We start from the raw sequence: 57671 nt of genomic DNA on the forward strand, positions 1-57671 counted from the left end.
AACATTCAATAACCAGTTGTGGACCAGAAATTAAAAACATTGGTGCTGCAACAGCAGGAAGTGACAATTCTTTTATAAAACCAGGTTTATCAGCCATATCGATGTGTTTTAGAACGTTATTTAAAAATAACTATAAAAAACGGTGTTCTTTGTTTCTTAGGTTTCAAAACTATGTTATTTTTATGAAGTATTATGCATGCATAGCAAAAAATTATAAATATGTACTTTAAAGATTTTGAAATAAGATGGAGTGATGTAGATGCAAATAGGCATTTAGCAAACTCGGCATATATTAATTTCATGAGTCATACCCGTATGGCTTTTTTAATTGAACAAGGCTTTGATCATAAAACAATGGCAATTCATGAAATAGGACCAGTAGTTTTTTATGAACATGTATATTATTTTAAAGAGGCATTTCCTGGTAAGCCTATAAAGGTTTCATTAGAAATTATGGGTTTAAGCGAAGATGGTAAGTTCTTTGAATTTCATCATAACTTCTATAATCATAAAGGAGAGAATATTGCAAGGTGTGAGATGATGGGTGCTTGGATAGATTTAAAAACCCGAAAACTGACTGGGTTGACAGAAGAATTATTAAATAAATTCAGTGAAATAGAAAAAGGAGAGCATTTCAAAGTGCTTACAAAAGAAGACTCTAGAAAGTTCATGAAAATTCCTAAAAATTTATAGAATTTTCAAGCTTAAATAGTTTATTTTTAGTTGACCGAAACAATTACAGTTGAGTTCCCCCCAAAAAGCTGTAGTTTTTAACGAACCAATAATTATGTATTTACTTTATGGTTAGCCTACCAGAAGAAATATTTCAAGAAACATACGGGAGGGTAAAAAAATTGATCGTGACCAAAAAATTGGTTCCCGGTCAATTAATAACCGAGCATAGGTTATCTCATACATTAAATATTAAAGACGATACCATACCGGTAGTATTGTTGCAGTTACGACAAGAAAGTTTGTTGGTGGGTAGTTTAGATAATGGTCTTACTGTAAGAGAATTGTCTGAACAGGAAATTGCGGAAATGTTCGATTGTCGAATGGCAATTGAAACAATGACCGTTAAGCTTTTTACTCAAAATGCTTCTCAATCAAAAATCGACGATTTAAGAAATTTATTGGTCCCCTTTGAAAAAGGACCACAAAATGCATATGTCTTTTATAAAATTGACAGATATTTTCATGAGTTTATTGCCAGGAATTGTGGAAATAGAACATTGTATGAATTGTTTAAATCTGCAAAAATTTTACCTTTTATGGATTTAGTGGGGTTAAATAGACCTCTAAAAACAATTATGCAAGAACATTTGGACATAGTATCTGCCATGCATCAACGAGATGAGGAAAAAGCGGTAAGGAGTATAGCCGTTCATCTAGAAAACAGTAAGAGGTCACACCTTTAATGTTCTTGAAGTTGTTGTTTTTTTGGTTTTTTACTGGATAGATAAACTCCAAGCAGTACAAAACATGCGGCAACAATTTTTACGGTAGTAATAGTATCTTGTCCAGTAAGTACCGCATAAGCTATACCCACCAAAGGTTGTACGTATACAAAGGCACTTAAGGTTGATGCCTTTAATTGCGTTAGGGCAAATATGTTAAATAGATACGTACAAAAGGTAGTTCCTAAAATAACGAAGCCAATACCAAAATATGCTTCAAAAGGCAGTGTGCTCCACGAAATATCCATAAATTCTTCAAAACCGAACGGTAGACATATTAGTACCCCTAATGAGAAGAGCCACTTCATAAAGGTAAATGGGTGATATTTACTAATAAGCACTTTTACCAATACAAGATAAGAGCCATAAAACATAGAGTTTAGAAAAATCAAAAAATTGCCTAATGGAATATTAGGCGCATCTTGTCTAGTTTCGGTTCCAAATAAGATTAGCCCTAAGGCACCCAGCAATCCTATTACAATGCCAATAATTTTTCTGGCAGATATTTTTTCCTTTAAAATAATGGCGGATAATATTAAAACTATAATTGGGGTTGTTGTAATTAAAACTGCACTATTAATTGGGGTAGAAAGTGATAGCCCTTTAAAAAATACTAACATATTCATTGCCATGCCCAATAGTGCACAGATGAGCATGCGTACATAATCTTTTGGATCAATACGTTCTTTTGGTCCTAATGGAGAAATCAGCCAAAATAAAATGGCAGCACCTAAAACTCTTAAAATAATAAAACCAAAAGGTTGTACAAAATGGGGCATAACCCCTTTGGCGATGGTGTGGTTTACACCATAAATAGTGGTGGCACCAATGGCTGCAAGTATAGCTAGTAATCGCTTGTTCACGAATGTATTGCCTTTTTAGCGGCTTCAACCACTTTTTTACTGTTACCAATAAAAATTTGGTCGTCTACAATGATTACAGGTCTTTTTAGAAAAGTATATTGTTCTAGTATTAGACTTTTAAAGTCATCTTCTGAGAGCTCTTGTTCTTTTAAATTTCTCTCACGGTATAATACCGCTCTTTTGCTAAATAATGCTTCGTAGCTGTTTGATAAGCTGTGCATTTGCTCTAATTGGTCATTAGTTATAGGCTGGGTTTTTATATCCTGCAGTTCAAAATCAACAAGGGGTTGTAGGTCTTTAATAATGCGTTGGCAAGTAGAACAAGTGCTTAAGTGATATATTTTTTTCATTTTAATGCGAGGCTTACTGGTAAGCAGTATTTAATATTGTTTTCAATAAAGGCTTTGGTACTACAAAGAAACCCAAATAACATTAATTGTGCTATTTTTACTGGGTATTAAATGTGAAATGATGACAGAGAATATTTTTCAGGTAATGTTGCAGAATCGTAGAAACTTACATGCGATATTGACAAAAACATCAAAAGATAAATTATTAAAAATTCCGAAAGGATTTAATAATAATGTGTATTGGAATATAGCCCATACCGTGATTACTCAACAGATTCTGATTTATAAGTTCAGTGGACTTCAAATGCGCGTGCCAGATAATTTAGTGGATAAGTTCATGAAAGGTACAGTGCCCGATGGCACAGCTTCTGATGAAGAGATGATGATGATTGCGGATTTTTTGATATCTACGGCAGAATGGCTCATAGAAGATTACAATACTGAGCTATTTAAAACTTTTAAAGAGTATACCACGAGTGCAAGGGTGACACTGAAAAATGTTGATGATGCCATAGCTTTTAATTTATTTCATGAAGGGCTACATATAGGGCAAATATCATTGTTGTTAAAACATTTGGCCTAGGGTTACTTGGGGTATTTTAAATATGGAGTTGCCTTGCTAAATGGAATCAACAAGGTTATTGGTCCGTCGGCAAAAGAAGCTATTTCGTAAGGTTCGTAAAACAGTAACAGTCCGTCTTCTGTATATCCTATATTCGTAGGCAGGTAAAATTGTTCAGTTTCGAACATAAACCCCGTACTGTTTATGGAACCTTCCATTGGGATATTTTCTTGTTTACGAAAGAGCGATTCTGCAAAATGGGTGAATTTATCTAAGTTATGAAATAGATTTTCTTGATATAATTCCGCACCTTCCAGTTTGTTGAAATTCAAAAATCTGTTGGTGCCATAGCCATGTGCCCCACCGGTATAGATATAAGAAATAAGATTAATGGTAATAAGCGTGTCATTCTCAAAAGAGATGGCACCTTCAATTGTTGCTTCCCATGGGATTGATTCTTCCAAAAACTTGTTGCTTAACTCCTCATAATCTTTCAAGAAAGCATTTTTTGCTTCAATTAAATTTGTTGCATCGCTCTCTTCATCAAAATTTAATAGGGCTATAATTTCACCTTCCAAAGCAGCATTAATAGTTTTGCTAAGTTTTGTGTTCGCTGTCGCATGTGGTATTTCTATCTTGACTTTAGTGCAATTCTCGCAAGAATCGGTAAAAACGGTATAGGGTTCAAAGGGTAGATGGTTTTTATTGTTACAGGCAATAAGTAGCAGACCAAAAAGCAGGAACGAAAGCGTAGATTTCATGTAAAAGTTAGATTATATGTAAAAATACACCATCATTGTATTCCCCAAAAGATAACGATACATTTGTATGGTAAATACTTTACTATGGCCTCCAAAGACTTAAAATTTAACACCAAGACCATACATGGTGGTCAAAAACCCGATCCAGGTTATGGAGCGGTAATGCCTCCAATATATCAAACCTCAACTTATGCGCAAACTACACCTGGAGGGCATAAGGGGTATGAGTATTCACGAAGTGCAAACCCTACAAGAACGGCTTTAGAAAATTCATTGGCAAGTATTGAAGGGGGTACTCATGGTATGGCATTTGGCAGCGGATTGGCAGCGATAGATGCAGTTATAAAGTTGTTACAACCTGGTGATGAAGTAATTTCTACAAACGACCTTTATGGAGGATCATATAGGATTTTTAAGCGGATATTTGAAAAATTCGGAATAGTTTTCCATTTCGTAGGTATGCAGGGGGCAAATGCCGTTCAAGAAAAAATCAACTCGAGGACAAAATTGATTTGGGTAGAGACGCCTACAAACCCAATGATGAATATTATCGATATTAAGGCTATAGCATCTTATACCATTGATAAGGATATTCTGTTGGCGGTAGACAATACCTTTGCGACCCCGTATTTACAAAAACCGTTAGAACTGGGGGCAGATATCGTAATGCATTCGGCAACCAAATATTTGGGGGGACATAGCGATACGGTTGTAGGAGCGTTGGTGGTTAAGGACCAAGAATTAGCGGATAGATTGTACTTTATACAAAATGCCAGTGGAGCGGTTTGCGGGCCAATGGATAGTTTTTTGGTGTTAAGGGGAATTAAGACTTTGCATGTGCGTATGCAGCGTCATTGTGAAAACGGAAAAGCAATTGCCGAGTTCTTGTACAATAATGCAAAAATTGAGAAAGTATATTGGCCAGGTTTTGAACATCATCCCAATTATAAGATCGCAAAAGAACAAATGAATGATTTTGGGGGAATGATTTCTTTTGTGCCTAAAGGCGGTAGTTATGAAGAGGCAATAAAGATCGTGGAAAGGTTACGGGTATTCACATTGGCCGAATCGTTAGGTGGTGTTGAAAGTTTGGTTGGTCACCCTGCGAGTATGACCCATGCAAGTATTCCGAAAGAAGAACGACTAAAGAGTGGCATCGTAGATGCTTTGATAAGATTAAGCGTTGGTATAGAAGATGTTGATGATTTAATTGCAGATTTAGATCAAGCGATAGCATAATGGCCTAAATGTTAAATTAAATGCAGTAAGTTGAGGTAGTTTGTTGCTAAAACAACAAATTTTATCGAATTTTAAAAAAATAAGCAATCAAATTACACAAATAGCATAATTTTGCCGTTATATTTTGAAATCAATAATTTAAATTAGTTCAAATAGCTTTATGGAAAATAAAATTAAAGCATTTATGGATGAGGTTATTGCCAGAAATGGTCACGAACCAGAATTCATTCAAGCAGTTCAAGAAGTTGCAGAAACAGTAATACCATATATTGCAAAGCACGAAATTTATAATGGTAAGAACATTCTTTTAAGAATGGTTGAGCCGGAGCGTTTGGTTTCGTTTAGGGTTGCATGGGTAGATGATGATGGTGAGATACATGTAAACCGTGGATATAGAATTCAAATGAATTCTGCTATTGGACCATATAAAGGTGGTTTACGTTTTCATCCAACGGTAAATGCTAGTATTCTCAAATTCTTGGCTTTTGAGCAAGTGTTTAAAAATAGCCTTACAACCCTGCCAATGGGCGGTGGTAAAGGAGGATCTGATTTTGACCCTAAAGGAAAATCTGATGATGAAGTAATGCGTTTTTGCCATGCCTTCATGTTAGAATTAAATCGTCATATTGGTCCAAATACAGATGTACCTGCCGGTGATATAGGCGTGGGTGCACGTGAAATTGGTTTCCTTTTTGGTATGTACAAAAAGATACGTAATGAGTTTACTGGAGTTTTAACGGGTAAAGGTCTTTCTTGGGGTGGTTCTAAAATTAGACCAGAAGCTACAGGGTATGGTACCGTGTACTTTGCTCAAAGTATGTTGAAGACCAAAAATGAAAGCTTTGATGGTAAGACTGTGGTAATTTCAGGTTCAGGAAATGTTGCTCAGTATGCAGCGGAGAAAGCAATTCTTCTAGGTGCAAAAGTGGTGACCCTTTCAGATTCTAGCGGATATATCTATGATAAAGATGGTCTTAACGACGAAAAGCTTGCTTTTGTAATGGATCTAAAGAATAATAGAAGAGGTCGTATATCTGAATATGCAGATAAATATGCTTCTGCAGAATTTTTTGCCGGCGAAACGCCTTGGAACGTAAAATGTGATATTGCCTTGCCATGTGCAACTCAGAACGAGTTGGATCAGCAAGATGCAAAAAACCTATTAAAGAATGGTTGTATATGTGTTGCGGAAGGTGCTAATATGCCTTGTAATGCAGATGCGGTTCATGAATTCAACAATGCAAAAATTTTGTTTGCACCTGGTAAAGCATCAAACGCTGGTGGTGTTGCAACGTCTGGTTTAGAAATGTCTCAGAATTCATTAAGAATAAGCTGGACTCGTGAAGAGGTAGATGAGCGTTTGAAGGATATTATGGAAGATATTCATGATTCTTGTATTGAATTCGGTAAAGAGGAAGATGGTTTCTGTAACTACGTAAAAGGAGCCAATATTGCTGGTTTCGTAAAAGTGGCCGATGCTATGTTGGCTCAAGGTGTAATCTAGGTTACAACCGTAAAGTATAAATTTTATAATGCGAGAACCTAACTAGGTTCTCGCATTTTTTTATGCATTTCATTTACCAAATACCAAACAACTATCTTTGTTGTAATAGATGTTTTAAAATGCAGGTAACGACCAAGGCTATAATATTTTCTGCGATAAAATATGGCGACACCAGCCTTATTGTTAAAGCTTTTACGGCATCGGACGGAATTAAATCATATTTGTTGAGAGGAGTCCTATCTTCTAAAAAAGGTAAATTAAAGACAGCGTATTTTCAGCCGTTGACCCAATTGGAAATCGTTGCCAACCACAAGAATAAAGGTAGTTTAGAGACGCTCAAAGAGGCTAAGGTGTTTTATCATTACCAAAGCTTATATGCAGATATGGCAAAAAATGCAATGACTTTGTTTTTAGCGGAATTGCTGGGGAACAGCATACGGGAAGAAGAAAGAAACGAAGAATTATTTGAGTTTTTAGAGGCATCTCTACAGTGGTTGGATATGCATAGGAATGTCGCAAATTTTCATCTGTATTTTATGTTGTCACTAACAAGGTTTTTGGGATTTTATCCAGATGTATATCAGATAGATAAGCCTTATTTTGATCTGTTGGAAGGCGAGTTTGCTGAAAAAGAATCATTGAACCCCAATCTAAAAGGTGAAAATATTTATTTTTTCAAATCCTTCTTAGGCACAAATTTTGATGCAATTCATACCATAAAAATGAACAAAACCAATCGACAAGAACTACTAAAATCCTTAATACTTTACTTTGAATTACATTTACAGGGATTTAGAAAACCGAAGTCGCTTGCCGTTTTAAATGAAGTATTTAATTCGTATGTCTAAGTATCTAATTATTGCACTATTATTGTTTAGTTGTTTTGGTAATGCGCAAAAAATAACTGTTTTAGATGGAGACGGTAAAGAGCAAATTTCCAATGTAGCCGTATTTAATAAAGATAAATCAAAAATTGCCTTGACCGATTTTGATGGGGTATTCAATGCTTCGGTATTCGGATATAAAGAACGTATTACGTTAAAGCATGTTGGTTATCAAGAGTTCAATACCACAAAACAACAGCTTCAACGACAAGGGAATAAAGTGTATTTGGTTATGAAAGCACAAGAATTAGATGAAGTAGTTATGTCCGTTTCTAAATGGGAGCAGCAAAAGAGAGATATTCCCAATAAAATTATATCATTAGATGCACGTACCATTACATTTACCACCCCCCAAACTTCCGCAGACTTACTTCAAAACAGTGGTAAGGTGTTTGTCCAAAAAAGTCAATTAGGTGGTGGTAGCCCTATGATCAGGGGTTTTGCTACCAATAGATTGTTATTGTCTGTTGATGGTGTTAGAATGAACAATGCTATTTTTAGAGGAGGAAACGTACAAAATGTAATATCCATAGATCCTTATACCATAAAGAATACCGAAGTCATTTTTGGACCGGGCTCTGTAATTTATGGAAGTGATGCCATTGGAGGGGTTATGAATTTTTACACGAACAAACCAATGTTGTCTGAAAGCGACAGTCTATTGGTTAGCGGAAAAGCAAATTATAGATTTTCATCGGCCAATAGTGAAAATACAGTTCATGCAGATATCAACTTAGGAATGAGAAAATGGGCATCGTTCACTAGTTTGACATACAACAATTTTCAAGATTTGAGAATGGGATCACATGGTCCTGATTCATATTTGCGAAACAACTATGTACAAACGGTAAACGGTGTAGATGAGCTGGTAGAAAACCGTAATCCTAAAAAACAGGTAACTACGGGCTATGATCAAATTAATATGATGCAGAAATTCTTATTCAAGCCTAATTCTAAATGGGATTTGAATTTGGGTGCATATTATAGTGAAACATCCAACTATTCTAGGTATGACCGGTTGATTAGGCCAACAAGTGATGGTCTAGGCTTGCGTTCGGCCGAATGGTATTATGGTCCTCAAAAGTGGTTTATGGGTAATGCCCAGCTGCTAAAAAAAGGAAACGGAAAAGTGTATGATGGTTTAAAACTTGGTATGGCCTATCAATTTTTTGAGGAAAGTAGAATTAATAGGGATTTTCAAGACGAAATAAGAAATACTACAAAAGAACAAGTAGATGCGTATAATTTCAATGTAGATTTCGAGAATAAAAAAATTGGTGATTTTAAACTTTATTATGGTAGTGAATATATTTATAACAAAGTAAGGTCCAATGGTTTTGATATTAATGTCAATACCAATGAAAAAACAAATGCCGCATCTAGATATCCAGATGGGTCTTCTTGGCAAAGTTTGGCCGGGTATGTAAATGGTGAATATAAAGCAAAACCGAATTTCACCTTAATGTCCGGTTTAAGATATAACCATGTTTGGGTTAATGCTGTTTTTGACGATACGTTTTATGACTTTCCTTTTGAAAAAGCTGACTTAAGTACAGGGGCGTTAACGGGTAGTTTGGGTTTTAGCTGGTTTCCAAGGGCAAACCTTCAGGTTACCTTAAATGGATCAACAGGTTTTAGAGCTCCCAATATTGACGATGTCGGTAAAATATTTGATTCTGAACCAGGTTCGGTGGTTGTGCCAAATCCAGATTTAGAGCCAGAATATGCGTATAATGCCGAAATAGGTTTTCAGCGTAATATCAATGATAAGATCATTCTTAAAGGAGCTGCCTACTACACCTATTTGGTTGATGCTTTGGTTAGAAGGGATTTTAGCTATAATGGTATTTCTGAGATAATGTATGGTGGTGAGCTCAGTAATGTGCAGGCTATACAAAATGCGGCAAAAGCTTACGTATATGGTTTTGAATTTGGGTTGGAAGCGTACTTGTCAGAACAATGGTCATTATCATCTAATTTAACCTTAACCGAAGGTGTAGAAGAGGAAGATGATGGTACTGAAACAGCGGCTAGACATGCGGCACCCACTTTTAGTGATTTTCATATTGTATGGAAAAACCAAAGAATCAGTACAGATCTATTCGTAAATTATAATGGAGAAGTGGCATATGACGATCTTGCGATGTCAGAACAAGAAAAAGATTATATCTATGCAATTGATGAAAATGGTAATCCTTTTTCACCATCGTGGTACACATTGAATTTTCGTTCGCAATACGATGTTTCCCGTACTATTAAAATAACCACTAATGTGGAAAATTTAACGGACCAGCGTTATAGAACATATTCGTCTGGTATTGTGGCTCCTGGTATTAATGTTATTTTGGGCCTAGGATATTATTTTTGACATAAAAAAGACCCGTAATTTACGGGTCTTTTAAAATTATATAAAAAGGATATGATTAGTGTTTAACCGCCTTTTCAACTTCTGCAGCTTTTTGAGCGGCTTTATCTGCAGCTTCGTTAGCAGCATCTTTTACATCGTTACCGGCTTTTTTTGCGGCGTCAACTCCTTCTTGTCCTGCTTTTTTAGCAGCTTCCATACCTTCTTGTCCTGCTTCTTTTACTGATTCAGCAGCATCTTCGGCAGCTTCCATGGCATTCTCGCTTGCTTCTTTAGCAGCATCCATAGCGCCTTCACCAGCTTCTTCCAATTCTTTACCGGCTTCCTTTAACTCTTCTCCTGCATTCTCTAATGCAGCTCCAGCTTCTTCAGTTGCAGACTTGGCTTTGTCCGCAGCATCTCTACAAGAAACAGACATACTAAGTGCTAAAATTGCTAATGATCCTAAAATTACTTTTTTCATTTGTGTAAACGTTTAATGGTTAATTGTTCGCAATAATATACGTGTAATTTTAACTTTTGGATGTTCAACTTGTTAATAAATGTTCTAAACGGTGGTTTATAAGCATTTCAGTAGGTTCAATACACTCCTTTTTGCTCAAAATTTTATAATTTTGCAGCCTTTAAAACCCAGTACTAGAAGCATTTTGTATGAAGTTCGCAGAATATAAAGGATTAAATTTACCAAAGGTAGCAGAAGAAATACTTGACTATTGGTCAGAACATGCCATTTTTGAAAAAAGTATATCAACTCGTGAGGGTAAAGATAGTTATGTATTCTATGAAGGTCCTCCGTCGGCTAACGGAATGCCGGGTATACATCATGTCATGGCTCGTACCATAAAAGATATCTTTCCAAGGTATAAGACCATGAAAGGTTATCAAGTAAAACGAAAAGCGGGTTGGGATACCCACGGTCTACCGATTGAGTTGGGTGTAGAAAAAGAACTTGGGATTACAAAAGAAGATATTGGGGTAAAAATATCTGTTGAGGAGTATAACGCTGCCTGTAAAAAGGCAGTGATGAGGTACACTGATGTTTGGAACTCAATGACGGAGCAAGTTGGGTATTGGGTTGATATGGAAGACCCTTACATTACCTACAAGTCTAAGTACATGGAGACGGTCTGGTGGTTGTTAAAGCAGATTTATTCAAAAGGATTAATATACAAGGGATATACCATTCAGCCGTACTCGCCAAAAGCCGGTACGGGATTAAGTTCACATGAACTAAATCAGCCGGGTACCTATCAAGATGTGACGGATACCACGGTTACGGCACAATTTAAAGCAGTAGAAGAAACCTTACCGGATTTTTTACAAAACGAAGGTACTGTCTACTTTTTAGCTTGGACGACGACACCTTGGACATTGCCGTCTAACACTGCGTTAACTGTAGGGCCAAAAATTGATTATGTGTTAGTAGAAACGTATAATCAATATACGTTTAAACCTATGAACGTTATACTTGCCAAGAATTTGGTAGGGAAACAATTTTCGGGTAAATACAATCAGGTGTCGGAGAAATCGGATTTGTTGTCATATGCGTCTGGTGATAAAAAAATTCCTTTTTATGTCGTAAAAGAATTTAAGGGTAAAGACTTATTGAACATTAAGTATGAGCAACTGTTAGATTATGTGTTGCCTTATGAAAATGCAGAAAATGCATTTAGGATAATTGCTGGTGATTTTGTTACTACAGAAGATGGTACGGGTATAGTGCATACAGCTCCAACTTTTGGTGCAGATGATGCTTTTGTGGCAAAACAAGCAGTGCCGGAAATTCCGCCAATGTTGGTATTGGATGAAAACAGTAATTTAGTGCCTCTAGTAGACTTACAGGGAAAATTTAGGCCAGAGCTTAAAGAATTGGGCGGTAAGTATGTTAAAAACGAATATTATGAAGATGGTACCGCACCAGAGCGATCTGTTGATGTTGAGATCGCTATTAAATTAAAAGAAGAAAACAAGGCATTTAAAGTTGAGAAGTATGTGCACAGTTATCCAAACTGTTGGCGTACGGATAAGCCTATTTTGTATTACCCATTAGATTCTTGGTTCATTAAGGTTACTGATGTTAAGGATCAAATGTTTCAATTGAACCAGACGGTCAACTGGAAACCAAAAGCAACTGGTGAAGGTAGATTTGGTAATTGGTTGGCGAATGCGAACGACTGGAATCTTTCAAGGTCAAGGTATTGGGGAATTCCATTACCGATCTGGAGAACCGAAGATGGCAAAGAAGAAATAATTATAGGTTCTGTAGCAGAATTAAAGTCGGAAATGGCTAAAGCTCTGGAAGCAGGAGTTTTAGAAAAGGATATTTATGCAGATTTCGTTGTAGACGATATGTCCGATGAGAACTATGATAAAATAGATTTGCATAAGAACATTGTAGATCAAATAACCTTGGTTTCGGCTTCTGGTAAGCCTATGAAACGCGAAAGTGATTTAATAGATGTTTGGTTTGACAGTGGGTCTATGCCTTATGCCCAATGGCATTATCCGTTTGAAAACAAAGAATTAATAGACGAAGGAAAAACATTCCCAGCAGATTTTATTGCAGAAGGTGTTGATCAAACACGTGGTTGGTTCTACACCTTGCATGCTATTGCAACAATGGTCTTTGATTCGGTTGCATATAAGAATGTAGTGTCCAATGGCTTGGTTTTAGATAAGGAAGGCAAAAAAATGTCCAAAAGATTGGGTAATGCCGTGGATCCATTCGATACCATGAACGAGCATGGAGCCGATGCTACAAGATGGTACATGATAAGCAATGCAAACCCATGGGATAACCTAAAATTTGACGAGGAAGGTATTGTAGAGGTTAAACGTAAGTTCTTTGGTACCTTATATAATACATATTCCTTCTTTGCGCTATATGCAAATCTAGACCAGTTCACATACTCTGAAGAAGATATTCCTTTGGGCCAACGTACAGAGATCGATCGTTGGATTCTATCTGAACTTAATTCACTGATTAAAGTGGTAGATAGTGCTTATGAGGAGTATGAGCCTACACGTGCGGCAAGGGCTATCTCAGAGTTTGTACAAGAGAATTTAAGTAACTGGTACGTGCGTTTATGTAGAAGACGTTTTTGGAAAGGCGAATATGCTGCAGATAAAATTGCGGCCTATCAAACACTATATACCTGTTTAGATGTGGTGGCAAAACTCTCCGCGCCTATATCTCCGTTTTTTATGGATAGGCTATATTTAGATTTGAATAAAGCTACGGTTAAAAAAGGTTTTGAAAGTGTGCACTTGGCAGATTTTCCAGTAGCGGATGAATCTGTAATTGATGAAGGTCTAGAGGTAAAAATGCATAAAGCACAAATTATATCATCTCTGGTATTATCAATTCGTCAAAAAGAAAAAATTAAAGTACGCCAACCATTACAAAAAATCATGATTCCTGTTCTTGATGCCAAAGATCGAGAAGAAATAGAGGCGGTTTCAGAATTAATAAAATCTGAAGTTAACGTTAAGGAAATTCAGTTGTTAGATGATGCTTCAGGTATATTGGTAAAACGTATTAAGCCTAATTTCAAGGCTTTAGGTCCTAAATTTGGTAAAGAAATGAAGCAAATTGCCCAAGTTGTCAATGCTTTTGAGCAGAATGATATCCAAAAAATTGAGCAAGATGGCGAATTAACAATCCAATTAGAAAATAAAAGTATTACTTTACAGTTACAAGATGTAGAAATATCCTCTCAAGATATTGAAGGGTGGATGGTGGCAACATCAGGTAAATTAACTGTAGCTTTAGATGTTACTATTGATGACAAATTAAGAAATGAAGGTGTCGCAAGAGAACTTGTAAATAGAATTCAGAACATTAGAAAAGATTCAGGTTTTGAGGTAACGGATAAAATTGCGGTTAAAATATTGAAAGATGGTTTTGTTGAAGTAGCTATAGAAGATAATATTGAGTATATTAAAACAGAAACTTTGACGGCCGAATTAAATTTTGAAGAAAAGTTGGATAAAGGCGTTGAAATTGCTTTTGACGAGGTGAACACTAAATTGTTTATTGAAAAACATTAAAAGATGGCAGAAGATTTAAAAGTGAGATATTCTGACAAGGATTTGGCAGAATTCAAAGAATTGATCGAAGAGAAAATAGAGAAAGCTAAAAGTCATTTAGAGCTGTTAAAAAGTGCTTATATGAATGATGGTAATAATGGTACAGATGATACTTCACCTACCTTTAAGGCTTTTGAAGAAGGGTCAGAGACTATGAGCAAAGAAGCTAATACCCAGTTGGCTATTAGGCAAGAGAAATTTATTCGTGACCTTAAGAATGCAATTTTACGTATAGAGAATAAAACCTATGGTATTTGTCGTGTAACCGGAAAATTAATCAATAAAGAAAGATTAAAACTGGTGCCCCATGCTACTCTAAGTATTGAAGCAAAAAATATGCAATCATAATTAAAACGCCTTTAGGGGCGTTTTTTAATAGCTGTAGTTTTGAAAGGTTTTATAATTAGTTGCCTACTATTATACTCTTTTGCGGTCAATGCACAAAAGAAAGTGTATAAAAGTGTATTGGACGATCACATAGAACTAATTCAGGTAGATGCTACCAATTGCTTTATTGTTGAAGTAGAAACAAGCAATGATAACCAAATTACCGTACAGACCGAAATAGAAGGCGAGTATAGCCAAGATTTAGAAATTGAAGTGTTTACCAATGGCAATACCCTTTTGATAGATACGGGTTTTACTCCAAATTTTAAAAATCCGAACGATAAATTAAGTGCCCATAAAGTAATATCGATAGCCATAAAAATTATAATGCCGATTCAGAAAAAATTGGAAATTTTTGGAACAAATGCAAGGGTAGTTGTGGAGGGTGCTTATAAAGAAGTTAATATTTCTTTATCAGATGGGGCATGCTTTTTAAATAATGTATTAGGGAGTACTAAAGTGAAAACTCAGAGTGGTAATATTAGTGTTGTTGCAAAAGCTGCGGATATTACAACGTCCAGTAAATATGGTGACGTTTCTAGGAACCCTATTCCTTTTGGTACATCCTCTTTTTTGCTGGAAACCATTACCGGTAATATACTTTTAAGTAAAACCGAATAATATTTATATTTTTGCGCTCATTGATGAAAGCCCATGAACATTAAAAAATCCGTATTGTTTATTCTATTGATATTGATAATTGATCAATGGAGTAAAATTTATATCAAAACCAATTTTGTATTAGGAGAATCTGTAGAGGTCTTTAGTTGGTTTAAAATATTATTTATTGAAAATGAAGGTGCTGCGTGGGGCGCAAAGCTAAGCGATGTATTACCTATTTCAGATAATATAGGAAAATTGGTATTGACCATTTTTAGGCTATTTGCTATTTTGGGAATAGGATATTGGTTGTTCGATGTCATCAAGAAAAAAGCTTCTAATACATTGATATGGGCAGTTTCTTTAATATTTGCCGGCGCATTGGGCAATATTTTAGATTCAGTATTTTATGGAGCCATATTCAATGAAAGCTATAATGAAGTGGCTACCTTATTTTCGGACGAACCCTACGGTAAATTGTTTTACGGTAAGGTAGTAGACATGCTTTACTTTCCAATGGTAGATTCTACCTGGCCCACTTGGATGCCTATGGTTGGAGGGCAAAATTTTAGATTTTTTGAACCAGTGTTCAATATTGCCGATACGGCAATAAGTACCGGTGTAGGTATTCTTTTGGTTTTTAATAAGAGGGCTTTCAACAAAGAAGAAAAGGTAGAGTCGTCCATCTCGGAAGAAAATTCGAATAGGACTCAAGAAGAGGTAAATGAATAGGATTTTAAGGGTGTTACGCAGTAATCTAAAGGAATATCTGTAGTATCCACGTCATCAATTTCAATTTCGGCCTCAAAAAAAGACAGCCCTATTTTAATTACATCTTCTCTGCATTCGCTTAAAAAGCGGTCGTAGTAACCTTTACCATATCCAATTCTATTTCCGCCTTTATCAAAGGCTAGTAATGGTATAAAAACAACGTCAATTTTTTTTGGTTCAACGGTTATACCATCAATGGGTTCAGGTATATTGAGTGTGTTGGTGGTGAATTTAGTATTGTCCGTAAGCAAATAGTGTTCTAATTCTGTAGAAGAAATTATTTTAGGGACAATTACGTTTTTATCAAGACCTAAAAGAATAGAGATAATGCCTTCAGTGTCTATTTCTGATTTTTGTGCTATCGGCAAAAATATATGAAAGTATTGCATATCCCAAATTGGCAATTTCAATACTGAATTTGCAATGGTAGTGCTATTTTGAGATATTTCTGTTGGAGTTAGGCAACTTCGAAGTCTTGAATATTTTATACGTAAATCTTTCTTCAACATAGTGAAGTGATTTTTAACGATAGATTTTTCAATCTATTCTTTACCTGCAACGGCAAAAAATACCTTAAAAAATAACATTAAAACAAGGTAAGTTCCTAAAGTGATGATATAACTATCCATAATCCTAGATTTGTAAATGAGCTAATAATTGTTGTTGTTGAGTTAAAAATAGGTAAAATAATCGATACTATATCTTTGAAATGCACATTTTTATCGTTGAAATGCACATTTTTATTATAAAATTAACATTATGATGCATATAAATAAACATTTTAGGTTTTAATTAACTGAAAACCATGTAGTTGCAGTAGTGTTGAATTTTTTTGGATTATTAATAATATAATTTCGAGTGGTTTTAATTTTCTAATTCTCAAAAAATTGTTTTAATAATTTCATATTCCTATTTAGAGGTGTGTTTTTATGCTTATAAGATTTATACGTTTATCAATAATATAAAGTGCCTATTATAGCCTAAATTAGTGGTGTAGAATTATGACAGATATTCCATTAAATATACAATTAAGCGCATTGCCTACTGGTCCAGGAGTTTATCAGTTTTATGATAGTAATGAAAGTATACTATATGTAGGTAAAGCCAAAAACCTTAAAAAACGTGTTTCTTCTTATTTTAATAAGAATCATGAGTATGGTAAAACACGTGTTCTGGTAAAAAAAATAAAGGCAATTAAACACATAGTGGTGCCTACGGAGTCAGATGCACTTTTGTTAGAGAATAATTTAATTAAAGAACTAAGACCTAGGTATAACGTATTACTTAAAGATGATAAATCTTATCCTTGGTTATGCCTTAAAAATGAACGTTTTCCAAGATTTTTTCCTACTAGAAGGGTCATTAAGGATGGGTCTGAGTATTTTGGACCGTATACCAGTATGAAAACGGTAAGGGTGCTTTTAGATTTAATTAAAAGTGTATATCCTTTAAGAACTTGTAATTATGATTTATCGGCAGAGAAAATAAATGCTGGCAAGTATAAGGTATGTTTAGAATATCATTTGGGAAATTGTAAAGGTCCATGTGAGGGCTACCAAACAATTACGGAATATGATAGACAAATTGAAGATATTCGCGAAATTGTAAAAGGAAATTTTAAGTCTTCGTTATCCTATTTTAAAGGACAGATGAAAGCCTTGGCAGAAGAAATGAAGTTTGAAGAGGCGCAAAAAATAAAGGATAAAATAGATGTTCTCGAAAATTATCAATCTAAATCTACTATAGTAAATCCTAAGATCAGTAATGTTGATGTTTTCAGTATAGTATCGGATAATGCGTATGCCTATATAAATTTTCTGCAATTGTCGAATGGCTCTATAATTAGGTCTCATACCATGGAGATCAAGAAAAAGCTTGAGGAGCAAGATGAAGATTTGTTAGAATTGGCAATTGTTGAAATCAGGGAGCGATTTAAGTCTGAGTCAAAAGAGTTATATGTGCCTTTTAAAATTGCCGTTTCTCCTGGTCTTAAGGTAACCATTCCCAAACTTGGTGATAAAAAGCGCATTCTTGATTTGTCTGAACGTAATGCGAAGTTCTTTAGGCAAGAAAAGTTCAATCAAATTAAAATAATTGATCCGGATCGCCATACGAACAGGATTATGGCTCAAATGAAGAAAGACTTAAGGTTGTCTGCAGAACCGCGCCATATAGAATGTTTTGATAATAGTAATATTCAAGGTAGTAACCCGGTAGCGGCATGCGTTGTGTTTAAAGATGGCAAACCTTCAAAAAAAGAATATAGACACTATAATATAAAGACGGTTACAGGTCCTGATGATTTTGCCTCCATGGAAGAGGTAGTATTTAGAAGATACAAAAGACTACAGGAAGAAATGCAACCTTTGCCGCAACTAATTGTCATTGATGGTGGTAAAGGTCAGTTGTCGTCAGCGCTGAAAAGTCTTGATCTTTTAGGTTTACGAGGTAAAATTGCAATTGTTGGTATCGCTAAAAGATTAGAGGAAATATATTTTCCGGAAGATCCCATACCATTATACTTGGACAAAAAATCTGAAAGTTTAAAAATCATTCAATATTTAAGGAATGAAGCACATAGGTTCGGCATTACATTTCATAGAAACAAAAGGAGTAAGGGAGCTATTAATTCTGAGTTAGAGGGTATAAATGGTGTAGGAGAAAAAACAGCACAACAATTATTGAAAAAATTTAAATCGGTAAAACGTATCAAAGAAGCATCTGTTGAAAGTTTAAGTCAAGAAGTTGGTGCATCAAAAGCAAAGAAGATTTATGAGTCTTTTCGTCAAAAATAGAATGTTTTCAAGATTTGCGCTTATTGTGCTGTCTATGTTTTGCGCTACGGCACTGGTTGCGCAAAATGTAGATGTAGAAAAGGCTCCAAAAATAGGTTTGGTGCTAAGTGGTGGTGGTGCCAAAGGTATGGCACATATTGGAGCGTTAAAGGTTATAGAAGAGGCAGGTATAGAAATAGATTACATTGGAGGATCTAGTATGGGAGCAATTGTAGGGGCTTTATATGCTTCTGGGTATTCGGCGAGAGAGCTAGATTCTCTCTTTACAGTCACCAATGTTGGCTCTTTAATTCAAGATAACCTTCCAAGAAGCGCCAAAACTTTTTATGAAAAAGAAGATTCTGAAAGATATGCGCTTACCTTACCCTTTAAAAATTTTAAAGTTACCGTACCACCTGCGTTTTCTGGAGGACAAAATATCTATAATGAATTTGTGAGGCTTTTATACCATGTTAAGGATATAGAGGATTTTAATAAACTGCCTATACCTTTTGTGTGTATAGCAACAGATATAGAAACGGGTAAACAAGTTGTTTTAGATTCTGGTTATCTGCCAGAAGCAATATTGGCTAGTGGAACCTTGCCTTCTCTTTTTGAACCTACGGCTATTGATGGCAAGGTATTGATAGATGGCGGTGTTGTCAATAATTATCCAATTGATGAGGTAAGGGCTATGGGTGCTGAGTTAATTATTGGTGTTGATGTTCAGCATGACTTATCTGATCGAGATGCACTTTTGTCTGCTACCGAAATTTTACTTCAAATAAATAATTACAGAACCGTGGCCGATATGAAAATTAAATCGGCTAAAACGGATATTTACATAAAGCCGCAAATAGAAGATTACTCTGTTATTGATTTTAACAGGCTGTCAGAAATAGTTAAAAAAGGGGAAGACGCCGCAAATTTGAAAATAGATGATTTAAAAAAACTTGCAACAAGGGGGGTTGGTGAAAAAAGAACCATTCCGGTTGTTGGTGCGGCAGAAGAGCTTACTGTCAACAGATTATTTATTGATGGTAATACAAATCATACAAGGGGGTATGTAAAAGGAAAATTAAGATTTAACTTAGATGAACCCATAGATTTTAAAAAACTACAACAAGGCATTAGTAACTTGTCGGCCACAGGCAATTTTAGAACTATAAAGTATAAATTATTGGACAATTTAAATGGCGGAGAAGATTTGATCTTGCCATTAGATGAGACCAGAAATACTTCCTTTTTAAGATTAGGTGCGCATTATGATGATCTGTATAAAAGTGGGGCTATAATCAATCTTACCAAAAAGAGACTATTGTCAAAAGATGATGTGGCGTCATTTGATTTTATTTTGGGAGATAATATTAGGTATAACTTTGAGTATTATGTTGATAAAGGTACGTATTGGAGTTTTGGTGTAAATTCTAGGTTCAATGATTTTGAACAAGAAATCAACTTTGATCTCATTCAAGGTAATTTTGAAGTAGGTAATGGTACACAATTGAATTCTATTAATTTGAACGTATCGGATTTTACTAATCAATTGTATGTTCAAACAGTAGTTAAAGAAGAGTTTGCCTTTACCCTTGGTGGGGAGTTTAAGCATTTGCAATTTAGTACTAGAACATTTGGAGATGTAGACGATGACAGCTTGCCGGGTAATACGGCTAGTAATGGAAGAACTTATTTTGAAAGAAGTAACTACATAAGTGCATTTGGAGCTTTAAAATTAGATACCTATGATGATAAGTATTTTCCATCTAGAGGCTTGTATTTTAATGGAGATATGCACTATTATGTTTTATCCTCTGATTATAATAATAATTTTAAAGACTTTTCAATATCCAAAGCTAGAATGGGAATGGCGTTGCCCTTGGTGAGAAATTTATCTTTAAATGTAGAGACCGAGGGAGGTTTTAAGCTGGGCACCTCTAATGTTACCTCTTTCGATTTTATTTTGGGAGGCTACGGAACGGATTTCATTAACAATTTAGTTCCTTTTGTGGGGTATGATTTCATAAGTTTAGTGGGTAACAGCTTTGTGAAGGCATATGCTAGACTTGATTATGAATTTGCACCAAAGAACCATGCCTTGTTCACCGCCAATTATGCAAACGTAGACGATGATCTTTTTAGAACGGGAGATTGGTTTAAAGCGCCAACATATTCCGGTTATGGTGTGGGATACGGTTGGGAATCTTTTGTAGGACCAATAAACCTAATGTACTCTTGGACACCGGAAGATGATCGTTCTCATTTTTTTGTAAGTATCGGGTATTGGTTCTAAAGTGAAATAAACGCTGTTATTTTTTGAGTGAAATTCGACCTTTTCAAGCTAAAATTCTTAATGGATTCCCAAATATTAAGTGGAAGTGTGAATAACTGTTAAGTTTATCGTTAAAGTAAGTTAAACCGTACTTTGGGTAAGGTAAAGTGCCTTAAATTTACATCAGCTAAGGGGTGGTTCCCTTACAACTTTAAGTAGTGGTTTTTCATAATTTAAAGTTTGGTTGGTTATTTAGGAAAAGCCCAGTTTTTAAACTGGGCTTTTTTTATACAACAATACTTTGGAATAAATTTTGTTTAAGATATTGTAACTAAAGTAATGGGAAATTATCTATTGCTATTTTTACAATAAACTGCGAACTATGAAAAGATTAATTTTACTTGCTCTTATTGTTTCCTCTTTTAGTGTGCAAGCTCAAAGTTCTCAATCTGCATTTAAAACGGGAGAATGGTTAAAGTTTAGAATGCATTATGGTTTTTTAAATGCCAGCTTTGCTACTTTGCAGGTGAATTCTGCCACTATAAACAATAAGCCAGTTTATCATGTAGTGGGTCATGGTGAAACCACGGGTGTTGCCAGTTGGTTCTTTAAGGTAGATGATACGTATGAAAGCTATTTTGATAAAGTAGATGGTAAGCCGTATAGGTTTGTGCGTAAAATTGACGAAGGTGGTTATACCAAAGATGTTGAAATAAACTTTGATCATGATACATCTAAAGCGGAACTTAATGATAAGAAAAACAAGAAAAAGCTTAATTTTACACTAGAGGACAATATACAGGATTTAATATCCGCTTTTTATTATTTGAGGAACAACTATGAAACGGAAGATCTTGAAATAGGAAAAGCTATTACCCTTAAAATGCTTTATGATGATGATGGGATCTTCAATTTTAAACTAAAATATTTAGGTTTAGAAGTGCTCAACACTAAGTACGGTAAAGTAGAATGCTTAAAATTTAGGCCTTTGGTTCAATCGGGTCGTGTATTCAAGGAGCAGGAAAGTTTGTCGTTATGGGTGTCAAATGATGATAATAGAATTCCAATTAGAATTAAAGCAGATTTAGCGGTAGGTGCTATTAAAGCAGATTTAGATGGGTATAATGGTCTTAAGCATCAGTTTAAAATTATAATGGATTAACCCATAGATGGAAGATAAAGAGAAGATTAAATCCCAAATCTCTAAATTAGAAGAAAAATACAAGGATTCAGGGCAAGATCTTAGCTCGTATTTAGATGGCTTGCTACATCAGCGTTATTTAACGTATTGGGACTATATTCATTTAGACACGTTGCTTAGTCTTCAAGTCCCTAGAACTCATTTCCCCGATGAGGAAATTTTTATCATGTACCATCAGATTACCGAGTTGTATTTTAAATTGATCTTACATGAACAAAAACAACTAGTAGATGATAAAAGTGGAAATCTAGATTTTTTTATTGAAAAAGTTAGAAGAGTCAATAGTTATTACAAAGTATTGATATCATCGTTCAGTGTTATGATAAAAGGTATGGAGCGTGAGCAGTTCTTGCAATACCGTATGGCACTTTTACCGGCGAGCGGGTTTCAATCTGCTCAATTTAGAATGATAGAATTGTATGCCACTCCTTTGGAAAACCTGGTACATGTATCAGATAGGGAGCAATTATCCCCGGGTGTCTCTATAGAAGATCTTTATGAACATATCTATTGGAAAAAAGGGGCAACAGATTTGGCTACAGGTGAAAAGACCTTGACTTTAAAGCAGTTTGAATATCGTTACACGCCTAGATTGATCAGAATTGCAAAACAAGTTGAGAATTCAACAATATATCATAAATACTTAAGTTTACCCAAAAAACAAAGAGAGGATCAAGCATTGATAGATGCGTTGAAAATGCTTGATATGAATGCCAACATTAATTGGCAGTTAATGCACATGGGTTCTGCCCATAGGTACTTAAGAAAAGAAACGGGAGATATTGAGGCAACTGGAGGTACAAATTGGAAAGAATATTTACCGCCAAGTTTCCAAAAAATAGTTTTTTTCCCAGAGTTGTATACAGAGCAAGAACTAAATAATTGGGGCAAACAATGGGTAGACCATATGTTAAATCCAGATAAATCAAGAGGAGAGTAATGCAGAAATATTGGGGTATAATCTTGGCTTTGACCGTAATGATATCATGTAAAGATGCCGAAGTGCAAAAAAAAGATATCGCACAAGAAATAGGTGAAGTTGAAAAGCCGGTCTTAAATGAAAGATTTGGTTTTAATCTAGATGAATTTTATGTGAAACTAGATACCATTAAATACGGTGATAGTTTTGGTGAATTAATGCAGCAGCATAAAGTTGATTACCCTAAGGTGGCGGCTATTTCAGAAAACTTTAGAGATAGTTTTGACGTGCGTAAAATACGTGTGGGAAAACCATATGTTATTTTGCAGTCCAAAGATACCCTGGCACAGGCTCAAGTATTCATTTATGAAAATGACCCAATTAATTATACTGTGGTAGATTTGAGAGATACCGTTAAAGTATATAAGAATAAGAATAAGGTAAAGTATGTGCAAAGAGAAGTTTCGGGGGTAATTGAATCTAGTTTATCCGAAGCAATATTGCAACAAGGGGTAGATTATAATGTAACCCACAACCTGGCAAATGTATATGCATGGACTATTGATTTCTCTAGATTACAAAAGAATGATAAGTTTAAAATCATTTATAACGAGAAATATATAAACGATACGGTGTATGCGGGTGCAGAGCCAATTGAGGCTGCATATTTTCAACATAATGGTAAGCCTATTTACGCCTTTGCCTATGAAAACGATTCGCTAAGAAGTATAGTAGATTATTTTGATGAAAATGCAAATAATCTTAGAAGAACGTTTTTAAGAATGCCCGTAGAATATGGTCGTCTATCTTCTAGATATAATCTAAAGAGAAGAATTAAATATTATGGCTATAAATTAAGACCACATAAAGGAACGGATTATGCGGCGCCAATAGGAACCCCTATAATGGCCACTGCAGATGGTACTGTAGTAGAGTCTACAAGAAGGGGCGGTAATGGTAAATATGTAAAGATCAGGCACAACGGTACCTATTCAACACAGTATTTACATATGAAGGCACAAAATGTCAAAAAAGGACAATTTGTACGCCAAGGAGATGTCATAGGTTGGATTGGAATGACAGGAAATACTGGTGGTCCACATGTATGTTATCGTTTTTGGAAAAATGGTAGGCAAGTAGATCCGTTAAAAGAAGAGTTACCGCAAGCAGAACCGCTGCACGACTCGTTAAAAGAAGATTACTTTGCATATATATCAACATATAAAGAACAGTTAGATTGTATAATATATCCTAAAGTTTTATTAGAAAACGAAGAGGACTTACTAACACTTAATCAAGAAAATGGCACTGAGTAAAATAAATCCGCAACAAACAGATATCTGGAAAAAATTAACTGCACACTTTGAGGAGACCAAAGGCACGCATTTAAGAACTTTATTTTCTTCCGATGCAAATAGGGCCGAGAAGTTTACACTTCAATGGAACGATTTTTTGTTCGATTATTCAAAGAATAGAATAACCGATGAAACTATGCAGTTGTTGCTGCAATTGGCAGATGAAGTAAATTTAAAAGGTGCTATAGATGATTATTACAATGGCGGTCATATCAATGAGACAGAAGGTAGGGCTGTGCTTCATACGGCATTGAGAGCAAAAAAAGATGATGAGGTGTTAGTGGATGGTTTTAATGTAATGCCAGAAGTTTACGAGGTTAAAGAGCATATTAAAGAATTTACCAATGCGGTAATAAGTGGTGAGTTAAAAGGTTATACCGGCAAACCTTTTACAGATGTGGTAAATATTGGTATTGGAGGCTCTGATCTTGGTCCTGCTATGGTAACAGAGGCGTTGAAGTTCTATAAGAATCACTTATCGGTTCATTTCGTAAGTAATGTAGATGGTGATCATGTTCATGAAATTTTAAAGAACTTAGATCCGGAAACTACCTTATTTGTAGTGGTTTCTAAAACATTTACGACACAAGAGACCTTGAGCAATGCTACCACCATTAAAAAATGGTTTTTAAAGCATGGTACTCAAGAAGATATTGCCAAGCATTTTGCAGCGGTTTCTACCAACAGCGAGAAAATTGCTGAGTTTGGTATAGATGCTGCCAACGTATTCCCTATGTGGGATTGGGTAGGTGGAAGATTTTCATTGTGGAGTGCTGTAGGTTTAACAATAGCATTGGCAGTTGGTTATGATAATTTTAATGCTTTGCTAGAAGGCGCCCATCAAACGGATGTTCATTTCAAGGAAAGTGATTTTTCAGAAAACATTCCCGTTGTCATGGCATTGTTGAGTGTATGGTATAATAATTTTTATGGAGCGGAAACAGAGGCAATAATTCCTTATGCACAATATTTAAGTAGATTCTCGGCATATTTACAACAGGGAATCATGGAAAGCAATGGTAAAAGTGTAGATAGGGCGGGTAATGTGGTTAATTATGAAACCGGAACAATTATTTGGGGAGAACCGGGTACAAATTCTCAGCATGCGTTCTTTCAATTGATTCACCAGGGCACAAAATTAATTCCAACAGATTTTATTGGGTTTAAGTATTCTTTACATGGAGATAAAGATCACCATAATAAGTTGATGGCAAATTATTTTGCCCAGACAGAAGCATTAATGAACGGTAAGACAAAGGATGAGGTGGTCAAGGAATTGAAAGAAAAAGACCTGACAGAATCTGAAATAGACAAGCTTGCTCCGTTCAAGGTTTTTGCCGGCAATAAACCTACCAATACTGTTTTAATAGATAAGCTAACGCCAAAATCTTTAGGAGCTTTAATAGCTTTGTATGAGCATAAAATATTTGTTCAAGGAATAATCTGGAACATTTTCAGCTATGATCAATGGGGTGTAGAACTAGGTAAACAGCTAGCTGGTACAATATTAAAGGATATTGAAAATTCTGAAATTTCTGATCACGACAGTTCTACATTGCGACTTTTACAATATTTTAAGAAATAATTTAGAATACAATAAAGATTTTCAAAAAAGGGTAACTATTTAATTTTCAAGTAAATCGTGTATGGTTTTTAGGTATTTTTGTGGTATTGATTTAACGTTGTCTTAACGTTAGAACTTTAAAAATACTTGACTTTTGCAGCAAGTTAAAAACTAAACAAATACTTGAAAAAATGAGAAAAATGTATTTTGCATTAGCGGCATTTTTAATGACCGTAACTGCTTTTTCACAAGGATCTATTTCTGGTACTGTACTAGATGGCGACACAAACACTCCGTTGCCAGGAGCTACAGTAATGGTTAAAGGTACTACTAACGGGACATCAACTGATTTTGATGGAAACTTTACTATTAATGCAAGTGCCGAGTCTGGAACCTTAGTTGTTTCTTACATTGGTTTTAATTCTAAACAAGTTGCCTTTACTTCAACAGGTAACATTGGTTCAATTGTCTTGGAACCAAATGCTGAAGAGCTTGAGGGTGTTGTTGTAACAGGAATTTTAGATATTGCTAAGGATAGGGAAACTCCTGTGGCTGTTTCAACAATTAGAGCAGCTGAAATACAAGAAAAATTAGGTTCTCAAGAATTACCTGAAATACTTAAGTCTACACCTTCTATTTACGCTACTAAAACAGGTGGTGGTTTTGGTGATGGTAGAGTTAACGTTAGAGGTTTCGATTCTAGAAACACCGCGGTAATGGTTAATGGTATTCCTGTTAACGATATGGAAAATGGTGCTGTTTACTGGAGTAACTGGGCTGGTTTAGGCGATGTTACTACTGCTATGCAAGTGCAAAGAGGTTTAGGATCATCTAAGTTGGCAATTTCTTCTGTTGGTGGTACAATAAACGTTATTACAAAGTCTACCGAGAAAGAAGAAGGTGGTACTGTTACACTTGGTGGTGGTAACGATGGTTATTTAAAAACTAACGTTGCTTACAATACTGGGAAATCGGATAAAGGTTTTGCAGCTTCTATATTACTAGGTAGAACTTCAGGTGATGGTTATATTCAGGGAACTGAATTTGAAGGTTATAATTATTTTATTGGATTAGGTTATGAGCCTAATGATAAACATAATTTCCAGTTTGTTTTAACTGGAGCTCCACAAGTACATAACCAGAGAACATCAAGTTTCTTTAATGTTGCTACTTTGGCAGATCATTTAGAGTACGGTGCTAAATACAACTATAATGGTGGTACTTTGAATGGTGAGGAATTCGGTTGGAGAAGAAACTTCTACCACAAACCTATTACTTCTTTAACGTGGGAATGGAAAGCTTCTGAAAAATCCACATTGTCTACATCTGCCTATGCTTCTTTTGGTCGTGGTGGCGGAACAGGTGATATTGGTGCAGGACCGGGTTTTGGTTATGCTAGTTCTAGTAGATATAGAATTCCTGAAACAGGTCAAGTGGATTATGATTTAATTTCACGCTTTAATGGCGGTGAGGCAGTTACTTTTTATGATGGTAACGATTATCAATTATCACCTAATGCTGATGGCGAATATATCACTACAAGCTTTGGTGATGGTCTTGCAAGAAGAGCTTCTATCAACTCTCACAACTGGTTTGGTGTAATCGCTAATTTGAATACTCAAATTAACGAAAAATGGAGTTATGATGTAGGTTTGGATTTAAGAAGCTACAAAGGTATTCACTACAGAAGAGTGGATAATTTATTAGGAGCTGATGGTTATTTTGATGATGACGACATTAATAACCCTAACCATACTGTACGTCAAAATGGTGTTGTAGATTCTGATTTCTCTTCTATTTTGAATGTATTTAAGAGTATTGATGATGAAGAGAAGATTGATTACTATAATGATGGTCTTGTAAGATGGGCCGGTGCATTTGGTCAAGTTGAATATACTGATGGCGTAGTTTCTGCTTTTGTTCAAGGTGGTATTTCTAATCAAGGATTTAAAAGAATCGATTATTTTACCTATTTAGATTCTGATCCTTTACAAGAAACTGATTGGGAAAATATTTTAGGAGGTAACATTAAAGGTGGTGCTAACTTTAATATTAATGAAGCTAATAACGTATTTTTTAATGGTGGGTACTATTCTAAACAACCATTGTTCGATGCAGTTTACATTAATTTTGTAAACGAATTAAACCCAGATTTAACCAATGAGAAAATTTTAGGTCTTGAAATGGGTTATGGTCTTAATCTAGGTGATTTCAGAGCAAAGGTGAATTTATATAGAACATCTTGGAAAGATAGATTTGTTTCTATTGGCATTGAAACTCCAACAGGAGATGAGGGTAATGCTAATATTAATGGTGTTGAACAAGTTCATAAGGGTATTGAGATTGAAGCGGATTACCGTGCGTCAGATGTTGTACAGTTTAGAGGTATGATATCTTTAGGTGATTGGGAGTATGCTGGGAATGCAACTGGTCAAGCTCTTGATGATGATAGAAATGTTATTGACCCAGATGTTACTTTATTTCTAGATGGTGTAAAAGTTGGTGATGCCGCTCAATTTACTACAAACTTAGAAATGATTGTAAGACCTATTGAGGATCTTAAGATTAGCGCTAACCTTTACAATGCTTCAAGATTATATGCATTCTTAAATGCAGAAGATTTTGATTCAGCAGATAATCAAGGTTCATTACGTTTACCAAGTTATACACTTTTTGACTTAGGTGCATATTACACTTTTGGTTTAGGAGGAAGCAACAAGCTTAGTATTGCTGCTAACGTAAACAACCTTTTTGATACAGAATATATAGCTGAATCGTTGACAAATACATTTGCAGGACAAGGAGATGATGTATTTAGAGGAATTTCTACTGATAACAAAGTATTCTTTGGATTTGGTAGAACTTTTAACGTAAGTGCTCGTTATAGTTTCTAAGATTATTTCTTACTTAATTATTAAACCCTGACTGCAAAGTCAGGGTTTTTTTTGCTCAAAATTCAGTACATTTAAAACTTAAATTATATACTATGTACGAAACTATTCACATACTTCATTCTTACTTGGCTTATATAGCATTGGCCGTATTAATATTGGCTGTTGTCAATGCAATCTCTGGTCTTGTATCAAAAAGGATATTTGATATGGGTAAAGACTTAAGAGTAAGTCTGTTCGCCTTAATTCTATGTCATATTCAATTATTGGTAGGTTTGATCCTTTATTTTGTTTCACCAAGTGGATTAAGTGCAATACAAGAATTTGGTATGGGTGGTTTAACATCTGCAGCACGTTTGTTAGCTGTAGAGCATCCTTTTATCAATATTTTGGCAATAGTATCAATTACCGTGGGTTGGTCTAGACATAAGAAATTTGTTGAAGGCAATAAGAAATTTAAAAGTATTGCTATCTTCTACGGCATTGGGTTGTTATTCATACTAAGTAGAATTCCTTGGGGACAATGGTTTAATTAAATTTGGACTGTAATTCGTTGACGATTAAAGAACCAAAATGTGATTCATTTTGGTTCTTATTTATGGATTTACTTTTTTAATGAGGTGGAGATAAACTGGAAAATGGTCACTGTACCCGCCAATATAACTACCACCGGCATACGTTCGTAATGGATATCCCTTGTACCTTCCTTTAGGGTCCAGTAAGTAAGGCGGAGTAAATATGCCGGTTTTCCAATATCTGTAGCCCTCATTTGGATTATTGATTAAACTAGAGGTCATATAAAACTGATCGAACAAATTCCATTTGTCCCTATAAGCCAGTGAGCCCCTTCCTTTTCTATAAAGCTTTTCCATAGGTCCATAAAGGCTTGTGGAATCCAGCTTTTTGGAGTTTTTTTCAACTTTCAGTACTTTTTTAAAACTTGGGTCAATAGGGTCATCGTTAAAATCGCCCATGCTTATAATTTTTGCATGAGTATTAAATCTTCTGACAGAATCAATAATTCTTTTGTTCAATTTAGCCGCTTCCACTCTAAAAGGTCTACTTCTGGCTTCGCCACCACTTCTAGAAGGCCAATGGTTTACCATAAAGTAAATTTGCTCATTATCCAGAAGACCTTCGACAATTAATTGATCTCTCGTATAATCTCGTTTGCCATCTAATTTAAATAACAATAACCTATGACTATTAAAATTGACCGGAACAAAAGCATCTTTCTTATAAAGTAAGGCTACATCTATTCCACGTTCGTCTGGTGAATCAAAATGTACAATTCCGTAGTTAAAAGCCGATAAGAATTCGTGATGAACTAAATCTTCTAAAACACCTAAATTTTCTACCTCGCAAACTCCAATAATATCTGGAGCCGTCTTGTTTTCTTTTGAACCTATTTCGGATAATACCTTAGCCATGTGTTCTATCTTGTGTGTATAGCGTAGTGGTGTCCAATGATCTTTGCCATCTGGGGTTCTATCGTCATCGTAGACTAAAGAATCATTTTTAGTATCAAATAAATTTTCTAGATTATAAAATGCAATAGTCCTTATTTGATATGTCTCTGGCTCTTGGGCAAATGAGAATAAGGTTAGAAAAAAGAATATTGACTGAAAAAAGCGCATTGTTGAATGTATTTGGTCTTAAATATCAACGAGTATACGGATTTTTCACGTTAATTATTTCTTAAACAGTATCTTAATGACTTATAAATAAGGCATTAAGCTGTCTAATGGTTAAGCATACATTATTTTTATTACTGTTTTTTATAATTATCGGCCTTAGGGCTCAAAACACTTTTTCGGTTCAAGGTGTGGTAAAAGATAATGAAAGTAAGATGGTGCTTGCCAATGTATCCGTATTTTTGGAAGGGGAAGATACTATGATGGTAACCAATGCATCAGGTAAATTCTCACTGTCATTTTCCAACAATGGAGAATACATACTGCAAATTTCTTCAGGAGAATATACGATCAAGCGTATTCCGGTTATTTTAGAAGATGAAAATATTGATTTAGGTGATATTTTTTTAATTCGAGATATAACTTTAGAAAAATCAATAAACCTTATAACAATTACAGATGACGAACTTTTAGATGAAGAAGTGAATTCTAATGCACTTGCACTTCTACAATCCACAAAAGATGTTTTTCTTAATAGGGCGGCGTTTGACTTTGGTCAGGCGTTTTTTAGGGTAAGGGGTTATGACTCTCAATATGGAGAGGTTTTCCTTAACTCTCTGCCAATGAATAAATTGTATGATGGTAGACCTCAATGGAATAATTGGGGCGGGCTAAACGACGTAATTAGAAATCAACAATACTCTAATGGATTAACAGCTTCAGAGGTCACCTTTGGTGGAATATTGGGAAATACCAATATAGACTTAAGGCCTTCAAAATTAAGGGCGGGCACTCGTTTGTCATCTTCTATTTCAAATAGAACCTATAGTGGTAGACTTATGGCTACCTATAATTCTGGAGTAGAGAAAGAGAAATTCGCATATATAATATCCGGTTCAAGAAGATGGGCAAAGCAAGGGTATATTAATGGTACTCTATATGATTCTTATTCCCTTTATGGAACAATGGAATATTTTTTAAACGATAAAAATTCATTTTCCACTACGGCAATTGTTGCATCTAATAGAAGGGGGCGCTCTTCTGCAATAACGGAGGAAGTATTTAAATTAAAAGGAAATAAATATAATCCATATTGGGGATATCAAGATGGTAAAATTAGAAATTCAAGAGAACGCCATATAAGGGAACCGTTGTTCTTATTAAATTATCATCACGAATCTGAAAAATTTCGTTTAAATGCTGGATTAGCATATCAAACTGGGCAGTATACAAGAAGCCGTTTAGGGTACTTTAATGCTCCTAATCCAGATCCTACATATTATCGGTATTTGCCTAGTTTTTATTTGAATTCGCCCATAGGAGCTAATTTTGAAAGTGCAATAGAGGCTAAAAATGGATTTTTAAGTCAGCCACAATTAGATTGGGAAAAGCTGTATGCAGCAAATACTAGTATAGGTCAGAACGGTGAGGCCGCATATGTTCTTTATGATGATGTAACCAAAGATGATCAATTAACAGCTAGAATGACTTCGAATTTGGAGTTGAACGCTCATTTTAAGTTAGATATGGGCTTGACATACAGATCGCTCAATTCAAGAAATTATGCTCAAATTTTTGATTTGCTCGGAGCGGAATATCATAACGATATAGACGTATTCTCTGAGACTAAAAACGATTTGTCTTCAGCATTAAATAAGAATAATGGAGATATTTTCAACTACAACTATAATGTAAAGGGAAATGAAATAGATGGGTTTATACAGTTAAATACTGAATTCAAAAGTTTGAGGTCGTTTATCTCTGGCAAGTATACTATTGTTGACTATCAACGAGAAGGTCTGTTTAAAAATGAACGCTTTATTAATAACTCTTTAGGTAACAGTGAGAAAATCAGATTTTCCAACTGGGCGTTTAAGAGTGGTGCGTCTTATAGTATAACCGGTAGGCACTGGGTAGCGGCAAATGCAGCATATATAAATAAGGCACCTGTACTTCAAAATGTCTTTATAAACCCTAGGGAAAGTAATGAATCGGTTCATAATATTCAAAATGAAAAAATCACGAGTATAGATGCTAACTACTTTCTACGTTTACCACAACTAACTGGCAGGTTAACTGGTTTTTATACCCGTTTTCAAAATACTACAGATGTTAATTTTTTCTTTGTTGATTCTGGCTTGGGATCAGATTTTGTGCAAGAGGTATTGACAGATATGGATAAATTACATTTAGGTGTAGAATTAGGTCTAGAGTATCAATTATCAAGTGCGGTTAAACTATCATTGGTAGGATCTGTCGCTAAGCATTTGTATGCTAGTGACCCATTTGTAACTATAAATTTCGATACGGCCGGGGCAAGGGAAGACCTTATAGATATATCTGGTACAAAGTTCCTGGGGCAGTCAAAAATAAAAGGATATAAATTGGCTCAAGGTCCACAAAAAGCAATGGCTGCAGGCATTGAGTATAGAGATCCAAAATATTGGTGGGTGGCTATGACCGCTAATTATTTAGCTAACAATTATGCAAATATTTCTACGATTACCAGAACACAAAGTTTTCTAATAGACCCAGAAACACAGGTTAGGTTTCCTGATGCAACAGACGAGAATGTGCAACAGCTATTAAAACAAAAATCATTAGATGATTTTTATTTGTTGAACTTGGTAGGTGGCAAGTCATGGTTAAAAAATGGAAAATATGTAAGTGTTTTTGCCAGTGTGAACAATGTTTTTGACACCAGTTTTAGAACTGGTGGTTATGAACAAAGTAGAAATGGAAATTTTGGTCAGTTAAAGCAAGATAATTTAAGTGGTAGTCCGTCTTTTGCGCCAAAATATTGGTACGGATTCGGTAGAACTTATTTTTTAAATTTTGCTTTTAGTTTTTAATAAAGGGTTATAGATGATTATTAAACACCGATTTTTTATAATAATAAGTTGCAGTTGTTTGCTGGTAATTATGTCTTGTGTAAAAGATAGAGATTTTGAAATACTTGATACTAATTGTTTGGATACGCAAATTGAAACTATTGAAATAAGCGATCTAAAAAGTCTTTATGCCGGAGAAACTGTTCAAATTCATGAAGATTTGGCAATATATGGCTATGTAGTTTCTTCAGATAAAAAAGGTAATTTCTTTAATGTAATACATTTTCAAGATAAACCTGCCGAGCCTACTGAGGGGTTGCAAATTGAATTAGAATTAAGGGATTCACATTTGTTCTTTGATGTTGGGCAAAAAATAGTCATCAAATTAAAAAACCTGTATCTAGGTGAATCTAATGGTGTTTACAAAGTAGGTGGTGTATTTACTTCTTTTGGGAATAGAAGTGTAGGTAGATTACCTAAAAATCAAGTTTTTGAACACGTTCTAACTACGTGTGATGACAATTTTGGTATTCAGCCTTTAAAAACAACGATACAAGATCTAAATATGACGATGATCAATACATTAATTATGATTGATGATGTTGAATTTGAAGAAAATGAATTAGGGAAGCCATTTGCTGTTGAAGAAGAGGAAACCATAAGAACCCTAATTGATTGTAATGATAATGAATTGTCTTTGAACAATAGTGGTTATGCAGATTTTCAGCCGGAAATACTTTCGGATAGAATGGGGTCGGTAACTGGGGTTTTAACTTATAATGACAATGAGTTTCAGCTTATAATTAGAGATTTAAATGATGTAAAATTTGACAAAGACCGTTGTGAAGATTTTGTTGATGAATTTACTTCAGAATTTTTACTCATATCGGAAATTGCCGATCCTGATAATAATTCTGGAGCCCGTTTTATTGAACTCTATAATTCCTCTAGTGAAAGTTTGTCATTAAAAGGTTGGACTTTACAACGGTACACGAACAATAGTTTGGAGGTAAGCTCAATAATAGACTTGTCAGGTTTAACTATAGAGGGCAACAATTTTCTGGTTATCTCGCCAAACGCAGACGAGTTTGAAAACGTTTACGGTTTTGCTCCGGATCTTGCGGTAGGTACCAACTCTCCTGCAGATTCAAATGGTGATGATAATATTGTACTTGTGGATCCATTTGGAAGTATAATAGATATATTTGGTATTATAGGTGAAGATGGTAGTAATACCGATCATGAATTTGAAGACGGTAAAGCCCTAAGAAAAGAAGAAGTTATAATGGGTAATACGGTTTTTAATGTAAATGAGTGGATGATTTATAATGACACCGGTTTAAATGGCACAATAAATGAACCTCAAAATGCTCCAATGAATTTTACACCTGGTGCACGATAAATTTAAACGTCATCATTAGAGGCTATGATTTTTTTAATAGCATCTTCTGTTAAGGGTTTAACTAGGTAATCTTTTACTAATTTATATTTCTTGGCCTTTTCCATAAAACTTGGGCTAATAAAAGAGCTGGTAATATATATTTTGATATGGCCGATTTTATCCATTGGTAATGCCTCAAATTCTTCTAAAAACGACCAGCCGTCTCTATTTGGCATATTTAAATCTAAAAAAATAACATCGGGCAAAGTTATATTTTCCACTAATAATCCCACCAAACCATCAATAGCTTCTTGACCTTCTGAGTAGTATAAGATATTATCACAGAAATCATAGTGCTTTAAGGTGGTCTTTGTGCTTACGGAGAAAAACTCGTCGTCATCAATAATACAACAACTTGAAATTACGCTCATTTAAAATGGTTCAATAATAAATCTAATATTAGATTTAAGGTTTTAAATATAAATAATTGTTAATGACTAAGTTATGTAAATAACTGGGTGAATTTTCTTTGGAGAAATTAAAGTTCACCCAAATTATTAACAATTAAATTTAAATAAATTAGTACAAATTAGCTTTCCACTGTTGCACCTAAAATTTTAGAAAGATCATCTGGCGTAATTGGTTTTAATATGTAAGTATCTACTTGTTCGTAGTCTTTTACTCTTTCAAGATCTCTAGGGTCTACTGATGAACTAATGATGTAAATCAAGATTTTCTTTGATTTTTTACTTTTGCAGAGTTTAAACTCATCTAAAAATTCCCATCCATTCAAAACAGGCATATTTAAATCTAAAAAGATTACATCTGGCAAAGGTTCGTCTGCCAAACATGTTTTCTTTAAACCGTCAAGAGCGTCTTGACCGTTGGAGTAGACTATTACGTTTTCTGCGAAATCTACTTCTTTTATGATTCTTTTGGTGCCATATACAAATATAGGATCATCATCTATAATACAGCATAACTCAACTTTTTTCATAATATCTTAATTATCCTTGGTTCAGTTCAATGAACATGGTTGTACCTTTGTCTACAACACTTTCAATATTTATAGTGCCGTTCATAGATTCAATTTGGTTTTTAGTAATGAACAAACCAATTCCTTTTGCATCTTTATGCTTATGAAAGGTTTTGTACATACCAAAAATTTTATCTCCATGTCTATTTAAATCTATTCCTTGACCGTTATCGGTAAAGGTAATGAGTACTTTGTCTTTTTTAGTTCTTGATTTAATTTCAATAACCGGTGTGCGTTCCGCAGACCTGTATTTAAGGGCATTTGTAAGAATGTTTAAAAATATACTTTCTAGGTAGGCAGGTACGGCACTTACAAAATGGGTCTTTGAAACATCTATTTTTAATATAGCACTATGTTCTTCAAGTATACCGTTTATGCTTTTTGTAATTTGGTTAATGGTGTTGAGAACACTAATGCTTTGTAATTTTTCAAGCGCCCCGGTCTTCACCTGTACCACGTCGTTTAAATGGGCAATGGTTTCAGATAGGCTTTCTGTGGCGCTGGTAATCATTCTATTCAAGTTTTTACGCTCGTCTTCATCTTCTTCTTCATTTAAGAACTTGGTAAGCATGGTCATATTTGTTGAATGTGACCTTAAATTGTGTGAAACGATATGGGCAAAATTGGTAAGACTTTCGTTTTGACTTTTAGTAACTTCAACAAGGCTTTCAAGTTTCTTTTGCGATTCAATTCTTTTGGTAATATCCAAAAATTGGACTATGGCATGACTTGGTTTATCATCGTAGTCAAAAACAGGTGTAACACCTATAATGGCGTGTACTATATTTCCATTTTTGTGAAAATATCTTTTTTGTAGGTGTAGATTCTTATTAGATCCATTAAATACCTTGGTTTTGAACAGTTGGCTGTCAGTCAAATCTTCTGGGTGCGTAATATCTGTGGCTTTCATTTTTAAAAGCTCACTTTCAGAGTATCCTAAGCTATAAGATAAACTTTTATTTATTTTTAACCATCTAAGATCTGGGTTAACCAAAGCCATACCAATTGCAGAGTGTTCAAAGGTTTCTGAAAATGACTTAGTACTTCTGGCAAGTTTTAACTCTGCACTCCTTAGCTCTGAAATGTCCCAATTTGCACCAGTCATTTTAATTGGCTTTCCATTAATGTCTTTTATGGTTTTAGATAAGCCTTTTATATATCGTAACGAGCCATCATTAAGCTTAATTCTAAATTCTTCATCAAAGTCTTTAGTGCCTTCTATGGCCTTTTGTGTAGCTATTAATATTCTTTTCTTATCATCTTGGTGAATAGTATTGGACCAAGCTTCAAATACGCCAGAAAATTCATTTTCGTTTACATCGAAAATGCGGTACATCTCCTTGTCCCAGGTTAACTCATTATTTACTAAATCATAATCCCATATGCCAATTTGGGCAGTTTCCGTTGTTATTTTAAGTCTTTCCGTAATTTCTTCATGTGCCAACTGCATTTTTTTACGCTCATCAATATCTTGAAATGTACCTACAAGTTTTACGGCCTTTCCATTTAGCATTTCCACCTCACCTTTTGCGCAGACCCAAACTTCTTTGCCGGTAGCTGTTACAATTATCAGCTCTGTATCAAAAGATTTGCCTTCGGCTATAGCGGTACTAACTAAATTGGTAATATTTTCTCTATGAATTCCTTTTTTGTAAAAGTTGATACCGTCTTCAAGGTTAGGTTCAAAATCTTCATTAACCTCATGTATATCTTTAGTTGTTTTGGTCCAATAAACCATACTTGTTTTAAGATCAAGCTCCCAACAACCAATACGGGCAACTTCTTCCGCTTTATGTAATAATTCTATTTCTTTCTTGTAGATGGTTATATCATCTAAAAAAATAACCACACAGTCAATCTTGCCCACATCATTCTCAATAGGCAGAATTTTCCATTTTAACCATTTAATTTCACCGTTGGGTAAAACAAATCTCTCTTCTTCATTGATATTTTCTTCCCCCTTTAAAGCGTTTTTAAGAGCTGCTTTAAAAGATTGGGGAGTTTCTAGGGTGACTTCAAAAATGTGTTTATTGGTCAAATTGGATTCATGTAAACTAAAATCACTTAGCCATTGGTTAGAATAGCTAATATAGTTTAACTTAGTATCCACGATAGCAATTGCATTGGGGGACTCTTTTACAAGAAAGTCAACGGCTAATGTTTTCAAAAGATGTTAATTTAGATTTAAAGGTACGTATTTCCATTAAAGTAGGAAAAAATAGTTGTTCAGTAAGAAATTACATCAAATTTTGATGAACTATTGTTTTAATGAATTGAAAAAAGTTAAAAGTTATGAACGAGTTTTTTTTTAAGGCCATAAGGGAAGGAAGTATTAATGAGGTTAGGTCAATGTTGGATAAAAACCCGGTGCTAGTAAATAGTAAAGATACAAGAGGTTCTACGCCATTAATATTGGCTACCTATTATGATGAAATGGAAATAGCTAAGTTGCTATTGGAAAAGGGAGCGAAAATAGATGCTGTAGATGCTTCTGGTAATACGGCATTAATGGGTGTTTGTTTTAAAGGTTTTACTGATATTGCAAAATTATTAATTGAGAAGAAATCAGAATTGAATGGACGAAATGCAATGGGCGCAACATGTCTTATTTACGCAGCACAATTTAATAGGTTAGAGATTGCAAAACTGTTAATAGCCAATGGAGCAGATAAAACAATTAAGGACAATAGAGGTAATACTGCATTAGATCATGCTAAAACACAAGGATTGACCGCCTTTGTTGATATGCTGGAATAATTTATGGAGGATAAAAAAGATAGTTTGAAAATCGCATTGGTTCAATCATTGCTACATTGGGAAAACCCTGCTGTAAATAGACAAATGTTCAGTGATAAATTTGAACAAATTACCGAGCAAGTAGATCTTATAGTCCTCCCAGAAATGTTTTCAACGGGCTTTACCATGTCTCCAAGTAATATTAGAAAAGAAGAAGGTTCAATAACAGTGCGTTGGATGCAAGAAATGGCATCAATTAAAAATTGTGCCATTGTAGGAAGTATTGTTTTTGAGGAAGATAGCAGCTATTACAACAGGCTTTTCTTTGTAAAACCAGAGGGTAATTTTGAGTCTTATGACAAAAGACACACGTTTACATTGGCTGGTGAAAATGAAAAATATTCAGCGGGTACCGAAAGGTTGATTGTTGAGTACAAGGGTTTTTCCATTTGTCCATTAATATGTTATGATCTTCGTTTTCCTGTTTGGAGCAGAAATACCCAAAACTTTGATATGCTACTGTATGCGGCAAATTGGCCGGGTAAACGAATTGCAGCTTGGGATGCTCTGTTAAAAGCAAGAGCTATAGAGAATATGGTGTATTGTATAGGGGTTAACCGTATTGGTACTGATAGTTTGGGGCACCAATACCCTGGTCACTCTAGTATTTATGATCCATTAGGTGAACTTCAAGTTTTTACTAAAGAAGAGGAAATCAAAATAGTAAAAGTTGAAAAGTCCAAAGTTGATAAGATCAAGAATAAGCTAAGGTTTTTAGATGATAGAGATGAGTTTAGTCTATTAAATTAAAAGTTTCAATTTTTTCCCAATTCGCCCTTAACTCAATTAATGCAGGGTAATAACTAATTTTTTCTGGCTGTATTTTTTTCAATAGATTTCCCGTATCCCATTTGCCATTACCGTTTAAATCGAAAATAACACGGGCTTGATATTTGCCAGGGTTTAAGTTATCAAAAGTATAAACTTGTGGTTCTGTAGCATAAATCTCTCGCTGTAATTCGCCCTTTTCATTGGTAAGCTGCACAATTATGGGGTAAACAATTGAATTGCCGTTTAAATTAAGGGTTAGATTGCCATAATCGGCAAGACTCTTTGTTTTAAATGAAAATGCGACAGAGTCATTTGTGGTTTCAAAGAAATCTGTAACCGCCCCGGGTATCAATTCCATTCTATAGTTTTGATCTGGATCAATTTTAAAATCAAAGTTCAACAAATTTCTTAATGAGTCCAGTTTTACATTAACGGCAATTTCAATGGAGTCTTTATCCATTAATTTTATTTTGGTACTATCAAAACGTATTAATGGCGTATTACTTAATAGATTAATAGGTTTGTCAAATTCTATAGTACCATTCTGGCTCATGGAAATTTTCAAAGAATCGAATGCTACTTTTCTACTCTTTACCTTAAAAGTGTCTCTAACCTTTAATTTTTCATTTGTTAAAGTAAAAATTAGGGAGTCCATCTCGTAAGGGGTAAACCAAAAATTTAAAGTGTCTTTATCCCTTTCTTTGGTTATTATGGTCTTAACGGTATCTGGTATTTCCGTTAAAGTATTAATGCTAATATCAGAGCCTTCACCATAATACCCGAAACTAATTTTATTACTTGCTTCCATTGTAGGTACTGCAACACTATAATCAGGTATTTCCTTAAATAACGTTAGTAAATAAATAGAATCTGTAGGTAAATTGATCGTATCCTTTACAAACGCTATTTTATCTGTTTTTTGATCAAATAGATTGTTGTTGGCAGCGTCTTTTACTCCAAATAAGGCATACTTTCCTTCCTTTAAATTATTGAGCTTAAAAATGATAGCGCTATCAAGTGTATTGGTAATGTAGTTTGGAGGTCTCTTATAAATGGTGGAGTCAGTATAACTAGTGTCAATTTTGTATAGCATTACGCTAATAAAGTCATCAGGTTTTTTGTTGAAAGCGTCTTTTACCACTCCTTTAAGCTCTAATGAATCAATGTAGTCACCAGTTGAGAAAACATAGGTAAAAAAAGATTTAGGGTTTTCTTCGTTATTGTCCACAATACCTTGACCAAAATTTAACGTATAGGTGGTATTTGGGGCAAGGGTATCTTTTATGGTAATTTCTACATATTTATTCGCATTACCTATAGGGGAGAGTACCGGTGAGTTTTTTAACGGAGGCGATATAATAAGTTGTTTTTGAATATCTTTCAACTTCACCAATTCATTAAAATAAAGTCTAATTTTTTGACCCTTGAAATTGGTGGTCATATTAGGCGGTTCTGCTCTGGTAAGTTCAGGGGCTGTAATATCTTTTGGTCCTCCGGTAGGGTTTCCGCGTTGCGCACATTGGTAGGACACCAATATGATGATGAAAACAAATATGAAACCTAAAATTTTTCTGCTCATTAGTGTATTTATCGACCGCAAAGAAACAACATATTTTTAGAAAACTAGTTCTAAGGAACAACTGCCATACTTGTGACATAAATGTTTACTCCTTCTATATCTTTAAACGTGTTGGCACAAATTTCCATGGTTGCGCCAGTTGTAATTACATCGTCAACCAATAATATATTTTTATTGATTAAAAGCTCATGATTTTTTATCTCGTATAAAGATCTGTTGTCATACCATCTGCTTAATCTGTTTTTCTTTGTCTGTGTTTTAGTATTTGCCGTTTTTATCAGCATGTCGTCAGTATAATCAGCGCCAATATGAGTAGCAATTTTTTTGGCAAAAAGTGCTACTTGATTATAACCCCGTTTTTTTAATTTTTTACGGTGCAACGGTACCGGAATTACATAATCTATTTGTAATAAATCTCCTTGTTCTTTTAAGATTTGGCCATGCCAATCACCTAAAAATCTGCCAATACCCTCTTGATTTCTGTATTTCAACAAATGTATTAGGTTTTTAACAATTCCAATTTCGGTAAAGAATAAGAATGAATTTGCTTTTTTTATGTTAATTCGTCCATAAAAAATACGGTCAACGGCATTTTCTTCGTTAAAAGTATACTCGGTAAGCGGTAATTGATGTCGGCAAGATGTACAGAGAAGAACCTCTCCTCTATATAATCGTGCATTACATCCAAAACATGATATGGGTAACAGTATGTTGGTAACATCCTTTAGTATATTTGAAATTCTGTTTTGCATCAAACCTTACAGATTACTTAACCTACAGCCCACTTTTTAAATGGACACTCAAGATAACAAATTCAATTATAAAATAATGCTTGCTGCATTTGCTGCCGTAATTATAGCATTGTTAATTGCATTCTACTATAGTTACGCCCAGTCTAACGCCCAAATAGACTTTTTAGAGCAGGAAAAAGCAATTTTGGTAAGAGATCTTACCATTATGAAAGCAGATGTGGATCGTTTGTCCGCAAAGAGCGAAATGAATGAAATAGAGTTGCAAGACTCTAAATTCAAGGTTCAAGAACTTTTGGATTCTGTGGGAAGATTAAATTTTACGGTGCAAAGATTAAGAGAATTTAAAACAGAGCTACGTAGACTAGAGTCTAAGAATGATAGTTTAATTTTAAAGAATAATTTTCTTCGTTACAATAACATGTTGCTTACAGATAAATATGATGAGTCTCGCAAGCAAATTGAAAACTTAAGGGCGAACAGTAATTCATTGGCAGAGGCAGAAGCTTTGCAGAGAAGAAAGATATTGGAGCTAAATCAAAAACTAAAAACCAAAAGTTACCTAAAAATGGCAAATGCTGAAGGTAGTGGTTTTAGATTGATAAGAGGTATAAGGCCAACTAAAACAAACAAGGCTTCGATCATAGAAAAATTAAGAGGTTGTGTTACTGTATTGGCAGATGAAAGCGAAGCTGGAAATGAAAAAATTATCTACTTACAATTTTTAGATCCTAATAAACAGATCATAGAGGACAATGCCAATACAATTACAGTAAACGGTAATGTATATAGTAAGAGGGTAGAGTTTGTTTTTCAAGGTATAGACCAGGCGTTATGTGAATCTATAACCATACCCGAAGGCTCTTTAATGGAAGGTAATTATACCTTAAACGTCTTCGAAGATGAACGATTGATCACTTCTTCAGAATTTCAATTGAAATAATTATTATTTTTTTAGGCTATTATCCTATTTTTGCCGCATGGCAAAGCAAGAAGATGATTTTAAGCGTGTAATATCTCACGCAAAGGAATATGGTTATGTATTCCAATCTAGTGAAATTTATGATGGTTTAAGCGCTGTTTATGATTATGGTCAAAACGGAGTAGAGCTTAAGAAAAATATACGTGACTACTGGTGGAAAGCCATGGTACAGCTCAATGACAATATAGTTGGGCTGGATGCTGCGATTTTTATGCATCCGTTAACTTGGAAAGCATCTGGACATATAGATGCTTTTAATGATCCATTGATAGATAATAAAGATTCTAAAAAGAGATATAGAGCAGATGTTTTAGTTGAGGATTATGTGGCTAAAATTGATGCTAAAATTGAAAAAGAAGTCAAAAAAGCAGAAAAACGCTTTGGAGAGTCTTTCAATAAAGAAAAATTCTTGGAAACAAATCAACGCGTTGTTGACTATCAAGAACAAGGAAAAACAATTCTAAGTAGATTGGGTAGGTCTTTGCAGAACGAAGATTTAGCCGATGTTAAAGCTCTTATTGAAGAATTGGATATTGCTTGTCCAATGTCAGGGTCAAAAAACTGGACAGATGTAAAGCAATTCAATTTAATGTTCGGCACAAAGTTAGGAGCCAATGCAGAAAGTGCAATGGACCTATTTCTTAGACCGGAAACTGCCCAAGGTATCTTTGTTAATTTCTTGAATGTTCAAAAATCGGGCCGTATGAAATTGCCTTTTGGTATTGCTCAGACCGGTAAAGCGTTTAGAAATGAAATAGTCGCAAGACAATTCATTTTTAGAATGCGTGAATTTGAACAGATGGAAATGCAATTTTTCATTCAGCCAGGCACTCAGAAAGAATGGTATGAAACCTGGAAAGAAAAAAGAATGAAATGGCATTTATCTCTTGGTATGGGGCAAGATAATTACCGTTTTCATGATCATGAGAAATTGGCTCATTATGCAGATGCTGCTTCAGATATAGAGTTCCGTTTTCCTTTCGGATTTAAAGAGCTTGAGGGTATACACTCTAGAACAGATTTTGATTTAGGCAGTCATGAGAAATTCTCAGGCAAGAAATTGCAGTACTTTGATCATGAGGTTAATAAAAATTACGTTCCTTATGTGTTAGAAACTTCTATTGGTCTTGACAGAATGTTCTTGGCTGTATTTTCAAATTCATTACAGGAAGAAGAATTAGAAAATAATACTACTAGGACTGTTCTTAAATTACCTGCTGTTTTGGCACCTGTTAAAGCTGCAATTTTACCATTGGTCAAAAAAGATGGTTTGCCTGAAGTAGCACAAAAAATTGTGGATGACCTTAAATGGGACTTTAATGTAACCTATGATGAAAAAGACGCTGTAGGTAGACGTTATAGAAGACAAGATGCAAATGGTACTCCATTTTGTATAACAGTAGATCATCAAACTTTAGAAGATCAAACGGTTACCATTAGGCATAGAGATTCTATGGAACAAGAGCGTGTTGCCATATCTTCATTGAACGGTATTATTCATGATGCTGTAGACATGAAAACCTGGTTAAAAAAGATGGAATAGTCTATAAGGTGTAGTTTAATTTTAAACCACCATAGTAATTGATATTGTTCCCAGGGTAGAAATACCTTGGGGCATTTCCTCCAAATCCACTAGCATTTATCAATACTGATTGTGCGTATTTAGTATCGGTTAAATTATTGATACCAAAATCTAAACCTATTCTCAGTTGTTCTGATATTTGATTTTTGTATCCTAGTTTTAGGTTCAATAAGTTAAAAGAATCGCTATACAAGGTATTTGCGTCCGTCAACGGAATTTCATCTACATATTGATGCGTAATATTAAAGAATAGTCCATTTCCAAAATTGGTTTGTATTCCTGAATTGATTTTGTTATTTGGTACACCTGTTAAAGCATTGTCTGAATAATCTTCATTTGCTTCTTCATCAATAAAGTCTAAGAATTTATGATTGCTGTAAGTGTAGCTGATAAATGGCGATATTGTTATTTTATTGGAAACATTAAATCTGTAACTCCAGTCAAGATCAATTCCTTGATGTTTGGTTTTCCCGGCATTTCTACCAATATATTGATTGTCGCCAACACGTTTGGCTACTAATAAATTGTTTATCGGCATTAAATAAAAGGCAATTTCAAATCTATTCCTGTCATCTTCACTCTTGTGCTCTATGCCTAATTCATAGTTTGTGCCGGTTTCTTGTACAATGTCCGGATTGATTATTCCATCAGGTGTTAATGTTTCTTCTAAACTAGGGTTGGAAAATCCGCGACTAATGTTACCATATAACTGGTAGGTAGGTGTAAATGCGTAGTTAACATCTATACTTGGAAGCAATAGGGCTTTAAAGTTTCTATTTGCACTGGTATTTAGCTCCCCTGTATTGAACAAGTCCCTAAAATCATATTGGGTTTTGTTGATATTCAGCCCTAACTGTGTGGTAAGTTTGGGTGTAATTAAATAAGAGGCAGTTGCGAAAATGTTTATTTGGTTTCTGAATTCTTTATTTTTTGACTGTTGATCTCCTTGAAGGCTTCCATTGCCTTCATTTTCCTGATATAGATTTTCAAAAGTTTGCCAATTGTATTCGTCTTTGTAAAGCTCACCACCTAAAGTGTAAAAGAGAGTGTTTTTAGATATGTCCAAGTTCCCAGAAAATAATGTCCTAACACCATAACCGTTGGTGAATTCGTCTAAAATATTGAAGGGTGCAGGTTCGTAATGATCCAAGTAAGTGTAAAATAAACTGGTTGTATTCTTAAGGTTAGGGCTAGCGTAGTAAGTATGCGATAACCCTATAAGACTATAATTGTTGTCTTCATAACCTTGTGATGCTCTCCATGTAAATGCAGCTTGGGTAGGGTCTTCGTTAAAATCTTCTTGACTTATAGAGCTTGCTATTTGGGCAGAATAATCTATATGGTTTACTAATAATCCTAGTTCACTCTTTTTAGAAAGTTTAAAGATGGTGTTTAATAAATATCCGTCACGTTCAAATCTGTTATTTTCACGATATCCATCAACTTCCATATGTCCGTATTGAAATGTCATATAGAAATTATCTTCTGCATGGGTAAATCCTAAGCTGTTTTTAAAAAGTCCGTAAGAACCAATAGTTGTATTGTTTGTAAACTTTGTAGGTTGGTCGCTTAATTGTTTTGTGTTCAATATTATTGCGCCACCGAGGTTGGTTCCAAATCCCGTTCCTTTAGGTCCTTTAATAACTTCAACAGAGGTCAGGTTTTCTAAATCAAAAGCTTCTATTGTAGAAGATCCCGTACCATTTGTGATCGGTATATTGTTGTAGTATAATCTTAATTTATCTGTGCCGTATAAGGTTCTGGATCCAACTCCCCTTATGGTGATTCTATTGGTGTTTAAAGCACCTGAGAGGGCATATAGACCGGACACTTGATTTAAAGAACTTATAAAGTCAACAGGGCTGTAATTGGAAAATGTAGTTTCCCCTATAATTTGAGATGGCACAATGCCAATAGCATTTTTAGCTGTTAGGGTGTCAATTACAATAACTTCGTTTAAACGGGTAATACTATCATTTTCTGTTGTTACCTGTGCTAAAAGAACTGAGGGGGTTGTAAGAATAAATAGTAGGCTAAAAAGAGTTTTTTTCATAAAAAGATTAAAACTCAAAAGTACCCATTAAAACCTAAAACCTAAAGATAATCCTGCTCTAAACATAAAGTCATCTTGAAAATCTTCTGGGTTAATATTTCTGCCCAAACCTCCGTTTAATTCAATGGTAAATTTTTGACTTCTAGTAGCCCATTTATAACCACCACCCAGACCAAGTGCAATGGTAGAATAGTCATAATTTCTTGTGCCTATATTTTGAGTGTCTACATCGTCATCTCCTGTGTAATATAAACCAAAGACCTCTGCAAAGAGGCCACTTTTTGGTTCAAAACCAAAATAAGCTCTTAAGTTGGGTCCTATACCAAAGTTACCATTGTAATCAGTTGATTTTCCATCAAAATATATTGTTCCTCCTATACTGGTATCTTCATTAATATAATATTCATAGCCAAGTTCAACCGTAGTGGTAATTAAAAACTGACCAATATTCAGTTTAACCTCATGGCTATTATCGTCATTATAATATGCTTGTGCAAAAGAAGATGTTGTTGCAAATATTAGAAGGGTTGTAAAAATGAACTTGTTCATGAATAGATGATTATAATATAAAACAGACTTGTAAGGATACTTTTAAAAATGTGAAATTATGATTTTAAAAGAAAGTATACACCTTTAATCTACAACTCTTTTTTATTTTTAGGTCAAAATTTAGATACATGAAAATCATATCCTATAATGTGAATGGTATAAGGGCGGCAATAAGAAAAGGTTTTTTGGATTGGTTGGTAGCAGTTTCGCCAGATGTTGTTTGTCTGCAGGAAATAAAGGCAAATGAAGAGCAGTTGGATCTTTCATTGTTTGAAGAAGCGGGATATAAATATAATTATTGGTATAGTGCACAAAAGAAAGGGTATAGCGGAGTGGCAATTCTTTCAAAAACAAAACCAGATGCTGTAGTATTTGGTACCGGTATAGAATATATGGATTTTGAGGGTAGAAATATTAGAGCGGATTTTGGTGAAGTATCAATTATGAGCATGTATTTACCTTCTGGTACCAACATTGAAAGATTGGAGCACAAGTTGATGTATATGGCAGATTTTAGACAATATGTTGATGGACTTAAAAAAACCAATCCAAATCTTATTGTGTTGGGAGATTATAATATATGTCATGAAGCTAGGGATATACATAACCCTGTAGGACTTAAAAATGTTTCTGGTTTTTTACCAGTTGAGAGAGAATGGATAGGGGATTTTATAGACAGTGGTTTTGTAGATAGTTTTAGGGAGTTTAATTCTGAGCCAGATAATTATACATGGTGGAGTTATAGGGCAAATGCTAGAAACAACAATAAAGGTTGGCGTTTAGACTATGCCATGGTGGCTTCTACATTGAAAGAAAGGTTGTTGAGGTCCGTTATATTATCAGAAGCCAAACATAGTGATCACTGTCCAATTTTAATTGAGTTAGATAGTTGATCATATAGATGCGTTCACCCTTAATATATTTAGTAGTTTTGTAATTCTCGAAAGCAATTAAAAGAGTTGAATGATCTATACCAAATTACCGCACACTGAAATTGAAGTAAGTAAAATTTGTTTAGGTACAATGACCTGGGGAAACCAGAATACCGAAGAAGAAGGTCATGAGCAAATAAATTATGCACTGGATAAGGGAATTAATTTTTTGGATACTGCAGAGTTGTATCCCGTACCTGCACATAAAGATAGATATGCCGATACCGAGAGGGTCATAGGTAATTGGTTCAAAAAAAATGGTAACAGAGAAGACATTGTACTTGCGTCTAAAATTGCCGGAAAAGCAGAAATGACAAAGTTCATTCGTACTACAGGATTTACCAGAGAGGCCATAATTGAAGCTGTTGAAGGTAGTTTAACTAGATTGCAAACAGATTATATTGACCTATATCAATTACATTGGCCCGATAGAAATACCAATTACTTTGGGCAAAGGGGGTACAAACATGATATTTCTGACCATTGGGAAGATAATATTCATCAGGTTTTGGAGACCATGCGCGATTTAATTCGTGAGGGAAAAATAAAGCACGTAGGTTTGTCAAATGAAACGCCATGGGGAACCATGCGTTTTTTAGAAGAAAGTAAGGTACATGTTACTTTGCCAAGAACTATAACGGTACAAAACCCTTATAGTTTGCTGAACAGATTGTTTGAAGTGGGAATGTCGGAAATAGCCATGAGAGAGCAAGTTGGGCTATTGGCGTACTCGCCAATGGGTTTCGGTGCTCTGAGTGGTAAATATTTGGGTGATAGAATGCCGGAAGGGTCAAGATTAAGCCTGTTTCCCCAGTACAATAGATATATTGGAGATACGGCTGTTGAGGCTACCAAAAAATATTATGAACTTGCCCAGGCCAACGGTTTAACTTTAGCGCAAATGGCATTGGCCTTTGTGAATACAAGACCATTTGTTACCAGTACAATTATAGGCGCAACAAATTTAAGGCAGCTAGAAGAAAATATTGGCAGTATAGACGTTACTCTTTCTGATGATGTTCTTAAAGAAATAGAAGCCATACATGGTTCAATTCCAAATCCGGCTCCATAATATGAACAATATAATATTCTTTAAAGTCGGCTTTGGGCAAATAGTGGTTATTGTTGCCGTTGTGATAATAATAATGGTCTTGGCTAGAATAATGAGAGATAAACGTTAACCAAATAAATTACCGGCAACTTCTTCAATTTTAGAAGCCAATAGAATTCTTATTTTGGTTGATTTAAGGCCCATTTTATTATTTTTTGAAATAATAATTGTTTCATAGCCTAGTTTTTCTGCTTCAAGAATTCGTTGTTCAACTCTTTGAACAGGTCTAATTTCACCTGCAAGCCCAACTTCTGCAGCAAAACAAATGCCTTTGTCAATAGGTATGTCTTCATTGCTCGATAAAATTGCGGCGATAACTGCCAAATCAATAGCTGGGTCGTCTACGGATATGCCACCGGTAATATTCAAGAAAACATCTTTTGCACCTAGTTTGAAGCCAGCACGTTTTTCTAAAACGGCCAAGAGCATGTTTAGTCTTTTAACATTATAGCCCGTAGTTGAACGTTGAGGTGTTCCATAAACGGCGGTGCTTACCAAAGCTTGAATTTCTATTAGCAGTGGCCGCATACCTTCAACGGTAGCTGCAATGGCTGTACCACTTAAACCATCATCATTTTTGGATATTAAAACCTCTGACGGATTGTTGACTTCTCTTAGGCCACTACCTTGCATTTCATAAATACCAAGTTCCGCTGTGGATCCAAATCTATTTTTTAGTGACCTTAGAATTCTGTAAACATAATTACGGTCGCCTTCAAATTGAAGAACGGTATCAACCATATGCTCTAAAATCTTTGGTCCGGCAATAGAACCGTCTTTTGTAATATGCCCAATTAAAATGACAGGTGTATTGGTCTCTTTGGCAAATTTTATAAGTTCCGCAGTGCATTCCCTAATTTGAGAAATACTTCCGGCAGCAGATTCAATATAATCGGAGTGCAGCGTTTGTATAGAATCAATGACTACAATATCTGGTTCTGTAGCTTCAATTTGCTTAAATATATTTTGAGTTTTGGTTTCTGTAAGTATAAAACAGGTTTCACTGTTCGGGTGAATTCTGTCAGCACGCATTTTAATTTGTTTTTGGCTTTCTTCGCCTGAAACATATAAGGTTTTATAAGGTAGTTTTAAGGCAATTTGAAGCAGTAGTGTGCTCTTTCCTACACCAGGTTCCCCACCTAGGAGCACCAATGCTCCAGGTACTAATCCGCCACCAAGAACTCTATTGAATTCAAGATCAAAAGTATTTAAACGAACTTCTTTTTCAATACTAATTTCATTGACCAAAAGAGGTTTTGAAACTCTTTTTGAGCTTTGTGAAGGGGTTTTCCAACTAGATTTTTCTTCTTTTTGTACAACCTCTTCAACAACAGTGTTCCATTGTTTGCAAGCAGAACATTGCCCAACCCATTTTGCATATTGGGTGCCGCAATTTTGACAAAAAAAGGCAGTTTTTGTTTTGGCCATCTTTAGTATTTAAAAAGTGGCTAAAGGTAGCAAGAAGTTTGAGATGAGTAAATTCTTAAATCAAATTTAGAATCAATTTTTACTCGACCTTTCTTTTTTAAAAGCGCTAAAAGCTAGAAAAAATGATGCCCATGCCATGAAAAGGGCAATTCCGTTATACGCCAGATTAAATTCTCCTTTTAATCCAAAGTAAGTAAAGAGCACTCCGGAGAACACGAAGTACATTGCGTCAATTTTAATCATAATTAAGTAGGTTAGGCTAATTTGGGACTAGCCGTTTATTAATTCTGTTTAAAAACCAAAATCGGCTTTCAGTGCATCCATTTTCTCAAGGGCCATTTCTTTAGTTAAAAAATCTATTTCTTCCATTTGAAAAGATTTCTCAAATGTTCTTAATGCTTTCTTGGGTTCGCCCAGTTGTTCATAATACTCGGCCTCAAAATAAAAACCTAGCATAGTCTCTGGGTATTCTTTTTTACAAAGATCAGATAATGGTTTTAACGATTCAAAATCTTCTTTTTTTCTAGAAGCGGCATAAATTGCCATGATGTCATTTAATTCTACAGGTTTGCTAAAACCAAACATATCAACTATACCTTGGTATTTGTTTTCAAGATAATTGTAAACAGGCTCTTCACTAGTAAGAATTTGTGTTTTGTATTCTTTTGGACTTATGGGTTTAAACATGCCAAAAATATTGTCAAATGCTTTCCCTATACCGTAGGTAGCTACAGAAATATGATCTGCGTTGGTATATTCATCAAAGAAATAATGTAGAGACTCTTTATCAATGGCTTTTATATCATTGTTCATGCCCAAAATTCTATGCCTGTCATTACTCTCTTCCCCTTCAACGATCAATTGGTAAAAAATCTGATTGTCAAAAGTACCTAATCTCATAGGTAGCCTGCTTTCCATTTCTGGTGCTAGTGTTGGAGAAATACTAACATAACCGTCAAAAATAGAATTATCTTTAAATAACCAATAATTCATAAAATTTGCGGTGATATCATATCCTACTATCATTTTAAAGGGAGCGGTACTATAGTTAAGGTCTAGATAGGGTATTAGCTCCATGCCTATGAATTCGTAGAAGCTTTTGCCTTTTTCGGATGGTAGTCCGTTTTCAGGGTCAAAAGCGCAATCTTCATATCTTAGATCGTTTTTGCTTTGGTCAATACCTACAACAATACTTTGCGGCATACCATGAAATCTACTGTAAAATTTGGATGTTGCTACAACTTGTTCAAAAAGGTACTCGCCATCAAGTACAATGATTATAGGGTATTTTTTAGTTTCATCTAAATTTTCTGGAAAGTAGTAGTGTACATCTCTTCGCTCTTGCAGTTTAAAAGATTCAAAAATTTCTTGGGTCACTTGTGCATAAGAGGTGAAACCAAATAATAGTGCGAAAAAAAAGTATAGATAACGCATAAGGGGTAATTGATTAGATCTAAGTAAACTTACTTGCTTCTGTTCAATAACGGTAATAGAAGAAAAGATATTGCACCAAAAACAACTATCATTAAAGTTTGTGCAATCCAAATGATCCAACCAAAGGCATCTCCAGATACAGAACTTATTCCAAAGATGGCCAAAGCACTACTTACTGCTATTGGATAAAGTCCTATACCACCGTTTGTTGTTGCCATTGCAAAGGCTCCTGCAACGAAGGCTACCAATAGTTGACTTAGTGACAGGGAAATGGTTTCTGGTACGGTAAATTTAATAATCCAAAGCATGCCGATATAACAGCCCCAAATAAAAAATGTATGCAGAATGAACAGCCATTTATTTTTCATTTTAAAAATGCTGAACACGCCATCAAGTAATCCTTTTACAAAGGTTTTAATTTTATTAGCTATGGCACTATTGGATTTTTTAATGAAAAATATAAACAGCAAGAACAGGGCTGCGCCTAGCAATGCCATAAGTATTAGGGTGGTTGCGTTAAAACCGCGTTCTTGTAGAAGTCCTAAAATGATATCTGTTTGTAGAAAAAATGCTATAGTAACTACCAAAAGCAGCATTATTACGTCTATAACCCTTTCTGTAACGATAGTGCCAAAGCCTTTTTCAAATGGAACATTTTCGTAAGTGGTCAATGCGGTTGCCCTTAAGATTTCTCCTGTTCTGGGTATACCAAGGTTGGCAAAATAAGAGGTTAGAATTATTAGAATATTGTTTAAAAGCTTGGGCTTATACCCTAAAGGTTCTAAAAGGTAATTCCATCTGATAGCTCTGGAAACATGACCAAGAATGCCTAATAATACCGAAAGGAATACATAAAGCGGATTGGCTTCTTTAATATAAAATAGAATTTCCTTTCTATTCTCAGGTGTAGTAGAATTATAAGAGTACCAAACCAAAAAAACTCCCAAGGCAATTGGGAGTATAATTTTAAGATTTTTTTTCAGAGCGTCGGTCAACTTCTAAGTTAATAGGTTGTTTTCTTCGTTAGGAAAAACTAAAGAAGGGTTAAATTTCTTTGCGTCTTCAATATCCATCCAAGTATAGGAAATTAAAATTAAAACATCACCAACGGCGACTTTTCTTGCGGCGGCACCATTTAACGTTATCTCACCGCTTTTTCTTGGTCCGGGAATAATGTAGGTCTCTAATCTTTCACCATTATTGTTATTGACAATCTGAACCTTTTCACCACGAATAAAATTAGCGGCATCCATTAAATCTTCATCAATTGTAATACTGCCAACATAATTAAGATCGGCACCGGTAACTTTTACACGGTGTATTTTAGATTTAACTACTTCTACTTGCATAACTTCAATTAATTTAGGGCTATGTTATCTATTAACCTTACGTTCTCTACGTAAACGGCAATAAAGGCCCTGTATTTTAAATTATTTGTTTTTTCAATTATGGGTGTTAGGGTTTCGACATCGGTTATGTCAAAATACTCAAGTTCAAAATCATTCGTTCTTTTAAACTCATTAACTACCCATTCTTTAATACTCAGTGCATTATCCGTGCCAAATTTGATTTTGGCAGCCTTTAAGGTTTCGTAAATGAATGCTGCTTTTAGTCGTGTTTCTTTGCTTAACCTTTCGTTTCTAGAACTCATGGCCAACCCATGATCTTCTCTAACAATTTCACAACCAATTATTTCAACCGGTATTTGTCTTATTTCGGTAAGTTTCTGTATAATACGTAGTTGTTGAAAATCCTTTTCTCCAAAGTACGCCCTAGTAGGGTGTACTACAATAAGCAATTCTTCTACAATGGTGCCTACACCGTTAAAATGATCATCTCTAAATTCCCCTTCCATGACTTTGTCCAAACCCTCAAAATCGTAAATTTTTGGAACAACGGTTTTAGGATATATTTCAGAGACTTCCGGCGTAAATACAATAATGTCTTCAGATATTTCGGAAATTAAAAGTAAATCAGCATCTAAGGTCTTAGGGTACTTGTTTAAATCTTCTAAATTATTGAACTGTGTAGGATTTACAAAAATACTGACTACGACTTTATCATTCTCTTCAACGGCTTTCCTTATTAAAGATGCATGCCCTTGATGTAGCGCTCCCATGGTAGGTACAAGACCTAAATTTAGGCTGCTGCCAAGTTTATTAAGTTTTTCCGTAAGTACTTTTTTTGTCTTTATTACCTGCATTGAAAATTGCATTAGCGAGCAAACTTACTATAATTACTGCTAATCTCTATATTTTTTGTAATTTTGCGGTTACGTTCCAGTGAAAAATAAAATATAACCTTTATGAATGGTAAAAAGATATTGTTTGTATCTTCTGAATTAGTTCCTTACTTACCCGAAAACGAAGTTTCCTTAATGTCTTATGAAGCACCTAGAATGGTCAACAGCAATGGTGGCCAGATTAGAATATTCATGCCTAGATATGGAAACATCAATGAAAGAAGACATCAGTTACATGAAGTAATTAGACTTTCTGGAATGAATTTGGTCATTAATGATATGGATATGCCATTGATCATTAAAGTGGCATCTATTCCAAAAGAAAGAATTCAGGTTTACTTTATTGATAACGAAGAGTACTTTAAGCGAAAAGCAACCTTTACGGATAAACAAGGAAACTTATTTCCGGATAACGACCAACGTGCAATATTTTTTGCAAAAGGTGTCATGGAAACCGTGAAAAAATTGAATTGGTCACCAGATATTATACATGTTCACGGTTGGATGGCGAGTTTATTGCCGTTGTACTTGAAAAAGTATTATGCTGATGAGCCACTTTTTGCTGACAGTAAAATTGTATTGTCGGTATACGGTAAAACATTTGAAGGTGCCTTGGATAAGGATATGATCAAAAGAATTTCTTTTGATGGTATACCTGAAGAGGAAATTGCTTCATTAGGTGAGCCTACCTATAATAATTTGTTAAAGGTGGCTGTTGATTACTCCGATGCTGTTATTTTAGCTTCGGAAGATATTCCAGATGAATTGGAAAGTCACATTACCAACCAAGAAAAACCAGTGTTGCCATATGTCCCTGTTCAAGAATTTGAAGAAGCTTATGCAAATTTTTATAACACCGAAGTTTTAAAATAATCTGAATGAATTTTATTGCTAAGTCCGCTTTCCCTAAGTTTTTGGGATTGTTTTTGATATTGGGTCTATTGGTGTCTTGCGAGCAAGATTTAACTACTATAGGCTCTGGAGTAGTTGGTAATGAGCCATTTGCTACGGGTAAAGAGGTTTATGATGTTTTTGCTTACAATAAAAATATAGAAGCGGTACAGACCAATAAATTAGCAGTTTATCAATTGGGTACGTATAACGATCCGGTTTATGGTAGAACAGAAGCTTCTGTAACATCGCAAATATTTCTTAGTACGGCGAATCCTTCCTTCGGTAGTTTTTCCCAAGATAAAGAGGATAGGGCAGGTACTACAGATGAAGCTATAACTACGGTTCAGGAAAATGAGACCGTAGAAGAAGTTTATTTATATATACCATTTTTAACAAATTCATTGGATACTGATGGAGATGGTGTTATTGATGAATACGATGCGGAGCCGGAAAATAGCGATAATGATAACGATGGCGATGAGGTTAGCAATATAGTAGAAACCGCATCGAATACAGATCCCTTAGATGACACAAGTGTAGATGCTGATCGAGATGGTCTTAATGATCCGGACGGCGCCACTATATTTGCTGACAATTTTGCGGAGAAGGTAGAGCTAGATAGTATTTATATTAATGGAGTAAATTATGATGATGTAGCAAAGTCTCCATTACCAAAATTTAATCTAAAGGTAGAGCGGTCAACCTTCTTTTTAAGAGATTTAGATCCAAATGCCAGTTTTCAGGAAGCGCAACAGTATTATTCTAATCAGGTGTTTTCACCGGATTTTGTTACAGGCGATCCTTTATTCCAAGGGGAAGTCGAAATTATTGATGAGGAGATTTTAATTCGTAATGATGATGATGAATCTACTGAAGAGGTGGATGAGTCACAAACTTTTACAAAATTGCCACCGGGAATAAGGGTAGCATTGGACAATGATTTTTTTCAGGAAAATATTTTGGATAAAGAGGGTAGTTCAGAATTGATCAGTCAATCAAATTTTACTGAATTTATTCGTGGGCTTCATTTTTCAATTGTTGATAGTGATGGTAATGATGTTCTTTTTATGTTCGATTTAAGAAGCTCAAATATTACTATGACGTATAGTTATACAAACTATGATACCAATGGTACAACTGATGATACAAGTGATGATAACCCAAATAATATTTTAGAAAGAGATTTTACCTTTTCATTTTTAACACAGAATACATCTACAGGTGTTATCTCTGGAAATGCGGTGAACACTATAATTACAGAGAATTATGGTCCTCAAATATTAGAGAGTTTAGATACCGGTGAAAATGCATCAAGAATATATTTAAAAGGAGGTCCCGGTACTTATGCTGAAATTAATTTGTTTGAAGAGGATGGTGGTGAAAATATTTTAGAGCAAATTAGAAGTGAGAATTGGGTGATAAATGAAGCAAATTTGGTTTTTTATATTGATAGAGATCAATTAGATGCTGTGGGTAGTACTTTAGAGCCTCCAAGACTTTATCTGTACAATGCCGAAAATAAATTTCCCTTAATTGATACGTCAAGTGATCAGGCTTTAGCTGTAGCTGGTACCCCAAATTTATTTAGTTTTTACCCGAATTATGATGGAGTAATTCAAAAAACGAATGGGAAAGGGGTGGTTTATTCTGTGAAAATTACCGATCATATCAATGATATGGTAGTGAGAGATTCAACAAATGCTACACTTGGTTTAACATTGTCAACCAATATTCAGAATTGGAATATATCCGATGCAAAGGTTGCCAATGGTGAAGAAGAATTACCTATTACTTCTACGGTTACACCTTTGGGTACAATTTTGTATGGCGGTAATTTAGAGACTACCGATCCAAATTTTGATAAGCGTTTAAAATTGGAAATCATCTACACCAAGGCAAATTAATACGTTGTTCTAGTTATTTTTGTCATTATTTTGGATGTTGACATACCACTTATACATTATTTACGTTGTCAACACTAAATGGTTTAAGTCTATTGGCGCAATTATTTAATTTTATTGCCCTAGGATTTAAACTTAAAATACTCAAATTGAAATTAATATGTGCGGAATTGTTGGTTACATAGGACATAGGGAAGCGTTTCCTATAATAATAAAAGGACTTCAAAGATTAGAATATCGTGGCTATGATAGTGCTGGTATTGCATTATATGATGGTAGTCAAATAAATCTTTCAAAAACGAAAGGTAAAGTAGAAGATTTACAGAATAAGGCAAAAGAAATTTCTCAAGCTGGAAAAATAGGTATAGGTCATACACGTTGGGCAACACATGGTGTTCCTAATGATGTAAACTCGCACCCACATTATTCCAATTCCGGAGATTTGGTCATCATACATAATGGTATCATAGAAAATTATGAGGCTATTAAACAAGAGTTGACCAAACGTGGGTATACCTTTCAATCGGATACTGATACCGAAGTACTTGTTAATTTAATTGAGGAGGTTAAAAAAACCGAAGATGTTAAATTAGGAAAAGCTGTGCAAATAGCACTTAATCAAGTAGTGGGAGCATATGCTATTGCTGTATTTGATAAAAGAAAACCAGACGAAATAGTTGTAGCTAAATTGGGAAGTCCATTAGCGATAGGTATTGGTGAAGATGAATTTTTTATTGCTTCAGATGCTTCACCATTTATAGAATTTACTAATAATGCTGTTTATCTTGAAGATGAGGAAATGGCTATAATTAGACTTGGGAAAGAAATAAAACTTAGAAAAATTAAGGATGATGCCGTTGCCTATCCTAGAATTTTAGAACTTCAAATGAATCTCGAAGAAATAGAGAAAGGTGGTTATGATCACTTTATGCTAAAAGAGATTTATGAGCAGCCAAGAGCTATAAAGGATACATACAGAGG

At 34.7% G+C, this 57671-nt stretch carries 50 protein-coding genes (2 of these 50 only partly in view); 30 read left to right on the forward strand and 20 right to left on the reverse strand.

Annotation, left to right across the window (positions count from 1 at the left end; all coding sequences use genetic code 11):
* Nucleotides 1-97, reverse strand: partial view of an NAD(P)H-dependent flavin oxidoreductase gene (locus tag B2Z27_RS18535; protein ID WP_071340610.1) — the start only. The gene continues 878 nt to the left of window position 1, outside the view; 97 of the gene's 975 nt are visible here — the first part of the coding sequence; it begins with the start codon at nt 95-97; its stop codon lies beyond the left edge, outside the window.
* Nucleotides 98-219: 122 nt separating this feature from the next.
* Here B2Z27_RS18535 and B2Z27_RS18540 point away from each other — a divergent pair, with 122 nt between their 5' ends.
* Nucleotides 220-693, forward strand: a complete 474-nt coding sequence (locus B2Z27_RS18540; protein ID WP_058104802.1) for an acyl-CoA thioesterase — start codon at nt 220-222, stop codon at nt 691-693.
* Between the two features lie 167 nt (nt 694-860).
* On the forward strand, nt 861-1418 hold the full coding sequence (locus B2Z27_RS18545; protein ID WP_167342563.1) for a GntR family transcriptional regulator: 558 nt from the start codon (nt 861-863) through the stop codon (nt 1416-1418).
* Here B2Z27_RS18545 and B2Z27_RS18550 read toward each other — a convergent pair.
* Nucleotides 1415-2320 carry a DMT family transporter gene (locus B2Z27_RS18550; protein ID WP_210708897.1) on the reverse strand — a complete coding sequence of 302 codons (906 nt, stop codon included), beginning with the start codon at nt 2318-2320 and terminating at the stop codon, nt 1415-1417. The genes B2Z27_RS18545 and B2Z27_RS18550 overlap by 4 nt on opposite strands.
* Nucleotides 2317-2670, reverse strand: coding sequence for an arsenate reductase family protein (locus B2Z27_RS18555; RefSeq protein WP_058104805.1), 354 nt, complete (start codon nt 2668-2670; stop codon nt 2317-2319). The genes B2Z27_RS18550 and B2Z27_RS18555 overlap by 4 nt, the downstream gene beginning before the upstream one ends.
* Nucleotides 2671-2788: 118 nt before the next feature.
* Here B2Z27_RS18555 and B2Z27_RS18560 point away from each other — a divergent pair, with 118 nt between their 5' ends.
* Nucleotides 2789-3253 carry a DinB family protein gene (locus B2Z27_RS18560; protein WP_232231342.1) on the forward strand — a complete coding sequence of 155 codons (465 nt, stop codon included), beginning with the start codon at nt 2789-2791 and terminating at the stop codon, nt 3251-3253.
* A 2-nt stretch (nt 3254-3255) separates the two neighbouring features.
* On the opposite strand, the gene B2Z27_RS18565 is transcribed toward B2Z27_RS18560, so the two are convergent.
* Complete coding sequence (locus tag B2Z27_RS18565) at nt 3256-3993, reverse strand: DUF3298 and DUF4163 domain-containing protein (RefSeq protein ID WP_286814789.1); 738 nt, start codon at nt 3991-3993, stop codon at nt 3256-3258.
* An 84-nt stretch (nt 3994-4077) separates the two neighbouring features.
* Between B2Z27_RS18565 and B2Z27_RS18570 the strand changes: the two genes are divergently transcribed.
* The 4 genes from B2Z27_RS18570 to B2Z27_RS18585 all read left to right on the forward strand — a co-directional run bounded on the left by B2Z27_RS18570 (nt 4078) and on the right by B2Z27_RS18585 (nt 9988).
* Nucleotides 4078-5232, forward strand: a complete 1155-nt coding sequence (locus B2Z27_RS18570; protein ID WP_286814790.1) for a cystathionine gamma-synthase — start codon at nt 4078-4080, stop codon at nt 5230-5232.
* 160 nt (nt 5233-5392) lie between these two features.
* Entirely contained in the window at nt 5393-6736 is a 1344-nt protein-coding gene (gdhA, locus tag B2Z27_RS18575; protein ID WP_091608353.1) for an NADP-specific glutamate dehydrogenase, read from the forward strand.
* A gap of 119 nt (nt 6737-6855) precedes the next feature.
* A complete protein-coding gene (gene recO, locus B2Z27_RS18580) occupies nt 6856-7584 on the forward strand; it encodes a DNA repair protein RecO (RefSeq protein ID WP_286814791.1) in 729 nt (242 codons plus the stop codon).
* Nucleotides 7577-9988: a TonB-dependent receptor gene (locus tag B2Z27_RS18585; protein ID WP_286814792.1), complete on the forward strand. Its 2412-nt coding sequence runs from the start codon at nt 7577-7579 to the stop codon at nt 9986-9988. The genes recO and B2Z27_RS18585 overlap by 8 nt, the downstream gene beginning before the upstream one ends.
* Nucleotides 9989-10043: 55 nt before the next feature.
* On the opposite strand, the gene B2Z27_RS18590 is transcribed toward B2Z27_RS18585, so the two are convergent.
* Entirely contained in the window at nt 10044-10448 is a 405-nt protein-coding gene (locus tag B2Z27_RS18590; RefSeq protein ID WP_286814794.1) for a hypothetical protein, read from the reverse strand.
* A 188-nt stretch (nt 10449-10636) separates the two neighbouring features.
* Here B2Z27_RS18590 and ileS point away from each other — a divergent pair, with 188 nt between their 5' ends.
* From ileS to B2Z27_RS18610, 4 genes are read left to right on the forward strand one after another with little or no spacing between them, the layout of a single operon-like run.
* Nucleotides 10637-14035: an isoleucine--tRNA ligase gene (gene ileS, locus B2Z27_RS18595; RefSeq protein ID WP_286814796.1), complete on the forward strand. Its 3399-nt coding sequence runs from the start codon at nt 10637-10639 to the stop codon at nt 14033-14035.
* Between the two features lie 3 nt (nt 14036-14038).
* Nucleotides 14039-14422, forward strand: coding sequence for a TraR/DksA family transcriptional regulator (locus B2Z27_RS18600; protein WP_058104814.1), 384 nt, complete (start codon nt 14039-14041; stop codon nt 14420-14422).
* 39 nt (nt 14423-14461) lie between these two features.
* Nucleotides 14462-15082 carry a hypothetical protein gene (locus tag B2Z27_RS18605; RefSeq protein WP_286814797.1) on the forward strand — a complete coding sequence of 207 codons (621 nt, stop codon included), beginning with the start codon at nt 14462-14464 and terminating at the stop codon, nt 15080-15082.
* 33 nt (nt 15083-15115) lie between these two features.
* Nucleotides 15116-15793, forward strand: coding sequence for a lipoprotein signal peptidase (locus B2Z27_RS18610; RefSeq protein ID WP_058104816.1), 678 nt, complete (start codon nt 15116-15118; stop codon nt 15791-15793).
* Here B2Z27_RS18610 and B2Z27_RS18615 read toward each other — a convergent pair.
* Nucleotides 15772-16341, reverse strand: coding sequence for a 5-formyltetrahydrofolate cyclo-ligase (locus tag B2Z27_RS18615; protein ID WP_286814798.1), 570 nt, complete (start codon nt 16339-16341; stop codon nt 15772-15774). The genes B2Z27_RS18610 and B2Z27_RS18615 overlap by 22 nt on opposite strands.
* Nucleotides 16342-16833: 492 nt before the next feature.
* Between B2Z27_RS18615 and uvrC the strand changes: the two genes are divergently transcribed.
* From uvrC to B2Z27_RS18655, 8 genes are all read left to right on the forward strand, one after another.
* Entirely contained in the window at nt 16834-18627 is a 1794-nt protein-coding gene (gene uvrC / locus B2Z27_RS18620) for an excinuclease ABC subunit UvrC (RefSeq protein WP_286814799.1), read from the forward strand.
* Between the two features lies 1 nt (nt 18628).
* Nucleotides 18629-20896, forward strand: coding sequence for a patatin-like phospholipase family protein (locus B2Z27_RS18625; RefSeq protein ID WP_286814800.1), 2268 nt, complete (start codon nt 18629-18631; stop codon nt 20894-20896).
* 361 nt (nt 20897-21257) lie between these two features.
* Nucleotides 21258-22037, forward strand: a complete 780-nt coding sequence (locus tag B2Z27_RS18630; protein WP_286814801.1) for a DUF3108 domain-containing protein — start codon at nt 21258-21260, stop codon at nt 22035-22037.
* A 7-nt stretch (nt 22038-22044) separates the two neighbouring features.
* Nucleotides 22045-23016, forward strand: a complete 972-nt coding sequence (locus B2Z27_RS18635) for a tryptophan 2,3-dioxygenase family protein (protein WP_074670440.1) — start codon at nt 22045-22047, stop codon at nt 23014-23016.
* Nucleotides 23016-24311 carry a M23 family metallopeptidase gene (locus tag B2Z27_RS18640; protein ID WP_286814802.1) on the forward strand — a complete coding sequence of 432 codons (1296 nt, stop codon included), beginning with the start codon at nt 23016-23018 and terminating at the stop codon, nt 24309-24311. Before B2Z27_RS18635 ends, B2Z27_RS18640 begins: the two co-directional genes overlap by 1 nt.
* Nucleotides 24298-25935 carry a glucose-6-phosphate isomerase gene (gene pgi, locus B2Z27_RS18645; RefSeq protein WP_286814803.1) on the forward strand — a complete coding sequence of 546 codons (1638 nt, stop codon included), beginning with the start codon at nt 24298-24300 and terminating at the stop codon, nt 25933-25935. Before B2Z27_RS18640 ends, pgi begins: the two co-directional genes overlap by 14 nt.
* Before the next feature lie 170 nt (nt 25936-26105).
* The gene (locus B2Z27_RS18650; RefSeq protein ID WP_058104824.1) at nt 26106-28808 is read left to right on the forward strand and encodes a TonB-dependent receptor; all 2703 of its coding nucleotides are present in this window, start codon (nt 26106-26108) and stop codon (nt 28806-28808) included.
* Between the two features lie 92 nt (nt 28809-28900).
* A complete protein-coding gene (locus B2Z27_RS18655; RefSeq protein WP_058104825.1) occupies nt 28901-29341 on the forward strand; it encodes a hypothetical protein in 441 nt (146 codons plus the stop codon).
* A 60-nt stretch (nt 29342-29401) separates the two neighbouring features.
* Here the strand turns inward: B2Z27_RS18655 and B2Z27_RS18660 are convergent, their stop codons facing one another.
* Nucleotides 29402-30442, reverse strand: a complete 1041-nt coding sequence (locus B2Z27_RS18660; RefSeq protein ID WP_286814805.1) for an endonuclease/exonuclease/phosphatase family protein — start codon at nt 30440-30442, stop codon at nt 29402-29404.
* Between the two features lie 107 nt (nt 30443-30549).
* Between B2Z27_RS18660 and B2Z27_RS18665 the strand changes: the two genes are divergently transcribed.
* A complete protein-coding gene (locus B2Z27_RS18665; RefSeq protein ID WP_286814806.1) occupies nt 30550-33291 on the forward strand; it encodes a TonB-dependent receptor in 2742 nt (913 codons plus the stop codon).
* 70 nt (nt 33292-33361) lie between these two features.
* Nucleotides 33362-34672 (forward strand): DUF5689 domain-containing protein, encoded by a 1311-nt coding sequence (locus B2Z27_RS18670; protein WP_286814807.1) that lies wholly within the window; start codon nt 33362-33364, stop codon nt 34670-34672.
* Between the two features lie 2 nt (nt 34673-34674).
* Here the strand turns inward: B2Z27_RS18670 and B2Z27_RS18675 are convergent, their stop codons facing one another.
* The 3 genes from B2Z27_RS18675 to B2Z27_RS18685 form a co-directional block, all read right to left on the reverse strand.
* A complete protein-coding gene (locus B2Z27_RS18675) occupies nt 34675-35082 on the reverse strand; it encodes a response regulator (RefSeq protein WP_286814808.1) in 408 nt (135 codons plus the stop codon).
* 158 nt (nt 35083-35240) lie between these two features.
* A complete protein-coding gene (locus B2Z27_RS18680; protein WP_071340586.1) occupies nt 35241-35648 on the reverse strand; it encodes a response regulator in 408 nt (135 codons plus the stop codon).
* A gap of 10 nt (nt 35649-35658) precedes the next feature.
* The gene (locus B2Z27_RS18685) at nt 35659-37854 is read right to left on the reverse strand and encodes a PAS domain-containing protein (protein WP_286814810.1); all 2196 of its coding nucleotides are present in this window, start codon (nt 37852-37854) and stop codon (nt 35659-35661) included.
* Between the two features lie 125 nt (nt 37855-37979).
* On the opposite strand from B2Z27_RS18685, the gene B2Z27_RS18690 reads away from it, so the two are divergent.
* Together B2Z27_RS18690 and B2Z27_RS18695 are read left to right on the forward strand one after the other, a co-directional pair.
* Nucleotides 37980-38444 carry an ankyrin repeat domain-containing protein gene (locus tag B2Z27_RS18690; RefSeq protein ID WP_286814811.1) on the forward strand — a complete coding sequence of 155 codons (465 nt, stop codon included), beginning with the start codon at nt 37980-37982 and terminating at the stop codon, nt 38442-38444.
* Between the two features lie 3 nt (nt 38445-38447).
* Nucleotides 38448-39233 (forward strand): nitrilase family protein, encoded by a 786-nt coding sequence (locus B2Z27_RS18695; RefSeq protein ID WP_286814813.1) that lies wholly within the window; start codon nt 38448-38450, stop codon nt 39231-39233.
* On the opposite strand, the gene B2Z27_RS18700 is transcribed toward B2Z27_RS18695, so the two are convergent.
* Nucleotides 39217-40833 carry an Ig-like domain-containing protein gene (locus B2Z27_RS18700; RefSeq protein ID WP_286814815.1) on the reverse strand — a complete coding sequence of 539 codons (1617 nt, stop codon included), beginning with the start codon at nt 40831-40833 and terminating at the stop codon, nt 39217-39219. The two genes, B2Z27_RS18695 and B2Z27_RS18700, sit on opposite strands and share 17 nt — an antisense overlap.
* Nucleotides 40834-40883: 50 nt before the next feature.
* On the reverse strand, nt 40884-41585 hold the full coding sequence (locus tag B2Z27_RS18705) for a ComF family protein (protein WP_286814816.1): 702 nt from the start codon (nt 41583-41585) through the stop codon (nt 40884-40886).
* 40 nt (nt 41586-41625) lie between these two features.
* Here B2Z27_RS18705 and B2Z27_RS18710 point away from each other — a divergent pair, with 40 nt between their 5' ends.
* On the forward strand, nt 41626-42525 hold the full coding sequence (locus tag B2Z27_RS18710) for a hypothetical protein (RefSeq protein WP_286814817.1): 900 nt from the start codon (nt 41626-41628) through the stop codon (nt 42523-42525).
* Between the two features lie 37 nt (nt 42526-42562).
* Nucleotides 42563-44107 carry a glycine--tRNA ligase gene (locus B2Z27_RS18715; RefSeq protein ID WP_091608396.1) on the forward strand — a complete coding sequence of 515 codons (1545 nt, stop codon included), beginning with the start codon at nt 42563-42565 and terminating at the stop codon, nt 44105-44107.
* 1 nt (nt 44108) lies between these two features.
* Here B2Z27_RS18715 and B2Z27_RS18720 read toward each other — a convergent pair whose 3' ends face one another.
* Both B2Z27_RS18720 and B2Z27_RS18725 read right to left on the reverse strand, forming a co-directional pair.
* Entirely contained in the window at nt 44109-46199 is a 2091-nt protein-coding gene (locus B2Z27_RS18720) for a TonB-dependent receptor family protein (RefSeq protein ID WP_286814818.1), read from the reverse strand.
* Nucleotides 46200-46226: 27 nt separating this feature from the next.
* Complete coding sequence (locus B2Z27_RS18725) at nt 46227-46748, reverse strand: DUF3575 domain-containing protein (RefSeq protein ID WP_058104838.1); 522 nt, start codon at nt 46746-46748, stop codon at nt 46227-46229.
* Between the two features lie 128 nt (nt 46749-46876).
* On the opposite strand from B2Z27_RS18725, the gene B2Z27_RS18730 reads away from it, so the two are divergent.
* Entirely contained in the window at nt 46877-47641 is a 765-nt protein-coding gene (locus B2Z27_RS18730) for an exodeoxyribonuclease III (protein ID WP_286814819.1), read from the forward strand.
* 70 nt (nt 47642-47711) lie between these two features.
* Entirely contained in the window at nt 47712-48752 is a 1041-nt protein-coding gene (locus B2Z27_RS18735) for an aldo/keto reductase (protein WP_058104840.1), read from the forward strand.
* Nucleotides 48753-48857: 105 nt separating this feature from the next.
* Here B2Z27_RS18735 and radA read toward each other — a convergent pair whose 3' ends face one another.
* From radA to panC, 6 genes are all read right to left on the reverse strand, one after another.
* On the reverse strand, nt 48858-50219 hold the full coding sequence (radA, locus tag B2Z27_RS18740) for a DNA repair protein RadA (RefSeq protein ID WP_286814820.1): 1362 nt from the start codon (nt 50217-50219) through the stop codon (nt 48858-48860).
* Between the two features lie 72 nt (nt 50220-50291).
* Complete coding sequence (locus tag B2Z27_RS18745; protein WP_157490896.1) at nt 50292-50462, reverse strand: hypothetical protein; 171 nt, start codon at nt 50460-50462, stop codon at nt 50292-50294.
* Nucleotides 50463-50510: 48 nt separating this feature from the next.
* On the reverse strand, nt 50511-51653 hold the full coding sequence (locus tag B2Z27_RS18750) for an alpha/beta hydrolase (protein ID WP_286814821.1): 1143 nt from the start codon (nt 51651-51653) through the stop codon (nt 50511-50513).
* A gap of 29 nt (nt 51654-51682) precedes the next feature.
* Nucleotides 51683-52648, reverse strand: coding sequence for a lysylphosphatidylglycerol synthase transmembrane domain-containing protein (locus tag B2Z27_RS18755; RefSeq protein WP_286814823.1), 966 nt, complete (start codon nt 52646-52648; stop codon nt 51683-51685).
* A 3-nt stretch (nt 52649-52651) separates the two neighbouring features.
* Complete coding sequence (gene panD, locus B2Z27_RS18760; RefSeq protein ID WP_058104844.1) at nt 52652-53002, reverse strand: aspartate 1-decarboxylase; 351 nt, start codon at nt 53000-53002, stop codon at nt 52652-52654.
* An 8-nt stretch (nt 53003-53010) separates the two neighbouring features.
* The gene (gene panC / locus B2Z27_RS18765) at nt 53011-53856 is read right to left on the reverse strand and encodes a pantoate--beta-alanine ligase (protein WP_286814824.1); all 846 of its coding nucleotides are present in this window, start codon (nt 53854-53856) and stop codon (nt 53011-53013) included.
* A gap of 102 nt (nt 53857-53958) precedes the next feature.
* Here panC and B2Z27_RS18770 point away from each other — a divergent pair, with 102 nt between their 5' ends.
* From B2Z27_RS18770 to glmS, 3 genes are all read left to right on the forward strand, one after another.
* Nucleotides 53959-54768: a glycogen/starch synthase gene (locus B2Z27_RS18770; protein WP_058104846.1), complete on the forward strand. Its 810-nt coding sequence runs from the start codon at nt 53959-53961 to the stop codon at nt 54766-54768.
* Nucleotides 54769-54773: 5 nt separating this feature from the next.
* Entirely contained in the window at nt 54774-56693 is a 1920-nt protein-coding gene (locus B2Z27_RS18775; protein ID WP_286814826.1) for a DUF4270 domain-containing protein, read from the forward strand.
* A gap of 157 nt (nt 56694-56850) precedes the next feature.
* Nucleotides 56851-57671 carry the start of a glutamine--fructose-6-phosphate transaminase (isomerizing) gene (gene glmS, locus B2Z27_RS18780; RefSeq protein ID WP_286814827.1) on the forward strand. 1024 nt of this gene lie beyond the right edge of the window, so 821 of the gene's 1845 nt are visible here — the first part of the coding sequence; it begins with the start codon at nt 56851-56853; the stop codon falls past the right edge of the window.

The organism is Maribacter sp. UBA3344, assembly GCF_002362375.1.
Lineage (GTDB): Bacteria > Bacteroidota > Bacteroidia > Flavobacteriales > Flavobacteriaceae > Maribacter > Maribacter dokdonensis.

What these genes read in the sequence shown, in the direction of transcription:
- B2Z27_RS18540 (WP_058104802.1), top strand. Translation starts at nt 220, where the DNA reads ATGTACTTTAAAGATTTTGAAATAAGATGGAGTGATGTAGATGCAAAT.
- B2Z27_RS18555 (WP_058104805.1), bottom strand. Translation starts at nt 2,670, where the DNA reads ATGAAAAAAATATATCACTTAAGCACTTGTTCTACTTGCCAACGCATT.
- B2Z27_RS18560 (WP_232231342.1), top strand. Translation starts at nt 2,789, where the DNA reads ATGATGACAGAGAATATTTTTCAGGTAATGTTGCAGAATCGTAGAAAC.
- B2Z27_RS18565 (WP_286814789.1), bottom strand. Translation starts at nt 3,993, where the DNA reads ATGAAATCTACGCTTTCGTTCCTGCTTTTTGGTCTGCTACTTATTGCC.
- B2Z27_RS18570 (WP_286814790.1), top strand. Translation starts at nt 4,078, where the DNA reads ATGGCCTCCAAAGACTTAAAATTTAACACCAAGACCATACATGGTGGT.
- gdhA (WP_091608353.1), top strand. Translation starts at nt 5,393, where the DNA reads ATGGAAAATAAAATTAAAGCATTTATGGATGAGGTTATTGCCAGAAAT.
- recO (WP_286814791.1), top strand. Translation starts at nt 6,856, where the DNA reads ATGCAGGTAACGACCAAGGCTATAATATTTTCTGCGATAAAATATGGC.
- B2Z27_RS18585 (WP_286814792.1), top strand. Translation starts at nt 7,577, where the DNA reads ATGTCTAAGTATCTAATTATTGCACTATTATTGTTTAGTTGTTTTGGT.
- B2Z27_RS18590 (WP_286814794.1), bottom strand. Translation starts at nt 10,448, where the DNA reads ATGAAAAAAGTAATTTTAGGATCATTAGCAATTTTAGCACTTAGTATG.
- ileS (WP_286814796.1), top strand. Translation starts at nt 10,637, where the DNA reads ATGAAGTTCGCAGAATATAAAGGATTAAATTTACCAAAGGTAGCAGAA.
- B2Z27_RS18600 (WP_058104814.1), top strand. Translation starts at nt 14,039, where the DNA reads ATGGCAGAAGATTTAAAAGTGAGATATTCTGACAAGGATTTGGCAGAA.
- B2Z27_RS18610 (WP_058104816.1), top strand. Translation starts at nt 15,116, where the DNA reads ATGAACATTAAAAAATCCGTATTGTTTATTCTATTGATATTGATAATT.
- B2Z27_RS18615 (WP_286814798.1), bottom strand. Translation starts at nt 16,341, where the DNA reads ATGTTGAAGAAAGATTTACGTATAAAATATTCAAGACTTCGAAGTTGC.
- uvrC (WP_286814799.1), top strand. Translation starts at nt 16,834, where the DNA reads ATGACAGATATTCCATTAAATATACAATTAAGCGCATTGCCTACTGGT.
- B2Z27_RS18625 (WP_286814800.1), top strand. Translation starts at nt 18,629, where the DNA reads ATGTTTTCAAGATTTGCGCTTATTGTGCTGTCTATGTTTTGCGCTACG.
- B2Z27_RS18630 (WP_286814801.1), top strand. Translation starts at nt 21,258, where the DNA reads ATGAAAAGATTAATTTTACTTGCTCTTATTGTTTCCTCTTTTAGTGTG.
- B2Z27_RS18635 (WP_074670440.1), top strand. Translation starts at nt 22,045, where the DNA reads ATGGAAGATAAAGAGAAGATTAAATCCCAAATCTCTAAATTAGAAGAA.
- B2Z27_RS18640 (WP_286814802.1), top strand. Translation starts at nt 23,016, where the DNA reads ATGCAGAAATATTGGGGTATAATCTTGGCTTTGACCGTAATGATATCA.
- pgi (WP_286814803.1), top strand. Translation starts at nt 24,298, where the DNA reads ATGGCACTGAGTAAAATAAATCCGCAACAAACAGATATCTGGAAAAAA.
- B2Z27_RS18650 (WP_058104824.1), top strand. Translation starts at nt 26,106, where the DNA reads ATGAGAAAAATGTATTTTGCATTAGCGGCATTTTTAATGACCGTAACT.
- B2Z27_RS18655 (WP_058104825.1), top strand. Translation starts at nt 28,901, where the DNA reads ATGTACGAAACTATTCACATACTTCATTCTTACTTGGCTTATATAGCA.
- B2Z27_RS18660 (WP_286814805.1), bottom strand. Translation starts at nt 30,442, where the DNA reads ATGCGCTTTTTTCAGTCAATATTCTTTTTTCTAACCTTATTCTCATTT.
- B2Z27_RS18665 (WP_286814806.1), top strand. Translation starts at nt 30,550, where the DNA reads ATGGTTAAGCATACATTATTTTTATTACTGTTTTTTATAATTATCGGC.
- B2Z27_RS18670 (WP_286814807.1), top strand. Translation starts at nt 33,362, where the DNA reads ATGTCTTGTGTAAAAGATAGAGATTTTGAAATACTTGATACTAATTGT.
- B2Z27_RS18675 (WP_286814808.1), bottom strand. Translation starts at nt 35,082, where the DNA reads ATGAGCGTAATTTCAAGTTGTTGTATTATTGATGACGACGAGTTTTTC.
- B2Z27_RS18680 (WP_071340586.1), bottom strand. Translation starts at nt 35,648, where the DNA reads ATGAAAAAAGTTGAGTTATGCTGTATTATAGATGATGATCCTATATTT.
- B2Z27_RS18690 (WP_286814811.1), top strand. Translation starts at nt 37,980, where the DNA reads ATGAACGAGTTTTTTTTTAAGGCCATAAGGGAAGGAAGTATTAATGAG.
- B2Z27_RS18695 (WP_286814813.1), top strand. Translation starts at nt 38,448, where the DNA reads ATGGAGGATAAAAAAGATAGTTTGAAAATCGCATTGGTTCAATCATTG.
- B2Z27_RS18700 (WP_286814815.1), bottom strand. Translation starts at nt 40,833, where the DNA reads ATGAGCAGAAAAATTTTAGGTTTCATATTTGTTTTCATCATCATATTG.
- B2Z27_RS18705 (WP_286814816.1), bottom strand. Translation starts at nt 41,585, where the DNA reads ATGCAAAACAGAATTTCAAATATACTAAAGGATGTTACCAACATACTG.
- B2Z27_RS18710 (WP_286814817.1), top strand. Translation starts at nt 41,626, where the DNA reads ATGGACACTCAAGATAACAAATTCAATTATAAAATAATGCTTGCTGCA.
- B2Z27_RS18715 (WP_091608396.1), top strand. Translation starts at nt 42,563, where the DNA reads ATGGCAAAGCAAGAAGATGATTTTAAGCGTGTAATATCTCACGCAAAG.
- B2Z27_RS18720 (WP_286814818.1), bottom strand. Translation starts at nt 46,199, where the DNA reads ATGAAAAAAACTCTTTTTAGCCTACTATTTATTCTTACAACCCCCTCA.
- B2Z27_RS18725 (WP_058104838.1), bottom strand. Translation starts at nt 46,748, where the DNA reads ATGAACAAGTTCATTTTTACAACCCTTCTAATATTTGCAACAACATCT.
- B2Z27_RS18730 (WP_286814819.1), top strand. Translation starts at nt 46,877, where the DNA reads ATGAAAATCATATCCTATAATGTGAATGGTATAAGGGCGGCAATAAGA.
- B2Z27_RS18735 (WP_058104840.1), top strand. Translation starts at nt 47,712, where the DNA reads ATGATCTATACCAAATTACCGCACACTGAAATTGAAGTAAGTAAAATT.
- radA (WP_286814820.1), bottom strand. Translation starts at nt 50,219, where the DNA reads ATGGCCAAAACAAAAACTGCCTTTTTTTGTCAAAATTGCGGCACCCAA.
- B2Z27_RS18745 (WP_157490896.1), bottom strand. Translation starts at nt 50,462, where the DNA reads ATGATTAAAATTGACGCAATGTACTTCGTGTTCTCCGGAGTGCTCTTT.
- B2Z27_RS18750 (WP_286814821.1), bottom strand. Translation starts at nt 51,653, where the DNA reads ATGCGTTATCTATACTTTTTTTTCGCACTATTATTTGGTTTCACCTCT.
- panD (WP_058104844.1), bottom strand. Translation starts at nt 53,002, where the DNA reads ATGCAAGTAGAAGTAGTTAAATCTAAAATACACCGTGTAAAAGTTACC.
- panC (WP_286814824.1), bottom strand. Translation starts at nt 53,856, where the DNA reads ATGCAGGTAATAAAGACAAAAAAAGTACTTACGGAAAAACTTAATAAA.
- B2Z27_RS18770 (WP_058104846.1), top strand. Translation starts at nt 53,959, where the DNA reads ATGAATGGTAAAAAGATATTGTTTGTATCTTCTGAATTAGTTCCTTAC.
- B2Z27_RS18775 (WP_286814826.1), top strand. Translation starts at nt 54,774, where the DNA reads ATGAATTTTATTGCTAAGTCCGCTTTCCCTAAGTTTTTGGGATTGTTT.